Source organism: Alteromonas sp. KS69 (assembly GCF_003989595.1).
In the GTDB taxonomy this organism is placed as follows: domain Bacteria; phylum Pseudomonadota; class Gammaproteobacteria; order Enterobacterales; family Alteromonadaceae; genus Alteromonas; species Alteromonas naphthalenivorans.
This window is the reverse complement of sequence record NZ_PYHU01000002.1, coordinates 1-57,671: the sequence shown is the minus strand read 5'-3', so window position 1 is coordinate 57,671 and position 57,671 is coordinate 1. Positions and strand designations below refer to the sequence as shown.

Here is a 57,671-nt window from a genome sequence, read left to right as displayed (position 1 = left end):
GGCCAAAGCTATTGATATGGGTATGAAACACGCTAAAGGCGTAGTGAATTTCCTCTTTGCTGAGCATCCTGTCTTTACTGGACTCCACACCACCGGCATCGTCCACGGTAAATGCTGCGGCGGGGTTGTTCAGCGTTAAGTCGAGCTTTATCGCATGTCGAAACAGCTGCTTCATGTACATCAAGGTATCGTTGGCGATGGTAGGGCGGTTACTTTCTCGAATGCGTTCCAATACTTCACGTACATGTGTTGGCCGCACGGCTTGGATAGGAAGTTGACCAATCACTGGTGCAATTTCTTTGGTAAAAACACGTTTGGGTATATTCGGGTGCTTTAATCGGCGACTTAAGTCTTTGGCATACCAGTCTTGAAACAGCTGACTGACATTTTGGATCTCTGGGATGGTTTCAATAGCACGGATTGCTAATGGGTCTTCACCTTGCTGAAGTTGTAGCTGCATTTTAGATGATTCAAGTCGAGCCTCTGCTAAGGTCATGCTTGGATATTGACCGAGCGTGGCTTCTCGTCGTCCGTTTAGGCTGGTATACCTTAGCATCCAATACGGCATGCCAGATTTTCTTACGCAAAAATATAGGCCATTCCCATCACTGTATTTTTTGTTTGCTGTTGCGGTGCGAGCATAAGACTGCACCTGAGTTGCGGTTAGTTTTGCCATCGTTTGTTACTCTATATTCCTAAGAAATCGTTAAAATTTGCTCACCATTGCCCACCACTGTTTGTTTATCGATTGGTTCGATAGTTGAGTGATTGAACAATCTGCAAGCAGCACGATAAGTGGAGATGGCATAAGGCGGTGGTGAGATAGATGCAAAAATCTGCTCACCAGATACCTTGACTTTTTGCTTATTGAGTCAAAAAAACAGGTCTTGCCCACCATTTTGCCCACCACTTAAACAGCAACTGGTAACGGACATCTGCAAACCGATTTGGACGGGGAAAATAAAAAAGCCCTGTATTTACAAGAAAATAACAGGGCTTCTAAGACATTCTTGGACAGGTAAAAAAACTATTCGATATTCTGAATTTGCTCACGCATCTGCTCAATCAGCACCTTAAGTTCAACCGCCGATTGGGTGATATCAGTATTAATTGATTTTGAACCAAGCGTGTTCGACTCGCGGTTAAATTCCTGCATCATAAAATCTAAACGGCGGCCAACTGCCCCGCCCTTTTTAAGAATGTTGCGGGTTTCTATTACATGAGCGTTTAATCGGTCTAACTCTTCGGCAACATCCACTTTTTGCGCAAGCATAATCATTTCTTGTTCGAAGCGGCCTGCGTCTAGCTCAATTTTTGCTTCTTCGAAGCGAGCTTGTACTTTTTCGCGCTGCCACACCATAATTTCAGGCATACGGGCGGTGACTTTCTCGGCTTCTATTTCAATGGCGTCTAAGCGCTGAGTAATCATGCCTTTCAACGCTTCGCCTTCGGTGGCACGTGCGCTTATAAAATCGTTAAGTGCTTGGTCGAACGCAGCCATAACATCGCCATGAATGGTATCCATGTCGGCTTCTTCGGCAGCAATCACACCAGGCCAGCGCAATACGTCTAGCGGGTTTACACCGGTAGATTGTCCATGAGCTTGTACCCAGTCGGCGGCTTGAAGTACTTGTTTAGCCAACGCTTCGTTAAGGCTAAGTGTGGTTACAGCAGCATCGTTGGCGGTGAAACGTAACGCGCACTCTACTTTCCCGCGGGCCAGTTTTTTTCTAAAACGTTCGCGAAGTACTGGCTCTAAAGAGCGGAATTGCTCGGGTAAGCGGAAATAAGTTTCTAGAAAACGCTGGTTAACAGAACGTATTTCCCATACGGCGGAGCCCCACTCTTTTTTCGTTTCAACCCGCGCGAATGCGGTCATGCTGTAAATCATAAATAGTCCTTTTATTGCACTTTTTGCAAATGAAAGCCTGCAAAAACAACCCGCTGTCGCGCATTGTGTCATCATTATCATCAGGCAGGTTTTCTTGTATTCACTATAGTAGCCTACATTGATAAGAGTTCGATATGCTAAAAGGGCGAAAGTTCGTTTTTAACAGCTGCTATTAGTGCGTTATACTTACGCCCCAAACTTAGGCTTGTCTGAACACTTACCCATTATTAAGTGCGTTACTTGCCAGAATTATTTCTTTTATAAGCATTCATCTCGTGGAGAACTCTATGCGTCCAAGCGGCAGAACCGCCAATCAAATTCGTCCAGTTACTATTACTCGTCAGTACACATGTCACGCTGAAGGCTCAGTGCTGGTGGAGTTCGGCAACACTAAAGTGTTGTGTAACGCCACGGTTGAAGAAGGCGTGCCTCGTTTCATGAAAGGCCAGGGCAAAGGTTGGATCACGGCGGAATACAGCATGCTTCCTCGTGCTACTCATACTCGTAGTGGTCGTGAAGCTGCTCGTGGTAAACAAGGTGGCCGTACGCTAGAAATTCAACGCCTTATCGCGCGCTCGCTTCGCGCTGCAGTAGATTTGAAACTACTAGGCGAAAACACGATCACGCTTGATTGTGATGTTATTCAAGCTGACGGCGGTACACGTACTGCGTCTATCACGGGTGCCTGTGTGGCTTTAGTTGATGCGTTAACATATATGCGTAGCAAAGGCATTTTGAAAGCCAACCCTCTTAAGCACATGATTGCGGCGTTGTCGGTAGGTATTTATAAAGGTACGCCTATTGCTGACCTTGAGTACACCGAAGATTCAGTAGCCGAAACAGACATGAATATCGTCATGACAGAAACCGGTAAGCTTATTGAAGTACAAGGTACCGCAGAAGGCGAACCGTTTGCGTTTGAAGAGCTTGATGAAATGCTAACTATTGCTAAGCATGGTTTGCGTGAATTGTTCGATATTCAAAAAGCAGCACTGGCGTAAGGAGTTACCATGAAAGCGTTTCAGCGCAGTTTTATTGAATTTGCCATTGAACGTGGTGTACTTAAATTTGGTGAGTTTACCTTAAAGTCTGGCCGTGTAAGCCCGTACTTTTTTAACGCAGGGTTATTTAACTCTGGCGGTGACTTAGCCAAGTTGGGGCGCTTTTATGCCGATGCACTTGTAGATGCTGGAGTGGAATTCGACGTATTGTTCGGCCCTGCCTATAAAGGTATTCCTATTGCCACAACGACAGCGGTAGCCTTAGCCGATAGTCATCATCGTGATGTACCTTATTGCTTTAATCGCAAAGAGGCGAAAACTCACGGTGAAGGGGGCAACTTAGTAGGTAGCCCGCTGGAAGGTCGCATCATGTTAGTGGATGATGTAATTACCGCAGGTACGGCTATTCGTGAGTCTATGACCTTGATAGAGCAGCACAACGCGAGTTTATCCGGTGTGCTTATTGCGCTAGACAGGCAAGAACGCGGTAAGGGTAAATTATCTGCTATTCAAGAAGTCGAGCGCGATTTTGGTACTACAGTAATTGCTATTGTCACGTTAGCTGATGTGGTGACTTACTTAACTGAGCAAGACAACATGACTAATGAAATCAACGCGATAAATACATACCGTGAAACCTATGGTATTTAAGTATGGCGACTGAATTTCAACAAGCCTTTGATGAAGCCACAACGCATTTAGATGCGTTGGGGCTTCGTTGCCCTGAGCCGGTGATGATGGTGCGTTTGCAAATACGTAAGCTGGAAGACGGTCAGACTTTGTCGATAACGGCAGACGATCCTTCAACGGCACGAGATGTGCCTAGCTTTTGTCGATTTATGGAGCATACCCTAGTGGCATCACAAACCGATGTAATGCCGTATCAGTATGTGATCAAAAAAGGGGTGTAGGGCGCTCTTAGCGCTGTTAGTCAACTCAGGTTCGTCGATATCTGGCTTCAAACCCGCAATAAATACCAAACATGATAAACCCGACTCCCATGGCAGCTAACATGTAGAGCCCGAACGCTTGCTGGGTAAGGGTTTGTAGTGCTTGTTGCAGCCCTCCCGCCTCAGAAGGGTCGTTTTTTACCGCAGATATAACAAAGAAACTGCCCACCAGCAAATACACCACACCTCGGGCGAAATAGCCTAGTCTACCAACCACTTTGGTCGTTTTCTGTTTATGACCTGTTAGCTTTGCTTGTTCAAACTTTTTGAGGAAATCTGCTTTGTAAGCGTGTTTAAACTGCATAAAAGCAAATATAAGCACTCCTGCACCAATAGCAGCAACCAAATAGGTTCCCCATTGATACTGTAAAAGTTGATGGCTTACCTGTTCCCCTTTGGAACCACCGCCACTATTTGAACTACTGCCAGAGTTGCTACCAATTAGCACTTTTGCGCCTAAAAACGCGGCGCCGAAATAGAATATTCCTGATACAAACAAAAACACGCGCATAATAATGTCTTTCGCTTTTGTCATATCTAGCGATTCGGTATTTAAAATACTTTGAAGCCATCGCCACAGGGCATAGCTCACTAATCCCGCTATTAAAATACCGAGTAGCACTTGGCCAAATGGCTGTGATTTGAGGGTGGAAAACACGTTTTCTTGTGTCGCTTTTTCACGGTCTGCGGCAGTAATTACCGAGGAAAGAATAAAGACACCAAGTATGGAGTACATGATGGTTTTTGCGCTGTAACCTGCGCTGGCAATGGCTGAAAGCCAGTTTGATGTATCGCGCACGGTGCGCTCCTCGTTCGTATAATTGAATTTCGTCTATTACGATTATCAAGAATCGAACCACTAATAATAAAGGCGTAAATAATAAACCTGCGCAGCGTTTTGGCGCGTCTTACTTGCTATTACCTCTATATGTATCTACCGGATTACCTACTCGTTGTCACCACTGACGGCTTGCAACAGAAGCTGCTGCAATTGTTGTTTACTACGAGAGCAGTCGCAATGAATGTCTGACACATGCAAGTTTTGCCCACTCAACATTTTTTGAAGCACCGATGCTTTTACGTTTAACGATATGAAGTCGTTGTTATCCTGAAATGATTCTACTGTCATGCTAATGTCCCTCGCCTTCATGGGGTATGTTTTACGGTTGATAGGTTGTATCACTAGTGCAACGTTAGCGCCTGCTGATGTTCCGCAGGCATCGCGCCACCGCCCTTTTCAAGCGCTACCTGTATAGCGCAAATAAGCTTACACACTGAGGGCTTACTGGCATGTAAAGGCAATATAGCGATAAGTTGCTGGTGGCACTCTTGTAGAATTTGGTGAGCTTCGTGTTTTTTATTTTCTTTGTGCAGTAACGAGGATAAATACATGGCCATAGTGCCAAAGGCCAATACATCTTCGTGAATAGATTTATCCACCGTATCGGTAACCGGCTGTAAGGCAGTAAGAACAACTTTAGCGGCTTCGAAGGTTTGATAGCCAAGGCGCCTCGCCTCGTTATATTTGCCCGCTTGGTGAGCTTGCTGCGTTTGTACCTGCATCGCGATCCTGTGCTCGCGGGCGTGTGAAGGGTTTAGCTGTAACCACTTTCTGTAGACTGGGCATAACCGTTGTAAATTCATAATTTGCACCTCCTAAAAACTACATTAGTGCAAATGAGAATTATTATCAAATGTAAAATTGAAAAATTTTATCGAAGTAATTTACAAAGCAGATTAGCGCGTTAAGTACACATTTAATAGTGCTGGAAAAACCACTAACCTTTCAACATATTAACCGTAAACCATACGCCTATAACTAACGCAGTGAGCACGGCAATGGCGGCAATTTTATATTTCTTAATAAGCTGCTCGGCCTTGTTCCCCGCGAAATACACTACGGCGGCTAAGCCAAAATAGCGGATGGCCCGCGCGATCACCGTGGCTAACAGAAAAAGGCCGAGAGAGAATTTGGTGGCACCTGCTGCTAACATGGCCACTTGAAAGGGGATGGGGGCAATACCCAATGTCATCACAAACCAAAACCCTTGGTTTTGCATTTGTTGTTTAACACTGTCGAATTGTTGTTGGCTGAAAAACGTATCAATTACCCACTGGCCGAGTAGGTCGAATAAATAATACCCTAGCGCGTAGCCAAATATCGCACCCACTACACAACCTAAGGTTGCCATTAGCGCTATCAGCCAAAGCTTATCACGGCGGGCTTGCATCAAGGGCACCATAATCGCTTCAAGAGGCACCGGCACAATGGTCGACTCTAAAAAAGACGCAAACGTGATGCCGGTAAGCATGTGTTTGGAGTCTACGAGTTGCTTCGTCTTTTTCTTTACCTTTTTACCCAGTGCCATCTTTTATTTTTACTGCCTTGAAGTTAATGCGGCCCTGATACCCAAAGCCTTTCCATTATTGTTTGTAAATTTTGCCGTCTTTCATCACAAAATACACACTTTCTAATAGCGTTATATCTTCTAGCGGATTACCAACTACGGCTACTAAGTCGGCGAATTTTCCAGCCTCTAATGTACCTAAGGTATCACTAACACCCAGCAATGCTGCGCTATTAACGGTAGCGCTTAAAATCGCGTCTGCTTCAGACATACCCGCTTCTACCATTAAAGAGAATTCTTGAGCATTGTCGCCATGTGCAGAAACTCCGCTGTCAGTTCCAAAAGCAATTTTTACGCCTGCTTTATGCGCCTTTTCAAAGGTATTTTGAATAAGCGGGCCAATCGCCGCGGCTTTTGGGCGCACTAGTTCAGGAAAATAACCGTCAATCTTTGCTTTGTCGGCAACAAATTTACCTGCCAAAATCGTTGGCACATAGTAAGTCCCTTTTTGTTTCATTAGGTCGCGCACTTCGTCGTCCATGTAGGTGCCGTGCTCAATGGAGTCAACGCCAGCGACAATAGCGCGTTTCATGCCTTCTTTACCGTGAGCGTGAACCGCTACCGTCATGCCGTAATCTTTTGCGGTCTGTACAATAGCTTCTAGTTCATCGGTCATAAATTGTGGGTTTTGACCGCTTTTCGCTACGCTCAATACGCCGCCAGTGGCAGTGATTTTAATTAAATCTGCACCGTCTTGATAACGTGAACGAACGGCTTCACGGGCTTCTACTTCGCCGTTAACCACGCCTTGTTTAGGGCCAACGTCGGGGCGCAGTAAGTGAGATAATCCGTTGCTTGGGTCGGCATGTCCGCCTGTGGTGGCTATTGATTTTCCTACCGTGAATATACGCGGGCCTGTGGCATAACCTTTACTGATCGCATTTCTAAGAGAGACAGTTTCATGATAGCCGTCACCTAAATTACGTACTGTGGTAAACCCCGCATCTAGCGTAATTTCAGCATAGTTAGCGGCCTTAAGTGCATAGTCGGCTTCATTTAATGAAAAGCGCTCTAAATAGGTTTGAGGGCCTCCATGCTGTGAAGACAAATGAACATGCATATCCATCAAGCCAGGCATGACAGTGGCATGTTTTAAATCGATAACCGTGTCTGATTTTGAGGGTGTTTTATAACCAGACTCTACCGACGCAATTTTGTTGCCCTCGATAACAATGGTTACTTCGCTTTTAAGCTTGTCCGACGTGCCGGTGAAGGCTTTACCTGCATGCACAAGGGTGGCGGAAACGGCAGGCGCTGAAAGGGCAATTGTGCCCAACGTTGCCAGTCCTAAGGAAATAGCTAATGAAGTCAGTGTCTTTTTCATGATGGTTCTTCTTATGATGTGTGAATAGACGAAGAACCAATGTAGAACACCAGCAAAGCTAACGCAAAACTTTGCGCTACGTTATCGGTGTTATTTTACTTGCTGTGCTATTTAAAACTGCTTGCCATCGCCAGCATAAGCTTCTGCCCGGGCTTTTAACTCGTGACTTTTAATCAAAGGCTTACATCGAAGCTTAATGTTAACGCTTGTCACTACTATTTCGTGGGCACGGCGCCAATAATGAAGGGGATAGAATTCGAGGTAACCACAAATTGCGTTTCATCACCTTCTTGCTGCTCGCTAGCCTGCTCAAGCAGTTGGTAATAAACGTTTTGATGCAAACGCGCCCACAAATTGCGTCTAACTAAAACATAGGGGATGGGCGTTGCGTCAGTATCTTGTAAGTCGACGGGGGGCTTGCGTAAGCTGAGTTGTTCTGCCGCGCTCAGTGTAACGATATCGCCAGTTTGTGTGGTGAGCTCTAAGCAATCGTTATCAAAACGCCACTCGGTAACCAAAAAAGGCACGTCTTCTACGGTAATCCCCACCTTCTCAACTGGGGTAACCAAAAAGTAACTGTCTTCTTCTTTTTTAAGCACAGAGGCAAATAGCTTCACTAAGCTTGCTCGACCTATGGGGCTACCTTCGTAAAACCAACGGCCATCTAGCGCGATGGTTAAATTGATATCACCGCAAAAAGGCGGGTTCCACTTTTCCACCGGCGGAAGGGGGCGCGCCTTGTCAGACGTGCCCTTTAATTGCTGTTGAAATCTAGTTAGATCCATTTTCTTCAAGCAACACTTTAATTTCACGCAGCTTCGCTTTAATACGGCGCATATTGTCTGGGCCTGTACGAAGCAACTGCTTCTGCGGTTCGTTTAGATTCTCTAAACGAGGATCGGTGTACTTATAGGTAACTGAATCGGTATACACTTCAACAGGTACCGGCACTTCAGGTGTATCGAGCAACTGATCGATAGCATCTAATACCACTTCGTTGAAGTTTTTATTCGAATCGCCAATTTCTGCGTATTTGTCTTGAATGTCGCCTTTATAAATATCGTACATGCCCAACAAGGCTTCACTTTCAAACGACTCAAGCATGTTTACATAAGGTGTATAGCGCTTATAGCTTGCGGCATCAATCCATTGCTTACCAGCCTGAGAATAAACACGGAATGTTTGTTCAGGAGGCGTAAGCAACTGGTGATTAGGCGCCATTTCATCATTCGCTAAGTTGGTAACAGAGACCACAAATCGTTGTAATAAACCTTCATTCACAATCATGCGGTTTACGCTGTCGTCAGTGGCGGTAGAAATATCCAGCAGTGATGATTTTATGGCTGGGTCGCTCACATCTAACGGCTCAGGATCTGGCTCTACAGGTTCCGGCATTGGAGGGACTTCGTCTGGCTCTTCAAGCTCTAAAGGTGGCGGAGCAGGCTTAGTTTCAAAAACGTCGGGCACTTCTTCAACAGGCGCTTCCGCATCTGGCTGAATAACTTCAGGCTCGGGGGCGACGGGCTCTTCTTCTTTCGAAGGCCAAAACACGAGAGCCAAGATGACTACAATTATTACCCCGATAATAAGAAAATGGGGACCTAACGTACGCTTTTCTGACGATTCGTTCATAATATCTCCGCTGCAATAACTGATCTAATATTAATACTATCAGAGATAACACCCAATATTTGGATATCACGCAAGAGAATTGTTCTCTGATGAAGGTAATTTCCTTATTTAGAACACTTTTTAACGTAATTGGTTCGCAATTCGATCGCAATTTGTAGCAATTTCTTAGCGATAGCAGCAAGTACTAAGAAGTTCTAGAAAGGGGAACTTTGGTGTCATCATTCAATAAATCCCTTAATTTTTCCGTGAAATGTAAAATAACTTGATCATTTGATACATATTATTAACAATTCAGGTGGGTTTAAAATTCGTAGATATTATGACTGTCATTCTTTTTGCTATTCCTTTATTTGTTCTTCTTATCGCCATTGAAATATTTGTCGATAAGCGGAAAAAAACAGGTCACTATCGTGCAAACGATGCGATTACCAGTATAAGCATGGGCGTGTTATCGAGAATCATGGCCCTTGGGCATCAACTTATACCGCTCACTTTCTATGTATTGGTGTTTAATACTTTTGCGTTTATCGAACTGAGTTATTCACCTTGGGTATGGATAGCTGCATTCATATTGTACGACTTCTTTTATTATTGGAATCACCGTATGGGCCATGAAATGAGTATTTTATGGGCTGCCCATGTGGTGCATCATTCCAGTGAAGACTACAACCTAACTACCGCACTTAGACAAACAAGTGGTGCTATTTTCAGCTGGGTTTTCTACCTACCTTTAGCGCTAATAGGTTTTCCTCCAGAAATGATAATTACCGTTGGCGCACTTAACTTGATATATCAATTCTGGGTTCATACTCAGCATATTGATAAACTAGGCTGGATGGAGAAATGGTTTGTTACCCCCTCGAACCATCGTGTACATCACGCCCAAAACCGAGTTTATATCGATAAGAATTATGGTGGTGTGTTCATCATATGGGATCGTTTATTCAATACCTTTATTCCAGAATTAGAAAGCGACAAACCAGTATTCGGCATTCGCGCTGCATTGAAAAGTTTTAACCCTTTTTGGGCGAATGCGCAGCTTTATAGTCAACTAGCCAAAGATAGTTTTTACACTTCACGTTGGCAAGATAAACTTCGAGTGTGGTTTGGTCGCACGGGGTGGCGCCCCAATGACGTGTCCGAACGCTTTCCCTTCGAAAAAGCGCCGCTGTCTTCGTTTAAAAAATTTCACCCTGCGTTGGCTGCCCCCGTGACTCATTACAGCGTGGCGCAGCACGTTATCTTACTAAGTATCACTGTATACTTATTACTTTTTATTCAAACATTAAGTGGTGCTCACCAGTTAATACTGGTGTTAACAATAGTGGCGATGAGTATCCAAAATGGGTTTGTTTTGGCCGGTTCAAAACTGGCGTTGGCGCTAGAAGGGCCTCGATTACTGATATTTCCACTGATGTGGTTAGGAAGTGGGATTGTTTTTCCTGCAGCCATATTTAGTGGCGCGTGTTTGATCAGTATGATCATGCTCGTTAGAGCGGTGCGCTCTAGCGTAACACTCAGTAATATGTCTAATAGCATGTCTTCAGAAGATACCGATACACCAGTATCAGTATCATCGTAATGAACCTGTTTGTCGCCAGCAACGTAAAAAGCAACGTTAAAATTATCAAAAAAATCACCAGTTGATTTACGTGCGCTGAGGGGCGGTTATGCACAAGTTTCTATTTACCCAAATTGAAGGTAAGTCTTTAAACATCGATTATCTTGAAGTTCAGTCATATGAAATGAACGTTTATTTGGTCTACCTAACCGTGGGGAACAAAAGCGGCATGGTGTACGATAAGCAAGACCGACCCATGCGTTTTTTCAGTACAGGCCAAATACGAGAAGTATTTTCTCACTGCACCGTACTGCAAGCCGTTATGAAACACGACTCCCCCTATGACGAAATGATTGGTAACCCGCCCAAAAGCGCAGAACAAATGGCGTTGCCGTTTAGCATGCAGTTACCTTATTAGTCATTCACGGTACTAACGTAATATCAGGGCTCGCAATATCAGAGCTCGCAATATCAGAGCTTTAACCAAGGCTCTGCTGCGGCGCGCATATTAACTTGTGTGCCTAATCGCTTAGCCAACATGTACAGCCCTCCTAACTTGCGATGAATAAACAGGGCATCAACTGGCGGTGTATGCCAGAAATCATGCTGCATGGTCAACGCCACGCCTTTGTCGTGCAGTCTTGGCAACAGGTCGCTATTGCCGAAATCGTAGGGGCCGTCTTCTCTAATTGCTTCGCACGCTTCCATGCCCAATGCCACTACAAGGTCTTGCTGTGCATCACTGTGTTCTTGGTTTATTAAACCAATCTGCAGGGCTGCGTGTTGCATGTCTTGTTTACTGCCGCTGGCAGCACTTTGAAGCAGTGCTTGGTAGCCCAATGCAATATCATCTGGGACTTCTCGCGTTGCCCCGAAGTCTAGTAATACCCATTGCTGAGTATCTTCTTTGTATCGATAGTTCGCTAAATTTGGGTCGCTTTGAAGTAACTTAAAGCCAAATATCTCGTTAAAAAATAATTGGAATAGTGACGTCATTAACTTGTTGCGAATTTCTTGGGGAGCGTTCATTGCAGCATCAAGGGGGCTGGCTTCGATAAAGTCCATTGTCAGCACAGAGTCTGTTGTTAACTCTGGATGAACACTGGGTATAACAAATTGGGAAGCGAATTCAGCATCGTTATGCTGCGTAACCGCATCTTTGTAGCGCGTTAGCATGTTGGCTTCGCGGTGATAGTCAGCTTCTTGATGAAGTTGAACTTTTGCTTCTTCTAACAGCGGACCAATATCTAAAGAACTCGGCACCAAACCTGTGAGTTTAATGAGTGTTGCTACGTTATCTACATCGCTACTGATACTTTTACGTACACCAGGGTATTGTACCTTTGCGGCCAGCATTTTACCGTCCATAGTAATCACTTTATGCACTTGTCCAATAGAGGCCGCCGCAACGGGGGCATAAGAAAAATACAGCAAGTCATCATGCCAACTTTCGCCCCATTGGGTCTTTAGCGTGGTATCTAATTGGGCTTTTGGCATAGGGTCGGCATCTTCTCTAAGCCTGGCTAATATGGTAGCGAGTTCTGGCGGTAAAAAGTCGCCCGTATCCATAGAGATAAGCTGTCCTAGTTTCATGGCTGCACCACGCATGGTGGCGAGTTGATCGGCAATGTTAGTTATGTTTTTTGGCGTCAGTAATAACGCGCTAAGCGCTGGGCGTTCGCCTTTTATCCATTGGCTAGCACCATTAGTAACAACATTACCTGCAATTTTGCCTGCCAAAGCACCTAAGCGCCCTACTCTCCCAATACGAGAAGACGGTACTGCTCGCGCTTTTCGTTCATCGGTATTTTTTGCCATGAAGTAACCTTGGAAGCCTTTAATCTTTTATGAAACGCGGGCAGCCTCATTTTATGAAGTTCAACCTGTGAGGCCCAACCTGTGAGGTCCAACCTACGAGAACCAAATTATATTAGTACTTATACGCTAAAGTGTCGTTGGTCGATTACTTCTTAATTTTTCGTATATTGCTTAGCTAAATAGTGCTGCATTAAGGTGTTCGAAACTATTTGTCGTATTGTCGGTGCTCGCACTATCAGTGTTTAGACTATCTGAGCTAACATTTGTAGTATAAGGCCAACTACGCTGCCTATTGCGAACCCTACCCAGCCATTTTTTGTCATATAGCGAAATAGTGCCGCGCCAAATATGCCACACCATAGCATGGCAGAGTAAACCGCTATCATGCCCTCACCCGTGCCGCTGTTAGGTAAAAACATCATAACAATGAAGGTAAGTGCCATGGCGCCGCTAAGTAGCACCCACATAATATTTTTGTTATTGGAAAACGCATTGGTGGTTGTATTATCGCTCATGGAAAGTCCCCATGGTGTGAGTTAAAAGCATGCCCTTACTTGTCCCTTTTTCGTAAAAATCGATATTCATTTATTGATATAAACCGATTGTTCTATAAACAGGGTATTAGGTTAACTTAGGCGAGATTAACGCAAATGGGAATAAGACTTCAGGGGGATATAAAAAAGCACTGCGAAGTGGCAGTGCTTTTTAATGAGGCTTTTGAAGCGAATAGATATGTGTAATATCACAAGCGGCTTAATGATGGTCGCTAGCAAATTCCACTTCAAGCAAGGTGACGTTGTCGGTGAAGGTCAGGGTTTTTAAAGGCCCATTCCCTTCTACATTTAACGTATTCACTTGCGTTGGCCACAAGTCACGTAAGGCATCGTGACGAATCATCAAACCATCTAACTCTGGCGGTTGAGCGGTTTCTTGGTACACCCAAAAGTGATTACCATCCAACTCAAAACCGACCAAACCTAAGTCTAATGACTTTTCCTCACCGTTTAACAACGCAAAATGGTTGCTCACGTAATCAGCGAAGGCTTGTTGGGTTTTCTCTTCTTCCATAATATCGGCGTGCTTATCGAACAGCACTTTTACAGCATGCTCGGCATCGTGCAGGTTAAAGCGGTGCATGACTTCAATGTTTTGCGTTCTAGGGTTGAACAACACTGTTGTGATAGCGGCTTTAACTTGGTGCGCGTTAGCCCAAGTACTGAATAAACCGGTACATAAAAAAACAGCCACAAGCAGCGCCGTTAGGCTCTGCTTGTGGTTTTTAGCAGATAACTTAAAAGGCATAACCTTAGTTGTCATCTTCGTCTTCGTCATCGTCATCGTCGGTCTTTAGCTCGGTTTTTACATCGTTCATAAGATCGCGATACTCGTAAGTGTTACGAGGCTTAGACTTGTACGCTTCAATACGTGATGGAATAATTTGACGCGGATAGTGGTTGTTTTCAACATCTACGTCTGCGGTTTCCCAATGTGGGTCAACCGTTACGCTCACTAGCTCTTTGCCTTTTTCAGTGACAATCAGCTTGCTTACCGCTTTCGGTGTACGACGCCAAATTTCAGCAGGAATACGCATCTCTTCTGTAGTGCCGTCTTCGAATGCTAGCTCAAGAATAATCGGCATAACCAAGCCGCCCTTGTTGCTAAAGTCGAGCACGTAGTAGTTTTTGTCCTCACGTACCGCACGTTCAAACGCTTTACGTTCCCAAGGCTCAAGTTTCTTCAAGAAACTACGGTACTTGTTGCGCTCTTTGTTAGTTACCGTGTAACGGTCGTTTTCGTCATAGAAATCTTTGATATCTTCGAAACGGTCTACCCAAAGTTCTTTCCCTTCTTCTTTGTTGCGAATATCGGTAAGTGACTTAGGTTTATCAAGTTCGGCTTCACGCTCACGGGCGAAATCAATATCAGGATCTTCAGTGTTCAAACGAAGCTTGTAAACGCTATCTAGGCTGATATCAACGTGATCGGTAGTGTAAAACCAACCGCGCCAGAACCAATCTAAATCAACACCAGAAGCTTCTTCCATAGTACGGAAAAAATCAGAAGGTGTAGGGCGCTTGAACATCCAACGTTGTGCATACTCTTTAAAGGCGAAATCGAACAAATCACGGCCAAGAATAGTTTCACGTAATATGTTTAGAGCAACGGCTGGCTTGGTGTAAGCGTTGGGGCCTAACCTAAGTACTGAATCAGACTGGGTCATAATTGGCACTTGGGTTTCAGACTTCATGTAGCTAACAATATCACGCGGCTCAACGCCCCACGGAATAGTTGGATCCCATTCGCGTCCTGCAACACCGTCTAGAAAACTGTTTAAGCCTTCATCCATCCATGTCCACTGGCGCTCATCAGAGTTAACCGTCATTGGGAAGTAGATGTGACCCACTTCATGAATAACTACGCCAATCAAAAAGCGTTTTTCAGCCAAAGAATAAGTACGAGAGCCATCGTCGCGAAGCTCGGTACGTGGACCGTTGAAGGTAATCATTGGGTATTCCATGCCGCCAACAGGTCCATTTACTGACTGGGCAACAGGGTACGGATAATCAAAGCTAAAGCGGCTATAAACATCCATAGTATGGATGATAGATTCAGTAGAGTACTTTTCCCAAAGCTCGCCACCTTCTTTCGGGTAGAAAGACATCGCCATGACTAATGGCTGAGTGTCGCCACCTTGGTGGTAGCCACGCGCATCCCACATAAATTTACGTGACGAAGCCCATGCGAAATCACGCACGTTGTCGGCTTTAAAACGCCATGTTTTTTGTTTGTTGGTGCCAGCTTTTTCGTTCTCTAGCGCTTCTTCAGCAGTAACCACGAATACAATACGGTCAGCATCTTCCGCTTCTTTCAAACGTTTACGCTGCGTGCTAGTTAGCACGTCGTCTGCGTTTTGCAATTCACCGGTAGAAGAAACGATATGATCGGCTGGAACCGTAATATCAACGTCGTAGTTACCGAATTCTAACGTGAACTCACCACGGCCAATAAACTCTTTGTTTGTCCATGCTTCGTAATCGGTATAAGCCGCTAGACGAGGGAACCATTGGGCGAGTAAGAAAATATCGTTACCGCCTTCACGTTCGTCATCTGGGAAGTGTTCGTAACCCGCACGAGCAGAAACGGCATCTTCTTCAACAATATTGAACGCAAAATCGATATCGAAAGTAACGTTGTTTTTAGGTTGAAGAGGTTGGGCTAAATCTACACGCATTAGCGTACCAACAATAACGTGGTGTAAATCGTTACCTGCGCTGTCTTGCACCCGTGAAATGGTGTAACCCAATTCGTTATCGTCAACAAACTGTTGGCGGCGAAGTGCGGCCATGCTCAGTTGTGCAGGTTTACTGCCACTGGCTGTTTTTGTAGCAGGTCCACGATTGCCAATGCCACCAAAAGTGGTGGTAAGGGCAGACATAGAATCGTCGCGGAATTTATTCTGATCCAATTGGATCCATAAATACTTCAACGTATCTGGTGCATTGTTGTGATAGGTAATGGTTTCACTGGCTTCAATACGGCGCGTATCTTCAATCAGCTTAACGTCAATTTTGTAGTCTACTTGTTGTTGCCAGTATTGATGACCTGGCTCACCCGCTGCATTTCGATATACATTGGGGGTAGGAAGAGATTCGTCTAGCTGACGGAACTTATCTTCAAAATCGCCTTTAGTTTGATTTATTGCTGCGTTGGCGAATGGAAGGTAAATCAGCATAGACAGCACTGGCGCAAGCCAGAAAAGATGTCGTTGGTGCTTATTCATGGAGTTTCCCAGTTATTTTTATAATAAAATAAGCGAACTAGTATATAAGCCCTTTTGCTTTTATCCCAGTTTTTGGGCGTAAACTCACCCTATTTTAACGCAAAAAACTGTAACATAACGTTTGTTTAAAAAGCGAAGTGTCGTATTCTTAACCCCCTGTTTTCTTGCATCATCTTCTTATGAACCGTCTCAATTGGCAGCGTGCCGTAATTAAAGTAGGTAGCGCCCTTATTGCGCCAAATGGCGATGAGTGTAGCGCCCGATTTTTGTTAGCACTGGCGCGCTTTATCACGATAAGCCGTGAATCTGGCAAAGAAATTATTTTGGTTTCCTCGGGCAGCGTGGCAGCAGGGCGAAGCAAAGTGAAGATTCGTCACAATGCGTCTATTGCTGAAAAGCAAGCCATGGCTGCCATTGGTCAAACCCAAATGATGGCAAATTGGCAACGCTTTTTCGATTTTCCTTGTGCGCAGGTTTTACTTACTGCCGACGATCTTCGCGACCGCACTCGCTATGTGAATATCAAAAACACCCTTAGAGAGCTGCTAAACCATAATGCGCTTCCCATTGTTAATGAGAACGATACCGTCGCTGTAAACGAGCTAAAAGTAGGTGATAACGATAACCTTGGTGCCTATACCGCGCTAGTCGCTCAAGCTGATACGCTGATTATTTGCTCAGATATTGATGGCTTGTACACGGCCGACCCTCGTAAAGATCCAGACGCCACGTTAATCAGTGAAGTGCACAATATCGACGAGTCGATTTATAAATTGGCGGGCGGTGCTGGCACCTCAGTAGGTACTGGCGGTATGCGAACGAAAATTGAAGCGGCGGATAAGTGCACCAGTAGCGGCATTCAAACCATTATTGTGAACGGTAGAAAAGGGGCGTCTTTCGATGCCATGCTAAACGGTTCTATTCCTGGCACCTTATTTCACGCCAGTAATTCCCCTAAAAAAGCACGACGTCTGTGGTTAACGCATACGCTTAAAACGTGTGGCCGTATTCATGTCGATGAAGGCGCAAAAGCCGCCCTAGTTGACCGCGGGGCGTCACTGTTACCTTCAGGGATAACGAGCATAGAAGGTAATTTTAACCAAGGGGAAGCGGTAGATATTTGCTTTGAAAAACAAGTTATTGCAAAGGGCTTAGCCCTTTATAACGCCCGAGACTTAATGCTTATAAAAGGGAAAAAGTCGCAGCATATTGCGGATGTGTTAGGTTATGAAACGACCGACGTAGTTGTACATCGCGACGACTTGGTATTGCTTTAGTTTCCACATTTTTAACTTTTGGGATAACGCCACGCATGACAGACATTACACCATCGCTCAACGATTACCCTTATCACCTTGAAATTGCCACTCGCTGGCAAGACAACGACGTTTATGGCCACATTAACAATGTGATGTATTACAGCTTTTTTGATACCGCCGTAAATCGCTTTTTAATTGACGAGGGCGGCCTTAATATTCAAGAAAGCAGCGCGGTGGCTTATGTAGTCAGTAGCCAGTGCCAATATATTACGCCAGCCGCTTATCCAGAAACGATTTATGTTGGGTTAAGGGTGATAAAGTTAGGTAGAAGTTCAGTGACATACGGTTTGTCGGTTTATGCTGGTGAGGCTAAACGCCGTGTGGCGCACGGTCAGTTTGTACATGTATTTGTCGACAGACTCTCTGACAAAGCGGTGCCTATACCTGTTAATATAAAAACTGCCCTTGAGTCTATTTGCGAGTCTATCGGTGAGGCAGACAATCAAGGAAATGCCGGTGACTAATAGCCAAGCGGCCCAAGTAGGTATTAAAAGCACGAAAAACCTTACTCAGAAAAAGCTAACAGGGGTTTTTCTTGATGCTGAAACGTTTAGCGCAGATTTACTGAACTCTGACTCAATAGATACGTCATTACTTAATAACGTAAATGTTGAGCTAACTTGCTACGACAACACCCTTCCGGAAGAGGTCGTTTCCAGAATAGCGAATGCCGATATCGTACTTACCAACAAGGTAGTATTAGATAGCGAGGCGCTACAACACGCCAAGCCGCTAAAGTATGTGGGTGTAATGGCCACAGGTACTAACAATGTAGATACTAATTACTGCCAAACGCACAATATTACCGTGCAGAATGTGGAAGGTTATGGCACCGACAGTGTGGCCCAGCATACTTTAATGTTGCTCCTCAATTTGGCCACTGCGTTTCCTCAGTATCATAACGATGTAAACCAAGGTAAATGGGCAACATCGCCGCACTTTTGCTTAACCGAGCACCCCATTGTGGAGCTTGCTGGAAAGCATGCGGTCATAGTAGGTCATGGAGAGTTGGGAAAGCGAGTTGAAGCGCTATTTATCGCAATGGGTATGAAGGTGAGTATTGCAGCGCGGCCAGGGGGGCTTTCTCCAGAAGAGCTTTATGATAATAAACAAGACACTCGACCTTCACTAGAATCATTATTACCTAGCGCCGATGTGGTTAGCCTGCATTGCCCACTAACAGATGATAATTATCATCTTTTTAACGAAACCCGGTTGTCGTTGATGCAACCTACCAGTTTTCTTATTAATACCGCCAGAGGTGGGCTAATTGATGAAGACGCACTGGTGTCTGCGCTACAATGCGGGAAAATAGGCGGCGCGGCGGTTGATGTTATATCTCAAGAGCCTCCCCCAGCAGATCATCCATTGCTAACCGGTACTATCCCTAATCTTATTGTTACTCCCCATACGGCGTGGATGGCGAATGAGTCCCGTCAGCGGTTGTTTAATATGGCTATAAACCATTTAATTCAGTTTATAGATGCTCAACCATGAGCAATGGTGTGCTGTTTGCCATTTGTACACTCATTTGGGGTTCAACCTGGATTGCCATCACGTATCAAATAGGGCATACCGCTGAGACTTTAGCCGTTGCATGGCGCTATACGTTAGCTGCACTGTGTTTAGGGCTATTTTGTATGGTGCGCGGCTTGCCGTTTAAGTTACCGCTACACATTCACATTAAAATGGCCGGAGTAGGCTTCTTCCTATATTGCCTCAACTATACCCTGCTATATATGGCGCAGGCGCATATTATCAGCGCGTTACTCGCCCTTATGAGTTCCAGCATTATTTACTTTAATGTGGTTCTTCGACGATGGTGGTTAAAGCAGCCTATTAGATTGGAAGTGGTGGTGGGCGCTACGTTTGGGCTTGCGGGTATTATTTGCTTGTTTGTGCCCGAGTTTTCAAAAGTATCGATGGACGCTGCGTTAGCGGCGGGCCTTTCTATTGCATTTGTTTCTTTTTTTAGTGCATCAATTGGTAACGTGATATCAGAGCGGATCCTCACCTCGGGCACACCGGTTATTCAAATGAATTTTTACGCCATGAGCTATGCCATGGTGATGCTCTATGTTACCGCGTGGTTCACAAACGACACCTTGGTCATTCCTACTGCCCCTGAGTTCTATATTTCGTTGCTTTATTTGGCTATTTTCGGTTCGGTGCTGGCGTTTGGCTCTTACATGAAGCTACTAAAGCAAATAGGCGCAGACAAAGCCGCTTATGTGGTACTGGTTTACCCCATTGTGGCGCTTGTTATCTCCACTTTTTTTGAAGGTTATACGTGGAGCTGGCTGTCTGTACTTGGCGTAGTAGTGGTGCTGGTGGGCAACGCCATAGCTATGGGTAAAGTGCCCATTTTTATGCGTCGACCACCCCTAAGTAGCTAAGTATGAAGTAGCTAGCGTTTACTTTAGCGCATTAATTTTTTGATTAAGCTCGTATGCGGGCTCGGTCACTATAGCTTCAAGTGTTTCTACCCGTTCAATCAAGGCCTCAATTTGCTTATCTTTTTTTGCAATAAGCTGTTGTTGCTGTGTCGCTTTGCTAGCAATGAAAGGATTGCTACAGGTGCCGTTCATCCAGTCGTTGAGGCGCCATTGAAACTTGGCATCTAAGTAACTTGCGGCAAGGGCAATAGTGGCAATAAAACCAATAAGTAAAAAAATGCTTAGCGTAGACATAGTGTGCTCCGAGGTAAAGGTGTCGTAACCGATGAAGGTGTTTTCATCACCCTCTTCACCATTACTAGTCTTTGGCTTTCGAAAAAAATTACAGATAGATGTAATTTTTTTCGCTAACCCTAGACTACACAAAATAAGCACGGATGATTTCTGTCATAACATGCATGTTAGAAAAGTACATGAGTGGCTTTTACCCTCATAGTTGGCAATGCAGCGCAGTTAATAATAAGAAACACTGAGGACGAGAGATTGGGGCAAGGATTTGAAGGTGTGTTTGCGCAGTACGGCAGTCTATTAAGCCGTGTCGCAAACAGTTACGAGGCTAACCATGCGCTACAGCAAGAGTTGCTACAAGAAATAGCCATAGCTGTGTGGCAGGGGCTTACTCGTTTCAAAGGCGATAGCAGTGTAAAAACCTATATTCTAAAAATAGCCCATAACCGCGCCGTTACTCACGTGGCCAATCAGGTGAAGCGCATCGACACCGACGAGTACAATGATGACGTTGTTATTGAGCAAGCGTCGCAAATTTCCCCTGAAACCGCCACCAGCCAGCAACAATCGCTATCGCGATTACTCGTTAAAGTACGCGCGCTCGCGGTACAGCCACGTCAAGTACTTACCCTTTCTTTAGAAGGCTTATCTTACGATGAGATTGCAGATATATGCGGCCTCACTAAATCGCATGTAGGGGTTATTTTAAAGCGTGCTAAAGCAAGTGTATTGGAAGGAAACTCTGATGAATGATAACAACAAAAGCGCTGATAATAGCCGTGACAACGAGCTCAGCGCGCTATGGCAAGCCCAACCCGTCTCGAATGTAGATGTGGATGAGGTGAAAAAAACCTTTGAAAGCCAAACAAGAAAGCAGCGACTATATTTTCTAATCGATTGCTTATCGTTAGTACCAGGAGTTTGGATTTTTATACATTACTGGGACGAGCTTCCGGTTACTGCTCGCGTCTTATATTTTGGACTAATGCTTTTCGTTATTCCTTTGCTTGGTTATCAGCTTTGGCTTAGAAGAGTGGCTGCGTTTGGCAGCAATGCGCAAACTAACAATCATCTACAACAATTGAAAAAGCAGTTTAAAAACAATGCACGTATTGCCTTTATTAATAAACATTCTGCCTGGATAGCCGTGCCTATTGTTATTGCGTTTAATACCATCTTCACCTTGGCTAAGGCGGCTGAAGAAAGGGAGTATGGGGTAATGCTGTTGGTAACGGCGGTCACCGTTGGCATAATGGCGGTGTGGTACGTTTGGGCCCATCGCAGGCAAAAGCAATTTGAAAAAAAATTAACGGCATTAAATGATATGAGTGATGGTGACTAGCCTTTCGTGAAAGCCTATTGAATGGATGCCAACCCACAAAGATCATCAATAACGATAGCCATATTCTTATTCAGTTGAAGCGTGGCGCACTCTATTGACGAGTAATATTGGGCCTGCCGACCTCGTCAATATTAGTTATCTAATGTATCGCTATTCGCGGCTTTTGGGGTAGCAACTTCACCGTTACTGGTATCGCTACTTGCATCGTTTGCATCGTCTCCGTCCCCTTCACTATCACCTTCATCATCATCTTTTTCTTCACCTAAGAAGAATTCATAGTATAAATCTAAGGCGAATTCAGACTGATCTTCAATGGTGGTTTGTACTGCTTCTAAAAATAAACGAGGCAACAAGCGGTATCGCAATGCTAAATCGGGTGGGTCTTGCCTGCGACGCAATGTGCTGCTGGAATCATTATTACTCAATCCTACATCCACATTATATTCAGCCGTTAATCTGTCATTAATCTGGCCGGTTACTGACAGTTTGTTCTCGTTAGTACTTAAGCTGAAATCATCAATACCCAAGGCATTGCCTACTTGACCGGTAAGGGTTTTAGTATTTGAAAGCCCAAAACCTACCAGTAATGCAGCGTAGTTAGGATCTTCGCTTTCAGCGTCAGGCCCCGACCCTGTAAGTAGGTACGAGAGTACGTTTTGCTGATCCATGGCGGGTTCAGAGAATAAATTAATGCTGGGAGAATCGGCTGCCCCGTCTATCCTAATACCGGCAATTACATCGTCGTCAGTTTTATCTGGGTCGCGAATGGCTTCAATCAGCAGCATAGGTTGATCGATAGGACCATTAAACTGCACTTCACCCGTTTGAATGACAAGTTGCTGCCCATAGGCGCTATAACGACCGTTAAGTATTTGCAAATCACCAAAGCCGACCAAGGCGGGTTGGTTATTCACTTTTACACCACCGTGTAAGCTCGCGGTTAACCCAAATGCTTCCAACTGCACTTCACCGGTTTTAGCCTTGTCGATATTGACCATCATAGACGCATGTACGATATCAAGGGGCTCTTCCTTTGGGGGTTCGCCGCGAAGATGGACGTCTTTAGACGGTGACACCGCGCTTTTAGGCAGTGACTCAACTTCAATACGCGCCCAAGGTATATTTACACTGCCTGTTACATCAACCTTGTCAGCAGTAGCCGCTACTTTTAAATCTGGCGATACCCGTAAACGCATGTTTGGTTGGCGCACCTCAAATTTGTCACCTTTCAAATTAATGTTCGCGCTTGGTACATCAGACCAATCTAGATCGCCGTTTAGCGCCCCTTTACCACCGCCCAGCAAAAATGTGCCGTCAAAGTTGGCTTGTTGGCCGTTTAACGTAATTGATTGGCTCCAGTTTTCTAATGATACCGGTGTGTCCTGAATATCAATGGCGCCGTTTTCTATTTGTAGTTTTCCGGATAGTTCGGGCGAATCTACAAACCCCGCCAAGGTGATATTTCCATTCATAACACCCGTAAGTGTACGAATGGCAGGAGACAGTGGTTTAAGCGGGGCTACGTCTATATTAACAACCTCAAGATTACCGCTTATAGGTTTGCGGGTTTCAAAGGGAGACGTATTTACATTTAGGGTCGCATTGCCTAAGTCTTCACTGGCAATAAGCGACTGGGACTTAAGTTCTCCTTGCTTAAAAGTACCGGTTGTTTCCACAGAATTAATCGTTATTGCTAATGGTCGCTCTTTTCCTAACTGCCATGTGGCAGGCGATAAAGAGGCCGTAAAAGTGGCATCGATAGGATCGGCTTGAGAATATTGCCCTTGGCTTTTCACCGACAAGGTTGCCGGTGCGGCTGCCGCAACCATATCCGGCGCAAGTTCGTGGGCCCATAACCCTACAGGTAATGCTTTGGCCCATACATTCCATTTCGCTTTATTCTCTTGGTAGTTCAAGCTGGTGATGCAAAGCTCGCCTTCTTCCCTAGAGTGCCAGCAGTGTTCGCCCACGCTTGCGCTAAAGGGGGCGGTGCCAAGATTTAGAGTAAAAGGAGAAGAAAGCGCCCATTGCATGTTTGCCAGCTTCAGTTTGCTTTGCTCTACCTGGCCTGACCAAGTGTTGTCTTGCCATTTTCCTGCAACGCTTAGGGCAACACTATGCTCCGGTAAGATTACATCTAGGTCGGCCTTATGGTTTGTGTATGAGCCGTCAATGACAAGCTTGCCGTTGAATTCGCCTTGTTGGGCTGCCGCATTTGAAAGTGAAGGCGACACCGCAAGATTTGAAAAATTAATTGCGCCTTTGGCAACGGGGTTAGTCCACGGGCCTGTAGCTTTTATATTGCCAGATATCGCCCCAGCTACTTCAGGGTAAAGGTCGGCAATGGTAGCTACATCAAGGCCGATATCAGCATTAACGTAACGTTTATTAAGTAGTTGCCCGACCACATTAATTTTGTTTTCGGCTTGTTCAACGGCTAAAGAGGCAACCAATAAATCGCTTGGACCTGAGTACACAAAAGATCCTGCCACCGAGAAGGGTTTGTTTTGCAAGATGCCTTTAAGATCTAATTTCCGAATACTGACTTGGGGGCCTTTTTCTGTGTACTGCATCACACTGGTAAAACCGCCCTCTAATTGCTCTGGCGCGAACTTGGAAAACTGAACCCCTGAGACATTGGTAAAGGTGGTGTTTCCTTCCCAAGACATAGCCTCATCTAAATACAAGGTGCCGGTATTACTAATGCTGCCTTCTAAAGCTTCAATTTTGGCTTCGTTCACGAAGATATTGTGTTTTTTTAGCACCACATTTAGCGCCACAGGCACCTTGCCTACATCTGGCAAAGTGGCTGCTGCGCTGCCATCTAATAGGTAGTCACCCATGGTGCCATTAAGGGTTAGCGCGCCATCGTGCAAGGTGCCGGATTCCATAGTGGGTAGGGGTTGTTCTTTCCATGTTGCGCTAAATGAAATGGGCAGGTTGTCGCTAAGTACATCGGCTGACAAATTCACTTTTGCATTCATCGCCCCTTCAGTTTTAAGGTCAGCTTCAAGCGCTGCTAACGACCCTGATGCTTGAAAGTCTACTTGCTGTTGGTTGTCGCTTATCATACCGCTACCGTTCAGTGAAACTGACAACGGATAGGCACCATCTAGGGTGATGGCAATGTCGCCATTGAGTGTTCCTTGAGGGTGTTCCACATTCAAATTGGTCAAGGACACACTGGCATTCGCAAATTCAAAATCCTCAAAGGCAAATACCGATAAGGTTTGGGCTGAATCGCCTTGATTTAATGTGCCATTGGTCAATGAAAACTCATCAATACTTATTGGAATAGGCGATGAAATCGTCGGCAGTTCTGGGGCGGTGTACGATAGCGAATAGGACTTTGGCAGTGATTTGTTCGTGGCACTATTGTCAGTGTTACTTTCAGAAGCAGCATCATCCTTGTTCGCGTTAGTCGAAGAGGCTGTAGCTTGAGTGGACGCTTCTGTTTGGTGGAGTGTTACGGCCAAATCTTCAAGTGATAACGACGATATCGCCAGCGTCTCGTTACCTAAGAAATCATCTAAGTTTAACTTCCCTAGTTCAACCGTCTGCCCCGGCATTTTTAGTGTAAAGCGCTCAACTTGGGCTTGGTTTACCTCTACAGGTAAAGGCAGCGTAAAACTTCCAGTTTCTTCGGTTGATTCAGTTTCAGGCGCAGCGCTTAACTGCTCAACAACAATATCGTTGGCGTTAACTTCATTTACGCAGACTCTAGGTTCAAAAATACAGCGCCACGTGACATCAAGGTACGCATAATCCGTTTTTACTCGCCACTGCGCATTTTCCCACTCAACTTTTGTAATAGTGAGATTGTCAGCCAGGCCGCCCTCAATGCTTTCAATACTTAGTCCACTCACTAGGTTATTGGCAACAAGGCGAATGGTAGGCCCACCCAATGGGCTTATTAATAAACCGTAAACAAACACCACGATAAGCACTGGTGTTAGTAGGATAGTTGAAATTGTGCGCTTTCTCATAACTCAGGCCCCAGCAGAAGATGCAGCTGCCATGTCTTTTCATCTGGTGCAAATCCACGAGCTACGTACACGCGAACTGGGCCTATAGGAGACAGCCAGTGAAAGCCGGAACCCACGCTGTAAGTTAATGTGGTATCTAAATCATTGGTTGCCGTACCCGCATCAGTAAAGGCCGCAATACGCCAATTTTGCGCAATGCGGTAAGCATATTCCACACTGGCAGTGGCTAAGTATTTTCCACCAATAGCATCGTTTACTGTTTCACCCGTTTCAGGGTCGATAACGTCTTCAGTAGGAGATATTTCTCGGTAGTCAAAGCCGCGAATGCTTTGGTCACCACCAGCATAAAATCGCAGTGATGTGGGAACTTGCGAAAAGTCATTGGTTTTAATTGCACCAAGTTCGCCTCGAATAGAAAACCGATGTACGTCGGAAAAGGTACGAATGACCATGCCTTCCATTACAGATTTTACGATATTGATGTCAGAGCCAAGATTATCTCGCCCTACTTGAGTCAAAAACTGAAAATAATTGCCGTTGTTAATATTAAGGTCGTTATCTTTGGTGATATAGGTAATAGAGTAGCCCGGTAGTATCAGTGACGTTGTGGTGTCGTCAGTGTCACCTTGATCGTAGGTTTCTCGTAAATAGGTAATAGAGCCATCGTGTTGCCAAGGCGAATGATCTTCTTGAAAATAACGGTGAGCCGCAAGTGATAAAGTTTCACTTTCAATCGAGGTATTGCTGTATTCAATAAATTGATAGCCGGCTTCAAAGCTAACGTAATCTTTAGTGATGTTCTGCATTGGAATGCGATAGTCTGCCGTAACCGATTGCTCAGGTTGAGAGATAAAAATATCGGAGGAAATCGAATGACCGCGATCATTTACCCATGGGCGCTCCCAGCCTAAAGTGACTCGAGGGCCTGTATCGGTAGCAGCACCAATAGAGACATCAAACGCATCTCGGGGGCGATGTGCTAGCGAAACTTCAATAGGGACATTTAGTCCCTCAGCGTCACTTACTACAGGCCGTGCAATAACACGGTTGAAATACCCTGATTGATTTAACGAACGGTTGAAGTCAGACAATTTTGCTGAAGAATAAGGCTCACCTTCTTCAAACGGAGTTAGTCGTTTAATAATCGCTTTTGCTTTGTCTTCCCCAATAAATTTCAATTTACCAAAGTTATAACGAGAGCCACTTTGGGCTATGAGCAGAATATTAGCTTCTTTTTCTTCTCTAACTAAATCTAACCGCGTGGCCTGCCAATAGAAATCAAAGTAACCATGAGATAGGGCATAATTGAACATCGATGACTTAAACGACTCGTAAACGGGCTGATCAAGTACATCTCCTTCTTTAAGTGAAAACGCATTAAAACGGCTTCTAAAGTCGCTATCTTCTCGGCCTACACCAATAATTTCTCGAGTGACCTTTGATACAAGAAGAGGGTCGCTAAGTGAAACGGTTACAACGACCTCATCGTCCTTAGTGACTTCTACCGTTGCATTGCTATTGTAATAGCCAAAGGGCTGCACAGCGGTGGCTACTGTAGCGATAACTTCATCTTGCCAGAATGGGTCATTCAATAGCTCAGTTTCTACATCTAAATTGTTCAAGTGCAGGCGAATATTATCTTTAAGCTTGTCTTGCTTTACCCCATTGATTTTATAGGTAACTGCATGAGCAGAGGCGATAAAAATTACCAATAGGCACAGCGATAAAAATCGAAGAGCGTACCCTTGGTTGCGCCGGGCTTTAATACCCGTTAGCAGCGTTTTTAAAGAAGATATAAAGCACAGTGGCATTGAAAAATGCGATTCCTTGTAGCAAAAAAAAGAGACGGCGCGGTTTCAGCCTTTACGAAAAAGGGGGCGCTAATATGATACGAGATAAGCAACACAGCATCGACAATGCCGATAATACCATACCCCTTTGTATACTGTGTATTGAGTAAAAAAGCACAACTAAAGTACAGGTTAATGTTAAGCACTTTTTAGTGTAGTGTTTTGTCTGAATGTAACCAATTATTACAATTGAACTTTCTTTTTAAATTATAAAATGTTGTATAGTGGTCTTCGAGCTAATCACAGGATGAATAGTTCGATAAGGGTTTATTAATAAGCAAAGGAAAATATATGCGCTGTCGTTTGTTCTCGTGTATTCACTCAGTTACCTCTTTAGTGGTTCTATTTTTATTCAGCTTAGTCAGCGCTTGTGCACTAAGTGACGAAAATACCGCCGAGCCAGCAGAAACTGTTTCACCGCCTCTTCCTTACACCGTATTTAGTGCCCTACCCGCTTACCGAACTCCTGCGCTGTCGCCCAAAGGCGATAAAATTGCGTTTGTGAAAAACGTTAATGAACCTGACGAACTATCGGTGTTAGCAACCTTTGACCTTACTACAGGTAAAATTCACTATCTTCTTCATTCCGATAATGAAAAAGTTAAGATTAATTGGTACCGGTGGGTTAACGATGAGCGAATAGTTGTTAGTGCTCGTTATGAAAGTCGTCGCGGTAACACACGGGTTTATGATACTCGTCTACTCGCTATGAACTTCGATGCGCAAGGCGAAAAACCTAAACACCTTTTAGATTGGCGAAGACTGAAACGAAGAGCGGCAGACCCTAATCGTGTCCCCCAATTTCAAGACAATGTGATTGATTGGCTACCTGATGACCCTGAACACATCTTAATGGCCATCGATGTAGAAGTTTTCGCCCTTCCCTCTGTATTTAAAGTGAATGTCTATACTGGCAGCACTACAAGATTGGAGCGTGGGAAGCGCAGTATCAGAGACTGGGTAGTTGATCGACAGCATAATGTTCGCGTTGGCATCACGCTAGATTATGACAGCGGTGAGCGCCACGTATTACTTAAAGAAGATGATAGTTGGCGTACCCTGTTTAGTTACAATGCCATGAGTGAAAAAGGTGAAATGCCTCTCGGGTTTGGTCTTGATCCCAACATTCTTTATTATCGCGGTTACAAGGGAGACTACAAAGCCTTGTTTACGCTTAACCTTGAGACCAATGAGCATACAGAAATTTTCTCAGATGAAGGTTATGACGTAGATGGTAGTCTAATCTACTCTCCTGTTACCAACGATGCTATTGGTATTCGTCACCTTGGAAGACATTACTGGGATGAGCGCTACGTGGCGCTTCAGAATGGGCTAGATCAGGCGTTAGCCGACTACAGCAATACGTTAGTTAGTTTCAGTCGTGATGAAAACAACTATATTGTTTACTCCGAGTCAGACACTATGCCAGGTGCTTACTTTATTGGTAACCGCGAGAAAGGTTCTCTGGACTATTTGTTTCAGCAATACCCTAAAATTGAAGAGGGCATGTTAACCGAGCATAACCTCATAACTTACACTGCTCGTGATGATATGGAAATTGAAGCCTACTTAACCTTACCTAAAGGTGATGGGCCGTTTCCCACGATTATTCATCCACACGGTGGGCCAGGTGCGCGAGATTTTAGTGGTTTCGATTACTGGACATCGTACTTTACCAATAAGGGCTACGCGGTACTTCGCCCTAACTTTAGAGGTTCTCAGGGTTACGGCTTCGACTTTGCGCAAAGCCAGATGAAAAGCTGGGGATTGTCGATGCAAGATGACATTACCGATGCAGCAAACTGGATGGTTGAGCAAGGCTATGCCACTAAAGACAATATGTGTATTGTTGGCGCGAGCTATGGTGGCTATGCTGCGTTAATGGCAGCGGTGAAAACCCCTGAATTGTTTCAATGTGCAGTCAGCTTTGCCGGTGTGAGTTCGTTAAAGCATATCGTTATACACGCCAGACGGTTTGTAAATTCAGACTTGGTGAAAGACCAAATTGGTGATGACTTTGACGACTTGGAATCGCGGTCTCCTTATTACAATGCAGAAGGGATAAAAACGCCTATTTTATTGGTTCATGGCGAAGAAGATCGCATCGTTAGACCACTGCAAAGCCGTTACATGGCTGACGAACTAGAAGATTTAGATAAAACATTTAAATATGTCGAACTAGAATCGGGCGACCATTACTTGTCTATACAGGGTAATCGTCATCGCTTCTTTGCTGAAATGGATGCATTCTTAGATAAGTATTTGAAAAAAGAATAAACCTTTTTTCACACTGTACGCTTAAAAAAGCCAGAGCCGCCAAGTTCCACGACCAAATAGCGTGAAACTGGCGGCTTTTTGTTCATCTTTACGTTACACTTCTGCCCATTCAGCGTGCAATTATGATGCACTAACGTGGCAATCATCACCCTGAGCAACACAACTTATACCCCCTTCTTCGTTAAATAGAGAAATTATGTCCCATTCAAGCGAGACCGCGCCTAATGCTGGCCAGCCTCAAGGAAAGCCCCCTTTAGGGTTAATTGAATTTGTAGCACTGATGGCTACCATGACATCGCTGGTGGCGTTAAGCATTGACGCTATGCTGCCTGCACTACTGCAAATAGGTGAGACGCTAAACGTAGACGAGCCGCACCATACCCATCTTATTGTGACTGTTTTCTTTATGGGAATGGCCTTTGGGCAGATGTTCTTCGGTCCATTTGCAGATAGTCGTGGTAGAAGGCTTACCATTTTGATCGGGCTGTTTATTTTTGCGATTGGCACTTTTGTGTGTATGTCGGCCACTAATTTAGAGACCATGCTGGTGGGTCGTGTGATACAAGCCTTTGGTGTCTCAGGACCGCGTATTGCCGCTATGGCGATTATTCGCGATTTGTACGTGGGTGATGCAATGGCACGGGTGATGTCATTTATTATGATGGTGTTCATCCTTGTGCCTATGATAGCGCCTATGGTGGGCCAAGCAGTAATGGCTTTTTTTGGGTGGTTTCATATATTCACCCTATTTTTGATAGTGGCAACCTTAGCGGGTACATGGTTTTTCAGTCGTCAAGGCGAGACTTTGCCGCGGCATAAACGCAGGCCGTTTTCGTTTAAGCAGTTTTACTTGTCATCAAAATTTATCCTTACTCATGCAACGGTAATGGGTTACACCTTCGCAATGGCGGGTATTTTTGGTTCGTTTCTGGCGTATTTGAGTGCCTCACAAACCATTTTTCAGGTGTATTACGGTGTGGGCGATATGTTTCCTTATATATTCGCAGTGCTGGCATTTTCGATTGGTTTAGCATCTTATTTCAACGGCACCATGGTAATGAAATTCGGCATGCGACGCTTGTGTCGCTTTGCCCTTAAAGGGGTTAACGGGTTTGCTGTTGTCTATCTTGGGTTATTACTCGCTTATGACGGGTTACCGCCACTTGTGCTTACCGTTGTTACCATGTTCGTTGGTTTCTTTTTTGTGGGTATTTTATTCGGTAACTTAAACGCACTTGCTATGCAGCCATTAGGGGATATGGCAGGGCTTGGTGCTGCTATAATCGGTTCTCTCTCAAGCCTGTTTTCTGTGCCCATTGCGCTGTTCGTAGATAGCTTTTTAGACGGTAATCTATACCCCATAGGCATTGGCTTTTTTGTCTTCTTCGTATTGGCTTATTTTGCGGTGAGATATGCAGAGCGGGTTCGCGAATGCGGGGAATAGGTAAAAACAAGCAGGCATAAAAAAGCCCGACCAAATTGGTCGGGCAAGAGGGCTTATATAAAGCACCTAACGACAGAAACTGTCCTAACCGATGATGGCTTTCATGTCAGTCATGTAGCCACGCAGGGTCTTACCTACTTGCTCAACACCGTGAGTGCGAATAGCTTCGTTAATATCAACAAGGCGCTTGTTTTCAACCTGATTAGAGGTTTCTGACAATCCCTTACCAATAACTGAAGTATCGATAGTAGGCATAAATTTCTCACGCAAAATTGGAATTGCTGCATTCGCAAACAAGTAGTTTCCATATTCTGCTGTGTCTGAAATTACCACGTTCATTTCATACAAACGCTTACGCGCGATGGTATTAGAGATAAGTGGTGTTTCATGTAGTGATTCGTAGTACGCAGACTCAGGTAAGATACCCGCTTCAACCATTACGTCGAAGGCTACTTCTACACCGCACTTGATCATGGCAACTAAAAGGATGCCGTGGTCAAAGAATTCTTGCTCGCTGATTTCACCTTCGTAGACAGGTGCGTTTTCAAAACCAGTTTCACCGGTTTCTTCGCGCCATCTAAGTAGGTTAGCATCGCCGTTTGCCCAATCTTCCATCATAGTGCGAGAGAACTCACCGCTAATGATGTCGTCTTGATGCTTTTCAAATAGTGGGCGAAGCAAGTCAGTAAGTTGCTCTGACAAATCGTACGCTTTCACTTTTGCTGGGTTTGATAGGCGGTCCATCATGTTGGTTACGCCACCAATTTTAAGTGCTTCAGTGACAGCTTCTAGGCCGAACTGAATAAGTGCACCAGCATACGCTGCGTCAATACCGTCAGCGGTCATTTTCTCAAAGGCAAGTACCGCAGCAACTTGTTGCATACCACATAGAATGGTTTGCTCACCCATAAGGTCAGATTTAACTTCAGCTACGAACGAAGACTCAAGTACACCTGCACGATCGCCACCTGTTGCACTTGCTAATGCTTTAGCAGTATCCCAACCCTTGTTTTCAGGGTCGTTCTCAGGGTGAACGGCAATCAGAGTTGGTACACCGAAACCGCGCTTATATTCTTCACGTACTTCTGTACCTGGGCACTTAGGTGCACACATAACCACCGTAATATCGCTACGGATTTGTTGGCCTTCTTCAACAATGTTGAAGCCGTGTGAGTATCCAAGTGTTGCGCCTTTTTGCATTAACGGCATTACCGCTTCTACAACGCTTGCATGCTGCTTATCAGGCGTTAGGTTGTACACCAAGTCAGCACTAGGAATTAGTTCCTGATAAGTGCCAACAGTGAAACCATTGCTAGTAGCACGTTTGTAAGAGTCACGCTGCTCTTCAATGGCTGCTTGACGCAGCGCATAAGAAACATCTAACCCAGAGTCACGCATGTTCAAGCCTTGGTTAAGACCTTGAGCACCGCAGCCTACAATGACAATCTTCTTGCCTTTTAAGAACTGACAACCGTCAGCGAATTCTTCGCGTGCCATGAAGCGGCAGCGGCCAAGCTGATCTAGCTGCTGGCGTAGCGATAGGGTATTGAAATAATTAGCCATAAAAATTCCGAACAACATTCATTTTCGTCATTATCAACAACCAACCGTGGCGTTGACGACCTCGTCTATGACGACTTGCTACGCAGATTAAGGGATTTCTTTTGTTTTGGAAAATGATATATTTGCAAGATAATATTGCAATAAGTGAAACACTATGGATTTTCGTAGCCTTCAATTGTTTACGCATCTTGCCACCAGCCTACATTTTGGCGATACCGCGCAAGCCATGTATGTGTCGCCTTCTACGCTAAGCCGCGTTATACAAAGGCTAGAGGATGAATTGGGTTGTACCTTGTTTAAACGCGACAACCGTAAAGTGGCGCTTACTCATAGTGGTCATAAACTGCTTTCATTCTCTACCCAGTCTTTAAAAGACTGGCAACAATTGAAGGTAGACTTGCGAGAAGACAGTAATTCGTTGCAAGGTGAGATAAGCTTGTTTTGTTCTGTAACGGCCAGTCAAAGTCATTTGCCTGCTATATTGCGTCAGTTTAGGGCACAGCATCCTGGTGTGGATATTCGCTTAATTACCGGCGACCCTGCACTAGCGATAGATAAGGTAAAGCAGAAAGAATGTGACTTATCGATAGCTATTTATACGCCTGACTTGCCTACAGACTTACATTTTTCCCCTTTAGACAATGTGCCTTTGGTGCTGATTGCGCCGCGAGATTGGCGGTTAACCCAGTTGACGCAGGTAGATTGGACTAAGCATCAGGTGATCATGCCAGAGCATGGGCCTACCAGGCGCATTGCTTACCACTGGTTTGCAGAGCATGGTATTAGGCCAAATGTGTATGCTTCGGTAGGGGGTAATGAAGCCATTGTCAGCATGGTGGCGTTAGAATGCGGTGTGGGTTTTGTACCTAAAGTGGTGCTTGATCATTCCAGTATGGCTAGCTTGGTAACCCAAATTCCAGTAGATGATATCGAGCCCTATGGACTAGGGCTATGTTGCTTGCAAGATAAGCAAAACGAACCACTTATCAACGCGTTTTTACAATTGGAAATGGCTCCCTTATCTAATTAATGATGAGTTGTTTAGACATTTAAGCTGGATTAAAAGCTAAAAGCATTAAGCTTTCATGCTACTTGCTGTTGAGTATCACCTAATGGGCTACTGACTACTTAGCTGCTTAATTAAGGTATCCAATGCGCGGTAACCTAGCGCTTCGGCTAAATGGGCGCGAGTAACCGTAGGCTGTTCTGACAAATCTGCCAGTGTCCTCGCTACCTTAAGGGTACGGTGGAATACCCGCATCGACAAATTTAATTGCTTAGCAGCTGCTTGTAAAAAGCGTAAATCGCTATCGGTTAGCTGGCATAAATCAGCAAGCTCCCCCGCGGCAAGCTGTGCATTGGGCTTCCCTTGCCTATGAAGTTGCACTTCTCTTGCCCGTAATACGTTATCCCTGGCTTCTAACATGGAATCAGATTCAGAATTTACCGGTGGCGATAAATCGTAACTGGCAAGCCTGGGTACCTCTACTTGTATGTCTATTCTGTCTAATAAGGGGCCCGACAAGCGATTTAAATAACTTAGCTGCTGTTGTGGAGTTAAGCGGTTGTCGTCAATATCGCCAGTAGGACTAGGGTTCATGGCCGCTATTAATTGAAAATTGGCAGGATAGGTAGCGCTCGCCATCGCCCGCGATATATGCACATCACCGGTTTCTAATGGCTCTCTAAGTACATCTAATGCGCGGCGGCCAAATTCGGGTAATTCATCTAAAAATAATACCCCGTTATGGGCTAACGATATTTCGCCAGGTACAGGCTGCGACCCGCCGCCGGTAAGCGCTACAGCAGAGCTAGTATGATGTGGGCTGCGCATGTGGCGCTTTAAAAACCGCTCTACATTTAAATTTTCCCCTTTTACCGAATGAATGGAGGCTACTTCCAGAGCTTCCTGTTCAGTCATGGGGGGTAATAGGGCAAGTAACCTACTGGCTAGTAAACTTTTACCCGTGCCTTGAGGGCCTACCATCAACAGGTTATGGCTACCCGCTGCGGCAATGGTTAATGCACGCTTGGCTTGTGTTTGGCCAATAATATCATCCCAACCCATACTACTAGTAGAGGAAGAACACGAGCTAAAGGGCTGACCTTTATTGAGTTTTTTATTATTCGCTAGGTGTTCGTAAACCGATAAAAGATCAAACGCTGGGTAACGAGTGGCGTAGGATACTAACGAGGCTTCTACATCGTTAACCCCCGGAAAAACAAGGGGGGTGTCATCGTCGGCTGCTGCAATTAAAACAGGAACTAGGCCACTTACTGGCTTAATTTCACCGTTTAACCCGAGTTCGCCCACAAAGGCGATGTTGAGTACGCTAGTGTCAGGGAGATACCCTGATGCCACCAAAATACCTACTGCAATGGGTAAGTCGAAACGCCCACCATACTTAGGAATATCAGCGGGGGCTAAATTTACGGTTATACGTTTAGCGGGAAAATCGAAACCGCTGTTTATGAGCGCACTGCGCACCCGCTCTCGGGCTTCTTTTACACTGGTTTCTGCCATACCTACCAACTGGAACGCTGGTAAACCATTGGCCAAGTGAATTTCTACTGATACCTCGGGGGCTGCCACGCCCTGCCCCGCAAAGGTTTTAACTACTGCCATGCTCATACTTTGTCGCTCTTGAAGGAAGTCCCCTAAGAGGCGTACTTTAAGTGAGCATGATAAAAGCTGAAACTGTACTTAGGGCAAGAAGAAGGACTAATTTTCGTTATAGAAGACCGGCATTTCCCAGTGCCAGCGCAAAGCGCCTAGCCGCATTAATACTGTGGTTGCAAGGGCAACTGCACCGCACCACTGGGCCTCAAAGCCCAGATACATGGCGAGACCGTAGGCCATTCCCCCCACAATACAGGTCGTTGCGTAGAGTTCCCCGCCTAAGACTAATGGTACTTCTCGACATATAACATCACGTAACAAACCACCAAATACCCCTGTAATGGTGCCCATGGCAATCGCCACTGCAATGCCAGTATCGTTAGCTAATGCTTTTTCTATGCCTACCACGTTAAATAACGCTAACCCAAACGCATCAGCAATAAGCAAATAATGATAAGGAAAGCGTGGGCTTAATCGTAACCAAATAATAGGGATGAAGGCAGCAATCAGTGTGGTGTACAGGTAATCGTTATCGGCAATCCAAAATACGGGAACGTCCAGCATCATGTCGCGCAGTGTTCCACCTCCTATAGCAGTGGCACTTGCCAATACAATAACGCCAAACCCGTCCATCCTTTTTTGGTACGCCATCAGGGTGCCAGAAATAGCACACACCGCTACCCCTGCTAAATTTAACCAGTGAAACCAGTCTACCATTGTATTGCGATACCCTTTTTTATCTGACGAAAACAGCGTTTGAACCGCAAAATACTTGATTTCGGCAACGGTTTCATGCTATTTCTTTGCGCATATTAATCGTGTAACGGCCAATTCACGTTTAATTGGGGTGAAAAGCCATAGCCCTATCGTACAACCATTCATTTTAGCATTCATCCAAGGAACTGGGTGTTGCTCGTCAATTAAATCTTAAAATTCAATGGCATAAGCTCATTGTATTTATTAGATGTCCTTTGTTTTCACGACAAACGACAGTGTTTCAATGTCAGTGATAAAGCACAGATGCGTAAATTTATGTGTCCGCGCGTCGCGTATTGCATCCAGCGTATTGGGCGCTCGCGCACTGTCATGTATCATTCGTCTCGGTATTAATATTTCCGCAAAACGCGGTTCGGGCTTTACGCTCAATTTTTGAAGGATTACTCATGGCTAAGCAACCTGCCGAACATATTTGGTTTAATGGCGAATTGAAACATTGGAAAGACGCTACTGTTCACGTAATGACGCATGCTATTCATTATGGTTCGTCTGTATTTGAAGGTGTGCGCGCATATAACACGCCGGATCAAGGCACTTGTGTTTTTCGTTTAAACGATCACAACCGTCGCTTGTTCGATTCAGCGAAAATCTATCGTATGACCATTCCATACACGCTAGATCAAATTAACCAAGCTACCCTTGATATCATTCGTGAGAACAAATTGAAATCAGCGTACATTCGCCCAATCGCGTTCTACGGTGATATTGGTATGGGACTTCAAGTGCCGTTTGGTACAGAAGCTGAAGTTGCCATTGCTGCATTTGAGTGGGGCGCTTACTTAGGTGAAGAAGCCCTTAAAAATGGTGTAGATGCGGGGATTTCTTCTTGGAACCGCTTAGCAGCTAATACCATGCCGACTGGTGCAAAAGCCGGTGGTAACTACTTATCTTCACAGCTGATTTCGATGGAAGCCCGTCGTCATGGCTACGGAGAAGGTATTGCCCTTGATACAAACGGCTTCATCAGTGAAGGTGCGGGCGAAAATATTTTCGTTATTCGCGACGGCATTGTGGTTACCACACCAAAAACTGCCGCTATTCTTCCAGGCATTACTCGTGATACGTGTATCACGCTACTTAGAGACAAAGGCTACGAAGTTCGCGAAGAAAATATTCCTCGTGAAGCTATGTATCTAGCTGATGAAGTCTTCATGTGTGGTACAGCGGCAGAAGTGACGCCAGTACGCAGTGTAGATGGAATTGAAGTAGGTGCGGGCGGCCGTGGCCCAATCACCAAAGAAGTGCAAGATATGTTCTTCGGTCTTTTCAACGGTACTACTGAAGACAAATGGAACTGGTTAACACCGGTTTACAAGTAATTAATTTAGCTATTTATTAAACGGGAAGGATTTTATGCCCAAGTTACGATCTGCAACGACTACGCAAGGTAGAAATATGGCCGGCGCACGCGCTCTATGGCGTGCAACGGGAATGAAGGATTCTGATTTCGGTAAACCTATTATTGCTATTGCTAACTCTTTCACGCAGTTTGTGCCGGGGCATGTGCATCTAAAAGACATGGGTCAATTAGTGGCACGAAGCGTTGAAGCCGCCGGTGGTGTAGCAAAAGAATTTAATACTATCGCGGTAGATGATGGTATTGCTATGGGCCACAGTGGCATGCTTTACAGCTTACCTTCCCGTGAAATTATTGCTGATGCAGTAGAGTACATGGTGAACGCGCACTGCGCCGACGCCATTGTATGTATTTCAAACTGCGACAAAATTACGCCAGGAATGTTAATGGCGTCATTGCGCTTAAACGTACCTGTTGTGTTTGTATCAGGCGGTCCGATGGAAGCGGGTAAAACCAAGCTTTCTGATCAAATCATCAAACTCGACTTAGTGGATGCCATGGTAGCCGCTGCCGACGATAAAGTGAGTGACTCTGATACCGACGAAATCGAACGTTCTGCATGTCCTACCTGTGGCTCATGCTCAGGTATGTTTACTGCAAATTCAATGAACTGCTTAACGGAAGCACTCGGTTTATCGCTTCCGGGTAACGGTTCAATGCTAGCCACCCACGCTGACCGTGAAGGTTTGTTTAAAAAAGCAGGTTCGCAAATCGTAGAGCTGTGTAAACGTTACTATGGCGACGATGACGAAAGCGTCTTGCCACGTAATATTGCTAACTTCAATGCCTTTGAAAACGCCATGAGCTTAGACATTGCCATGGGTGGTTCAACTAACACCATTTTGCATTTGTTAGCAGCAGCAATGGAAGGTGAAATACCTTTCACTATGAACGACATCGATAGACTGTCACGTAAGGTTCCCCACCTTTGTAAAGTGGCACCGTCTACCCCGAAATACCATATGGAAGACGTACACCGTGCAGGTGGCGTATTAGGTATTTTAAATGAATTAAACAAAGGTGGCTTACTGCATGGTGATGCAAACCATGTATTAGGTAAGTCACTTACAGAAGTCATTGCAGACTGGGATATCACCAACCCAGACAATACCGACGCGATTAAATTTTTCCGTGCAGGCCCTGCCGGCATTCGTACTACCCAAGCATTCAGCCAAAGCTGTCGTTGGGATGAAGCAGATAGCGACCGTGAAAACGGTTGTATTCGCTCAGTTGAAAATGCCTTTAGCCAAGAAGGTGGCCTAGCCGTGTTATACGGTAATGTGGCCGAAGATGGCTGTATTGTTAAAACCGCTGGTGTTGATGACTCTATCTTGAAGTTCACTGGTACTGCACGCATTTACGAAAGCCAAGATGATGCCGTTGCCGGTATTCTGGCTGACGATGTGATAGCGGGCGATGTGGTCTTTATTCGTTACGAAGGCCCACGTGGCGGACCGGGTATGCAAGAAATGCTTTACCCCACTTCATACTTGAAGTCGAAAGGCTTAGGTAAATCGTGTGCGTTAGTTACCGATGGTCGTTTCTCGGGCGGTACTAGTGGTCTATCGATTGGTCACTGCTCGCCAGAAGCTGCCAGTGGCGGTGGTATTGGTTTAGTTGAGCACGGCGACAAGATTGAAATTGATATTCCAAATCGCAGTATCAACATCGCTATTAGCGATGAAGAACTCGCAGAGCGCCGCGCGACAATGAAAGCCAGCGATAAGCCTTGGCGTCCGAAAGATCGCGTTCGCGAAGTATCAACATCATTGAAAACCTTTGCTGCATTGGCCACCAGTGCGGATAAAGGCGCAGTACGTGATGTATCGAAACTGGAAAATCTATGACCGTTAGCGATCACGACTATTTAAAGAAAATTCTATTAGCCCCTGTTTACGACGTAGCCGTAAGCAGTGAGCTTTCTTACATGTCGTTGTTGTCTGCCGAATTAGGCAATGAAATATTCTTAAAACGTGAAGATCAGCAGCCGGTAAAGTCATTTAAGTTACGTGGCGCTTACAACCGTATAAGTTCGTTAAGCGAAGCACAGCTTAGTGCCGGTGTTATCGGTGCTTCAGCGGGTAATCACGCACAAGGTTTGGCGTACAGCGCTAGGCGCAAGGGCATTCAGGCCACCATTGTGATGCCTGAAACTACCCCAGACATCAAAGTTGATGCAGTACGTCGTTTTGGCGGCGACCATGTAAATGTTGTCCTTCATGGCACTAGTTTCGATCAAGCCAGTGGTCACGCGAAAGCGCTTTGTGCAGAACATGGTTACACCTTTGTACCGCCTTTCGATGACCCTGATGTTATTGCGGGTCAAGGAACCGTCGCACGGGAATTGCTAGAGCAAAATCCTAACCTTGATATTTTGTTTGTTGCGGTAGGCGGTGGCGGTTTAGCGGCCGGTATTGCGGTTTACTTAAAGCAATTAAAGCCAGAGATTAAAATTGTTGCCGTTGAATCAGAAGAGTCTGCCTGTTTTGCCTTGGCGCAAAAAGAAGGTGCACCTGCTGCACTTGATAACGTAGGCATTTTTGCCGATGGCGTTGCCGTTAAGGTCATGGGGCAAGAAACCTTTAGGCTGTGTAATCGCCTAGTTGATGAAACCATGACGGTAACCAACGATGAAATATGCGGTGCCATTAAAGATATTTTTGATGACACTCGTGTTATTGCTGAGCCTGCAGGAGCCTTGTCTGTGGCGGCCATTCGAAAGTATGCCAAGCAGCACGACCTTACCGGCAAGAAGCTAGGCGGCATTTTATGCGGCGCGAATATTAACTTTCATACTTTGCGTTATGTGTCTGAACGCTGTGAACTGGGCGAGCAAAAAGAAGCCGTATTCGCAGTGAAAATTCCTGAGCGCAAAGGGGCATTTAAGCAGTTCTGTGAATGTGTTGGCGCAAAGGCGATTACTGAATTTAACTATCGTTATGCTAATGACGACGAAGCCCATATTTTTGTAGGGGTTAAATTAAAAGGCGGCCAGCAAGAATTCTTAAGCCTGCAAAGCGACTTAGAAGATAAAGGCTATCAGTGCTTTAATTTAACCAATAACGAATTAGCCAAACTGCACGTTCGTCACATGGTAGGGGGAAGACCACCGGCCATTCTAAACGAGCAAGTATTCAGTTTTGAATTCCCAGAGCGCCCTGGCGCATTGCTAACCTTCTTAAATACCTTGGGTGAATCTTGGAACATTACCTTGTTTCATTACCGCAACCACGGTGCGGCAGAAGGTTTAGTGTTGGTTGGGTTTGATATTGCCCCTGAAAGCCGAGAGGCTTTCAATGAGCATGTTATTGAACTTGGCTACAAAGTAGATGAAGTCACAGAAGATCCTGCCTATAAGTTCTTCTTGTCACAACCATCTAAGTAAAGAGCAAACCGTTTTCGCTTTACCTCGCTTCAAGTTAAGCATGGCTTACCTTGGGGCGAGGTAAAGCGTATTCCAAATCAATAAAAAAGCCGAAACGATGTAACGTTTCGGCTTTTTTTTGTCATCGATAGCAGTCTCTTCAGTGTGCAGCCGATTATCGATTAGCTAGCTGCATTCCAATCGACGAAGTAAACTAGTTATGCAATACCACATTCTCAAGATGCTGGGTCATTTCAGGCCATACTAGTGCCATCACGTCTTCGCGAAGCGCTTCACACTCTTCAGAGTATTTCAGGCTTCCATTTTCAGTAGAATCTAACCAATGGTTATCTTTTAACGCACTAATAAAGCTAGACAGTACGTTCTTATCGTAAAACTCTGGGGAGCTTAACCCATAAAGGGTAGATAAACGTTCTGCCACTTGGCGACTAGTGCGTTCGAGTGCCCCGCGACTAATCACTTTTTCTTTATCCAAAATAGTCAGTACTACCGCGTAACGCTGCAAGGTTTCTTGCATGCAGCGGCTCAATAGCCAGGCTGAATGAAATTGCTTTTGCTGAGCATCAGGTGGAAGTAAATCACCTTCTTTGACTCGCAGAAGACCTTGGTCGACTAATGCATCAATAAGCGCATCGGTATGAGTAAGGGCTTCGTCTTGAGACAAGTGTAAAAATAACTCGCGTTGAAGTAGTGGGTATAACGCAGCAATTAACTGAAATACTGTCGCTTTACTTGTGCCTTTATGAGCAAATACACAGGCCATAATTAAGCCCGGCAATGCAAATAAGTGCAAAATATTGTTGCGATAGTAGGTGAGATAAACCGCTGACTTAGGTTTGGGGCTAATTAACCGACCATAGTCGTCTTCTTCAACCTCAAACTTGCCAAGCTTCAAGGTATCGTCAAACAATTCCTTCGCACTAGCATCAGGTATGGTGGCATCGGCACTGAAAGGCACATTCTTGAACAAACTAATAAAGTCGCCCATCGCTTGTTTAAGCTCAGACTCACTCATGGTTTGTGTTTTCGATGACAGTAAACACAGTGACGTTAGCGCCATACCATTAACCGCTGCTGCGCGATTAATTCTGGTCATCACATTGTTAGCCAGCTCGTTTACCGCTGGCGTTAACCATGCCGGCTTTTTCTCTGGCTCAGCATCACGGCAGTCACGCCAATTTGGCACATGGGTTTCCAAAAATTGATTCAGCTGAATAGGCTCACCAAAGTTTACATAACCATGACCGTAGTTTCTAAGCTTGCGAATAGCCGAGAACACTTGCCAGTTCGATTCTTTTTGCTTCTTAGTACCCTTAAGCTCATTCAGATAGCTTTTCACTTCCATCACGTTTTCGTAGCCAATATAGACAGGTACCAAGCTAACAGGCCTATTCACACCCTTCAACATGGCCTGAATGGTCATGGCTAGCATGCCTGTTTTGGGCGGAATAAGACGACCAGTGCGGCTGCGGCCACCTTCAGGGTAATACTTAACTGAATAGCCTTTATTGAAAAGTAACTCTAAATATTCGCGGAACACGGCGGTATATAGCTTATTACCAGCAAAGCTTCGGCGTAAGAAAAAGGCACCACCACGGCGGAAAATCTTACCCACCGGCCAGAAGTTTAGGTTAATACCGGCGGCAATGTGAGGGGTTACCATACCTTCATGATAAATCACGTAGGTCAGCAAAAGGTAATCCATATGGCTGCGGTGACAAGGCACGTAAACAATCTCATGGCCGTTTGCGGCAAGCTCTCGAATACGTTCGGAGTGGCCAACACTTATACCATTGTAAATTTTGTTCCAAATACGAGTAAGCAGTCGATCGCCAAAACGTATAAGTCCTTCGCGGTAATCTGCGGCTATTTCGGTAACGTATGATTGCGCTCTGTCTTTAGATGCGTCATGGGTAATTTTTTTACTGCGAGATTCTTCAGCCATAGCACGGCGCACGGCATCAGAACCTAGTACGCTGTTGTTCAGCTCTTGGCGCTCTAACAAGGTAGGGCCGGTCATACTTTGGCGTTTACGCTGAAAGTGAGTACTCGCTACACGCACTAACTTGTGTGCAATGCTTTTATCACTGCCATGTTGATTTGACATGGCGCGAGCCGATACCGCTTTTGAGTAATTAATAAAATTATCGCGGCCCAAGAACATCACGATAAAGAGTTTTCTTAGCCAACTTGGCGCTGCATTGTCGGCAATAAGATCGGCTAACCCTGGCGTTCCTCGGCCAGGCGCTCGGCCCCAGGTTACAAATACCGGAACCACTTGAAGATCTAATTGATGATGATCTCTGTGCAAATGAAACAAGTCAGTAAATACATCTTCAATACCCGTATCGTCTGCTTGTGAACGAAATATCGGCTGGGTTTTACGCAAAAACAATGTAGAAGGGTATTCTCTGCCCGCCAACGTAAGCGTATCAGTCGGGCTCGGTAGGCCTAGTGCTTCTGTTGACATTCTAAGCGCTAATTGATCGGTTACCGAGTTTGCTGGAAGCAAGTAAACGATGGGCTTCGACTTATCAATGCCAAGCTCAGTTTCTACGTTTACGGGAATGCTGTGGGCTTTAACCAGCAACTTAACAGGATAATGAAATAGCGACAAAAGGGCTTTTCGCATCCACGACATGAATTCTGTAATCCTATGAAATTAAAACGGGAGAAGTGTACCACATCTCATGCAAAGTCTTGCAGAGGGCGTGGGGCTGTTTGAAAGCATCATTAGTATAAATCGTCGCCATAGCATATTGATTGAGCGTCTTTTTACTCACCCATCAGTTGGTGACAGTACCTTTATAATACATTGCCACGTCGCAGCGTTCATAAGCACAACCAAATTTTTGCATGATTTCTTCACAATGAACAAAGCCATTTTTTTCGTAAAGATGAATGGCGGCTTCGCACTTCTTATTGGTTAAAAGAAATAGTGTATTAAAAGCAATGGCAGGGGCGTGATTCAACACATGCTGTAACAAGCCTTCCCCTACTTTTAATCCTCTGGCTTCACTGACCACTCCCATCTTAGTAAGTTCGAATACTCCTTCTCCTTTTTTCATTAATGCGCATGTACCTACAATGCCAAAGTCGGGATGTTCAGCAAACCAAATGTATCCACCTTCATCGATAATGTTGCGCTGCGGGTAACCAATAACAGCCTCATCAATACTCTCTAAATGGAACATTTTGGTTATCCACTCTCTATTTATGCGGTCGAAATGGGGGGCCAACTCGGGGGTATAGTCGAGGTAATGCAACATGATGGTATTAATACTCTGATTAAGCATAGCTAGAAGAAGGTTTACTTTATGCCTTAATAGCAAACTTGTCATCTTGACGTAAATTCCATTGAAGGTACTGAGCCCATTCGAAAGGTCGGTTTCAATAAACTGTCTCGTTAAGCTGACGGAGGCATTTATAACAAAAGTTTAATTTTTATTAATACACCTTTTAATTACCAATAAATCTGACTAGAATCCGTTCTAAATAAGAATATCTATCATTTTCAATACTGTTTGGATTATCACTCGAGGAGACTTGCTTGAAACTTGGTAAAGCAACTATTTCTACTGCTGTTCTATTAGCACTTTATGGCACATCTGTTTTGGCTCAAGAAAATATAACTGAGTCAGAAGAAAGTGTTGAGCGTATTACTGTACGCGGCGCATTCTTTGGTCAACAAGTCGCCACAGCGGTTAAAACCCCTACACTATTAGTTAACGTGCCGCAGTCAGTATCTGTTGTAAGCGCAGAACAAATTTCAGAACAAGCATTGTTTAGCATTGCTGATGTTATGCAATACACCCCAGGTGTGAGCATTGGCTTGGGTGAAGATCATCGCGATCAGGTGACTATTCGTGGTCAGAACACCACTGCGGATTTCTTTGTTGATGGTCTTCGTGACGACGTTCAGTACTTTCGCCCGCTATATAATTTAGAGCGCGTTGAAATATTGCGTGGCGCGAACGCGCTTTTATTTGGCCGTGGTGGTGGCGGTGGCGTGGTTAACCGTGTGACTAAAGTAGCCAGTAGTGCAGAAGATTTCACCACATTGTCAGCAGGTATTGATACCTTTGGTGCGGGTTCTATTAGTGTAGATACCAATAAAGCCATAGATGCGAACAATGCTTTTCGTTTTAATGGTGTGTTTGACAGTATTGATAATCATCGTGATTTTAAAGATGGTGAACGTTACGCCATTAACCCCACCTATACATGGATGGCTAACGACGACACCACGGTGGTTGCATCTTACGAATACGTGAACGATGACCGTTTAGTCGATAGAGGTATCCCTTCATTAGATGGTGCTCCGCTAGAAGGCTATGACGACACCTACTTTGGTGATCCAGATTTCAACAATACTACCCTTGAAGCACATATTGCCCGTGTTCGAGTTGATCATGCACTATCGCAGAATTGGAACTTGAACGGTACCGTTCAGTTTGCTGACTATGACAAAGCTTATCAAAACTTGTACCCCGTTAATTTTGACGCTGATGCAGGTACGGTTACGTTAGACGGTTATCGCGATACCACAACTCGTGAGAATGCGTTGGTTCAATTAAACCTTATCGGGCAGTTTGCAACAGGTGATATCAACCATACCTTACTAACAGGAATGGAGTACGGCAGCCAAGATACAGAAAATGCTCGTCGTGATGCATTTTTTGCAGACAGCCAAGACGACCAAGTATCCTTTGTGTTTAGCGACCCATTGGTTATTCCTTCAATGACGCTGACAGACCCAGTAAGAGACCGTGCGTCAGACGTCACCTTTACCTCAGCTTTCGTGCAAGATGAAATTAAGCTTAACGAGAATTGGATTGTGGTTGCCGGTCTTCGCTACGATAATTTTGATATCGATGTGGTAGACAGTATTGAAGTAGCTAACGGTGCCGACGATGGCAACAGTGGTTTTCTTTCAAGCTCTGATTCACAAGTGTCTCCTCGTGCAGGCCTAATTTACAAGCCAGCAGAATCAGTTTCGATTTACGCCAGTTACAGCAAATCGTTTTTACCTCGTTCAGGTGATCAATTCCTTTCCCTGTCGCTTACAAGCCAAGCGCTGGAAGCTGAAGAATTTGAAAACAAAGAAATTGGCGTAAAGTGGAATTTCTCTGACTCACTTAGCGTAACCGCGGCGGCATTTGAAGTTGAACGTGAAAATGGCACAGCGCAGGATCCTAACAATCCAGAAGCGTCTATTTTAACCGGCACCGAAACCAAAGGTTTTGAAGTGCAGGTGGTGGGCAAGCTTTCAGAGCGTTGGGTAATAAATGCTGGGTATAGCAACCTTGATGGCGAAGAAATGGGCCGCATTGTAGATGGCGCACTGGCAAATCGCGACTTAGCACAGCTACCAGAACACATGCTGACGTTATGGAACCAGTATGAAGTTAACGATAAGTGGCGTGTTGCATTAGGCGTGATTTATCAATCTGAGCAGTATGCCTCTTTAAATAATACCGTTGAACTACCTGACTTTGTTCGCGTAGACGCTGCAGTGTATTACGATTACAGCGAAGACGTGAAACTTCAGCTAAACGTGGAAAACCTATTCGACGAAGACTATTTCCCGTCAGCACACAACGATAACAACATTGCCACCGGCGAGCCGCTTAATGCGCGTGTGAGTTTGCAATATAAGTTTTAATACGAACAATTAAAGTCAATACTCAAAGCGGCCAAATGGCCGCTTTTTACATTAAATTTACCCCATTTCGAAGTTTTTAAGCATATTTTTATTGTTCAAATAATATCACTAGGGTATTTTTACCCCCGAAAAATAAAAATCAAGGACGATAAAAAGTGAATAAACTTGTCTGTATTTCTGTGCTTGCTTCAAGCTTACTAGCAATTACTGCCTGCGGTGGTGGAGGTGGTTCAGATTCCAACCCTTCAGTTGCGCCAACTCCGCTGCCAGCACCTATTACTTCCATAGAAAAAATTCAAGATGCATCTAACTACACTTCTAGTGAGTTGCAAAGTGCTGCGGTTTCTATCGCTAACGAAGACTATGCCGGTAGTAACGTAAGCCCAGAAATGACTCCTTCCATAGCCGAAGAAGCTTATTCCCTATTATTTGGCGAATCTCAGTTGGTCATTCCCAGTATAGGGGAAGAAGACTTTTCTGATGCAATAGATGCTAACGGAAATGTAGATGCTACCTACCAGTGTGGTGAAAGAGGAACGGTAAGGTATCTTGGTAAGATAGAGAGCAATGAAACAGCTAAGCTTTCGCTGACATACTCAAATTGCCAATATTATTATGACGATGTGACCCTAAATGGTCGTGCAGCGCTTGATATATTGTCATTAAGTGAAGATAACTTCCATTTCGTAACGTATTTTGGCGATCTCCAGTGGGCGTATGATGACGTTATTACGACGTTATCTGGTTACGCATCTTATAAAAATACTGGAACCGATTATGAAACTGGCTATAGCGATACTTTTGAAAACTACATTACCGCGAGAATAGGCGACAAAAGCTACAAAATCGATACAACGTCGAATGAGACCTATAGCTACTACTCGAATGCTGTTTCAATGGAAGGTGATATTTATATTGGTGATGTGGGAAAAGTTAGCATTTTACTAGATGTTAATGGCGAATATCCTCCTTATCTGTATGAGACTACATTTTTTATGGAGGGCGCGAATAAAGCCGCATTTATTTTCGAACAGGGACCAGTCAAATTTGTGGTTGATACTGATGGCGATGAAGTCTTCGATATGGGTGTTTATTACAATGACGTTTACGAGTTACTGTATGGAAACAACGACAAAACACTATTACCGATAGATGAACTCTCGCTACCCCCATATGTTGGCACGCCGTATTTGCTAGACCCTTGGTGGGACGAGGTGTACACAACCTCAACTATTATGGTCGAACCTACCGAATATTATGATCCAGATAATACTAACGAAGAACTGACTATTAGCTACCGATGGTATTTGAATGAGGTGCTTTTAGACGATTATACAGAAGCCACCTTACCTCCCAATGTGGCCGTTTTTGGCGATAAGTTACAAGTATCAGCCGTGGTGTCAGACGGTGTTAACGTTGTGGAGTCATGGCCACTAGAGATTGAACTTCAAGACAGTCCTGCAGAGGTTGTTATCGACAATCTGCCCGACGAAATCCAAGCCGGCGATTACGTAGAATTTAGTGTGCTAATTAACGATCCAGATACTGGAGAGTCTTCAACTGGAGCGGGTTTAATAGCTGGACCTGATGGAGTAACGTTATCTGATAATGGTGTAATTAGCTGGCAAGTCCCTAATGAACAACTATTTCCAGTGCAGTATTTTACATTTACTTTTTCTGATAACAGTTCAGATCCACAAACCTATATTGAGCGTGATGTTGCCGTTTTATCAGACAGAGATATCACTCTTGCTCGCTCTGGATTGCTAGTACCTAGTCAAAATAATGCTATGCATGTAGCAGATATAACCGGGGACGGTAACAACGAGTTAGTGTCTACAGACTCTAATTCCAATGTATTCACACTTTCATTGATTAATGGGCGCTACCAGCAAACGTGGTTATATCCATATATGCTCCCAACCGACGGATTACTTCGTCAGGTATTGATTAGCGATGTGAATAGCGATGATAAAGACGATATTCTCGTTGTGACAGAATATGGCGTATCGGTAATTACCGACACAAATAAAATGGCTGAAAGTCTGATCGAAAGTGATTTGGAAATTAAGAGCGCTATCCTTACAGATATCGATGGCGATGGTATCGAAGAGCTTATTTATCTCGTTGCTGCTGAAAATTATAGCGATGATACCACGGCCAATGTTATTGCCTTAGATTCACCAGAAACTACGCTATTTAGTTTTAATGTTGGTAATGCAAAAGAAATCGCTGTCGCCAATGTTGATGATGATTCAGCACTGGAGCTTGTCGCTAATAGTGGTTTCGTTTATGACTTAGCAACTGGTGAAAACCAGTGGGTCAAAAGTAATGGTTTCGGCGATGCGCATATTGCGGTTCCTGACTTTGACGGGGATGGTGTGAGTGAAATCGTGGGTGCTGATTATTGGGGCTATATTGAGGTGTACTCAGCGATTACCAAAGTGCAGCTGGATAATTTTGATAACTTCAACACATGCGATATCAATGATGCAGTTTTGTCTGGACAATCTGTCCTCCTTGTCGGCGATTGCCAATGGGGAGACGTTACTGCCTACACAATGATCGATGGTAATTTGAGTGAGCTATGGCGAGTGAGTTCACAAGACCATGGTGTAACATCAATTACAGTGGGTGATATAGATAATGATGGTTCAACAGAGGTGTTGTGGGGAACCGGTGTTTCGACTACTGGCGCTGATGAACTTATCACCGCAGAACTGAATGGCAGCACAATTACTATCAAAGAAAATACAGCAGAAGTACAGTTAGATAGCTTTTCGTCAGCTGGTTGGGCAAATGTCATCGACAATGATGAGCGTGCAATATTCTTTATTTCTTCAACTGAAAGTGGCTATGGCTCGTCACGTTATATCATGTTGGATAAAGAGGGAAATATAGAACTAAGTGATACTGTTTCAGAGAACTGGGGCGCAGGCACTAACTCTATAGCAACCGACTTTAACAATGATGGTGCAGGTGATTTGTTTACATCGACAACCAATTATTACGATGGAAGCTTCGCCGCTATCCAGCTACATAATGGTGAGGTTCACTGGCAGTATGAATCAAGTAGTAATAGCAATATTGGCATAATTGAAGCCTTAGACATGAATTTCGATGGCTTCACTGACGCATTAGTAATGATTGGGACTGAACTGAATATTTTTGATATTCAAAACCAATTGATTATTGCTAACTATAATATCGGTCATGTCACGCACCTCGCTCCCTTTATTTCAAACGGAAGTGCATTTGTAGCGTTGACAACTAACGAGTCTGGCATGGAAGTATTAAAGATAACCGATGCAGGACTATCACAAGCCGCGTCGGTGGACGGTATATGCGATCAGCTAATTACTATTAATGCAGACTCAGATGAGCAGCCGGAATTAGCGTGTACGAATCATGATGATGAGCTGATTGTTTATGACTTTTCTGGTGAGGCGCTTACCGAGAGCTTGCGTGCGAGCATACCTGCAGATATAACGAATATTCAAGCTGACGTAACTACTGAACAAAACCAGAATCTTATTGGCGTTAGCCATAATACAGCCGATTTCTCACTTAACATTTATAGCCATCTTGTTAGCTTTGGAACCGATGGCTTTGTAAGGTGGCGCGGTCCTGCGTTTGCAAGTCGGCAAGGTCAAGATTACGGAAATTTGAAAGTGCGCAAAGCTGATTTAGGGAACCTTGAAATACAAACGTCTACCTATTCTAGCGCTATATGGGTGCATTAGTAGATGTTTGCAGAGAGCTCTACTAAGGTAGGGCTCTTTTTTTATGGCAAGTGTTCTGTGGGTTCCAGTTCAAAACTAAATTAGAAGTAACCAATTTATTGGGCTTTGAAGAACGATTCCAGAAAGATCTTAGGTGAATTCTAGCTTAAAGCTAAACTGACCTCAACAAGTCCAGCGCGACATTAAATTGAACGCCAGACAGCAGTATTCCACCGCCTGTAAGAAGGTAAGTTCGAATGGGGGCAATAATTTAAACATATACAAAATCAACGCAGGTTTCAATAGATATTCAGGGTTCAGTCTTGCACTCTTGGAGAGATAAATTGACCAAGATACTAGGCTGCTCTATGCCGTTGTCTGTGTTTGACCTTGAGAGAGTTCAAGGGCAACTGTGTACGTAAAGCGGTCTTTGGGTGGTAAAGCAATGCGGATTCGCTTCCGACAAATTTGGGGTATGCAAAGCTGGTAAAAAAGGCAGAATTAGCTAAGTGAAATGCGGGATTATGGTTGGCTTAATAACTTGATATTACTTCTTTTATCCGTATAAATAATATGTAGACACTATCAAGGAAATACATCCAATGCGAAAGTCATGGCTAGAAATGCAAACAGATGAAGAAGTATGGAATAAAGCGCATCAGTTTGCTACAGAAAGTCGCAATGCCATTCATAATGGTATTGGAGAGTTCTGGGCTGACACCATTAAAAAGCATCATGATGATCCAGACAAGCGCCTTACAATAGCTCTAGATAACCTACCCTTGCCGGGCGCTTTTCGCGAGGCAAAGATTGCTCTTAGAGCTACGATACGTAGTAAAAGGAAGTCAAAGCAAGACTACGCCCACGAACTAGAACTAATTTATCGGTTAGCCGTCATTGAATCATTTAGTATCCCTTACAGTAAACGTTTAAAAATGCCCGGTTATAATGTCATTGAGCATACACCGGGCGGGAAATTAAACTCTCTCCCGTTTAACTACCAGAACACTGGATATAACAAACTAGATCTCACAAAAACTGACATCAAGTGGATTGTAGAGCAATGGGGTGAACCCAACCGACACTCAACACTTCACAAGGATTATCATGACCTTTGGGTGGAGCAGGAAGATAAATTCTCTTCTAACTTTGATCGAAAGCTAAAAGAGCTTTCAGGGTTGGCAGGGTTTGCCAAATAGCCTTTTAAAAAGAGTACATCTTCTTACAAGCATTGCCTCTAATGGATAAAGAGTATGGCAAAAAAACGTGATCAGCACATCGTGCCGAGGTGCTACCTAAAACACTTCGTAGACAGCTCTTCCGCTGTAAAAAACAAAAAATATGAAGCTGGTGTATACGTAAACACTTCTGCTCTTGACAGAGCTTGGAAAATGAAAGGGCTAAGCAACAATATATTTACTAAAACTAGATTTTATAACTTAAAATCTGATGATCCTGATAAGCCACTAGTCGAAGAACATCTTGCCAAAATAGAAAGCTTTTACAGTAAAGGGATTACAAAACTACTTAATGGAGAGTTTTCAAATGAGATTCTTTCGATATTCTCACTTTTTGTAGTTACTCAATTTTTAAGAACCGAGAAAGTCCTTAAAGCCCACCAAAAATCATGGGACAGAGTGGCATTGTATGCAGACATGTTTGAAGGAGGGAATAGGAACAGAAATATTTATGATGAAATATCAAAACAGCAGATTTTGTATTTAGCTAAGACTGAGGCACTAAACCCAATTCATAGAAAATCTGGGATAATTATTAACTGCACTCAAATCCCCTTTCTTACCTCTGACAAGCCCGTAATAAAGGAGTTTTTTAATCAAGAAGATATATCGAGAATTTTTCACCCATTACAGCAAAAAAAATATATAGATGATCATTTTGAATCACTGTTCTACTTTATGCCCTTAACTCCGTGGCTAGCATATGTATCTCATAGTAGTTTCGAAGGTGAAACGAAAGGATTCGAATGTTCACACGAAAGCGTAATTTCGCAGTTAAATGACATGATGCTATTAAATGCCAGTGAACATATATACTCCTTTATGGATAATCCCATCACTAGCCTACCAGCCAAAATTAAACAGGAAGGTAATCTTAATTTTCTTGCCAAGATTTTTACCGGTTCGAGAAGGCTAATTTTATCGGTGAAAAGTTATCATCGCGATAACTCACTACTTACGTTGACTAGCGAAGATGTATGTGTAAGCGATGAACTTTTTGAAAAGCAGAAAGTGCATTCCGTTGAAGTGTTTGACATAAAATTTAGCAATATCATTGGGGTTGTCTGTAGCAAAGACTGTATTGTCAAAGCCATAGATAAATTAAGTGGAAAGATTGTTTTTGAAACTAGACATGGCTTATAGCTGGATGTCCGCTGTTTGTCTGAAGCCGCAAGTCAGATGATGTCTAATCCGACAAATGAAAGCGTCAGATCAAATGTAAGCCACCATAAATCGAAACTAACTCTGCAAACTACAACTCATAAAGACTTTTTACGTTACTGTAATAATGGATATTTACACTATTGCGGCAATATACTCCTGTAATAATGCAAATAAGCACTATTAGATTTCAGGTTTGGTCTGGAATTACGCATCAAAACACTGCGGCCACTAACTTATGAAAAGCTAGAAGAATTCAAACGAAAATCTGTCTAGTAAAGTCTGGTCGATTCAGGTTGCTTGTTGAGAGACTTTGATAATGACGGTGTAGAAGACCATGAAGACCATGAAGACCATGAAGACCATTAAAGGGGAAGTGGACATGGCATGTGATTAATAGAAATACACTTAAATTGCTAAACGCGGCAGCCGCTCCTTTCAATGCGCCATGTTAAAAAAGATGTTCAAATCGCGCGACCTGACTTATCCTTGTTCTAGAGTTATAATCATGCACAATGGAAAACTCTCATGGCACCAAAGAGAAGCTCAGGAAAATCCTTAGAATCTACCTCGGACAAAGTCTCGCATGTGACCTCAGAGACAACCTTATATTCAGAGACCGTTTCAGACAAGGCTACTAAGACAACCATTAATAAAGAAACCTTGGACGTTATTGCATTAGAAGCACAACTACTTGAACAAGAGCATCGTTTCATTTCATGCATCATGAACTTTGTAAATCGAAGTCGGTGGGGAAAAGACGATCCGCGAAGACGCGCCACCATCATTTCCCTTTTGTGGCGATTGTTCCCTTTTACTAGTGCCTCTAGTGTGGGCATCGGCTTGGTTGGCATCATAACGCTGGTGTTGGCATATGAAGCCAATATCAAACTCGAAAATCAAAACGCTCTAATCATAATCCAAAATGAACTTTCAGAAGCGCAACGGCGCTCATCACTTAATATCGAATTAAGTGCCATTATGAACACCATCGAGACCCAGCTTGCCGACAAAGAAAGAGAAAACGTCGACAAGCCTGATGATTTTAAGAGAGGTCATAAACCTGCCGTATATGCAATTAACGATATTACAGAATCCCGCATCATCGCTATCTCACAATCATTAAAACCTTACCGAGCGTTAACCAATTACGGAGAAAGAAACTATGCTTCCAGCGTCTCCGAACTGCTATCGTTGTCTCGTTTCGATAGTGATAATTTCTTCACTGACAGTGTCGATATCAACAGTTTTTTGGAAGATGAGTATCTTAGCCCAGAGAGAGGTCAACTCCTCGTCGCGATATCAAAGTCCCGTATTATTTTTGAAGGCGTGGGAGGCATTGGTCAACTTAGCATGTTTGATAGCGCCGACCTGCGCCGTGCTAACTTGCGTCGCGCAGATATTAGACAAGCCCAGATGGACCAAAGCAATCTCAACGAAGCACAACTTGATTATGCTATTTTTGATAGCGCGCAACTGCAAAGTGCTCAGTTCATTGAAGCACGAGGCACGCATACGCGATTTCGAAATGCACGTATCCCAAGGGCGGACTTCTCTCGTGCCATTTTCTTTTCGGCGAACTTCTCAGAGACTTATTCTCTTGATACTACCTTCACCAAGACGCAACTGATACAAGCCAACTTTGCTGGGGCTATGCTAAAAGGCGTGAGCTTTGAAGGCGCAAACTTAGATGGCGCTTCCTTTGCCAATGTTATCGCCCCGTTCGATATTAGAAACATCAAGGGCGCACTGATTACCAATTTACAAGACGCTCCAGAAGGTTTTGTCGAATGGGCCATAACGCAGGGCGCAACGCTCGATCGCGACGCCTATATTGATCAACTCAAAGCTGAAGACCCAGAATATTTTTTCCTCGTGAGTCAGCACACAGGGTCTGGCTCTACATAGACATAGCAAAGTCAAGCGAAGGCCGTAGCTATCCTCAGTCTTTGGCCTACTACAATTTTATAGGCGAACATTATTATCGGTAATCGCTATTGACGATGGCTCACCAACATAGTGTGGTCACACCTTTTTCAATGACAAAGGTAATATTCCGAATTATTGATTTTAAAGTACGAAGGAGCCAGCCTGTTTGAATACGGCGATTTATTTAGCTGAATTTGAGTTTCGTTTTGCACGCTTCAAATGGCAACAATGCACGATAAGTAGATCTTGGCTTTTAAAAAACGTAACTGACGGGGTTACGTACGTTTCAGCCAAACAGCGTCAGGCACTCCTTGAGACAAGGAGCAGACGGTCAACGCCTCACTAAGAAGCAAATAATTGTTTGTTAAAATAAGCGACGAAGGAGCAAAACCAACTGTTATTTGTCCTTTCAAGTGACTTGTTGTACACCTAATTGCTGTAAAGGCCGTTTAATTCATTGTTAAACCAACCATAAGAAACAAATCTAGTTATCAACTCTTGATACTCTTTTAAATAAAAAGCTTTGTAAGGAGATGGTATGTCGCTTACTTCGTTTGATACTGATTCATATTTTTCCAGAACTTCAAATAGCGTATATAAGTCAGCTTCTAAATATTTAACTATTTTATATGTTTTAGACTCTTTATCACGCATCTCGTCGATCAAGTTATATAAATCATCATTATCCATAGGGCTATCACTGCCAATTAATGCAGCATGTATGGACATGGCGTTATCGAGTAAGTTTGAATTGTAGTTATTATTGATTCTGTCCGTAAGTTTTGTAACCAAGCGGATTAGATCGTCTCTTTGTTGTTGGCCAGAGATATAGTTAACTTGCTTTTCATGAGCAGAAGCAGAACGTTTTAACTCTTCTTTTGTAGCTTCTAGCTCGCGGCTTTGAAGAATGATTGTTAGAAGTAAGGCAATTAAAGCCAAAAAGCTCAAAATCGGATTGAGAGTCCCTCCTACAAAATCACCGAAGGCTCCCCACACATCGTTTTTATTACTTAGCCCGCCAGAAAAATTAGTGAAATATAACAAAAAAACTATAGCGATAGCCATTGAAGCAGCAGTCAATATCCAAGAAAGCCACTTTATAAGTTTACTCGAATCAAAGGCTTTTAATTTGTCTTCTAGATTTGGCTGACTCACGGATCCATCCTTAGGTGTATAACAATTCAATAGTGCACAAATCGCGCGTTTTTCTCCCGAGCGTGTGCTTGTCTTTATCCATAGTGCCATCGTTCCGAGTTTACTGAAAGTCAAAGAATACAAAGCTTGCGTATAACTGGGGCTAATTATGTTTAGGACAAAAACGCGCGATTGGGTCGTTTTCCTGAATATAGGGGGAAGGTCGCTACAACTGTATACCAAGACTGGCACCTAACTCAAAACTATGAAAATACTTTGGTCAGCAATGGCAGATATTCGTGCATTGACTTTATCAAGTAATCAAAGCGCCAACTTCCGCTTTACGTACTTCGCCGCCTGACAGGCATCAATAGACAAGGAGCTGACGTTCAGATTATTGACTAGCTACTTCTGTCTTGAGTTCAACAGATAATTCAATTAAACAACTAGTTTTAACCACCATAATAATTTTATGTAATAGACTTATCGTCATTTATAGCTTCTTCCATTTTTACTAATTCTTTCACCATAAGTTCGTATTCTGGTGAGTCATAATTGTTTTTTATCTGCTTTAGCACAATTTTAGCTTCTTCTAAATGAACCTTTGAATTAGTGAGATCAAAACGACATAAATCCCAATAAATAATATACAAACCATATAAACTTTCTAGACTTTTTCCAAACTCGTTATAATACGTTTTGCGCTGTTGCAAACTCAATTTCAGCTCAGTAACAGCGAGTCTATTTTCGCCAATTTTGGCTAAAGTCAACCCAGTTCGATATGTAGATAGTGAGACATCTTTGATTCGATCTTTACTTAATCCAAATAGTTCAATCGCTTTTTCTTGTATGGATCGAGCTTCGTGATAGTAAGTTAGCGCTTCTTTTTCATTGTTTAATGTATCGTAAAATTTTGCTAAGCTGACGCAACAATCAGAAGCAGTGCGCATAATATCACTATCGGGATTTAAATCTGAAATACGCGATTTTGCTAGCTTCAGACATTGTTTTAAACCTTTTAAGGCATCCTCCGTTTTTCCTAGGCTAAAAAACACTTTAGATAGGGCCAGTCCAGCATCTATATTTCCATCGATTGCCGCCCGACCTAAAGTCGGATGATCTAACATGTTTCTATTAATTTTCAGACTTTCAGTAAGATAAGGCAGAGCTTCAATATACTTATCTTTCTTAATTAATGCCTCCCCTATCCTTAAAGAGGATATTCCAGTTTCAATGACGCTTTCAAAATGTTCACCAAATCTTTCTGAAATTTGCTCACCAATGGCCATGCTTTTTTGAATTAACGATCTTTCCTTCTCTTCTTTATCAATGTCACGATAAGATTCACCGAGCCTATTTGCTATGGCCTGAAATAAAGTCAATTCGTCCAATGTAGGTTTTTCTATTTGATTTAAATAACTGTAAAGCGCATCAAGGAATAGCATCCCGCGTTCCGGTTCATTTAGTTCAAATGCACATCTGTATAGGGAGTATTGTTGTCTAATCGGAATGCTTTCTACAGGTAGTAATTGACTATAAACCTCTTTACCTTCAGAACTATTAAACCAAGGCCTAGCTTTTTCATAGTAGCCTTCTTCAGTCCGCGCGATTATCAGTTTTGCGATTGGTAATAAATGGAGCTTATTCTTTTCAATATTGTTGTCTTGCCCTAAACTACATAACGTAAGATAGATATTTTCTTTCTGAGAGAATGTAAGAGGTTGATCTTTATTTTTCTTTAACCATTCTAGGCCTGCCTCATAAAATCGTCCTTTTAATAACTCCCAGCTCTCGCTATCACGAACAGCCAAAAATGTATTGGCTGCTCGGTCAGGGTGAGATCGTGAATATT

General features: G+C 44.0%; 45 protein-coding genes (1 of these 45 running past the window's edge). 22 read left to right on the top strand and 23 right to left on the bottom strand.

The genetic code is table 11. The features are described 5' to 3' along the window. Both C7Y69_RS01010 and C7Y69_RS01005 read right to left on the bottom strand, forming a co-directional pair. Positions 1-676, bottom strand: partial view of a tyrosine-type recombinase/integrase gene (locus C7Y69_RS01010; protein WP_126871522.1) — the 5' portion only. The gene continues 581 nt to the left of window position 1, outside the view; only the first 676 of its 1,257 coding nucleotides appear in the window; the start codon lies at positions 674-676; the stop codon falls past the left edge of the window. Positions 677-1,027: 351 nt separating this feature from the next. Further along, positions 1,028-1,891, bottom strand: coding sequence for a YicC/YloC family endoribonuclease (locus C7Y69_RS01005; protein ID WP_013786777.1), 864 nt, complete (start codon positions 1,889-1,891; stop codon positions 1,028-1,030). Between the two features lie 287 nt (positions 1,892-2,178). Here C7Y69_RS01005 and rph point away from each other — a divergent pair, with 287 nt between their 5' ends. The 3 genes from rph to tusA are packed head-to-tail and all read left to right on the top strand — an operon-like array spanning position 2,179 to position 3,803. After that, entirely contained in the window at positions 2,179-2,892 is a 714-nt protein-coding gene (gene rph, locus C7Y69_RS01000) for a ribonuclease PH (RefSeq protein WP_013786776.1), read from the top strand. Between the two features lie 9 nt (positions 2,893-2,901). After that, positions 2,902-3,543: an orotate phosphoribosyltransferase gene (gene pyrE, locus C7Y69_RS00995; RefSeq protein ID WP_126871521.1), complete on the top strand. Its 642-nt coding sequence runs from the start codon at positions 2,902-2,904 to the stop codon at positions 3,541-3,543. Positions 3,544-3,545: 2 nt separating this feature from the next. After that, positions 3,546-3,803: a sulfurtransferase TusA gene (tusA, locus tag C7Y69_RS00990; protein ID WP_013786774.1), complete on the top strand. Its 258-nt coding sequence runs from the start codon at positions 3,546-3,548 to the stop codon at positions 3,801-3,803. 25 nt (positions 3,804-3,828) lie between these two features. Here the strand turns inward: tusA and C7Y69_RS00985 are convergent, their stop codons facing one another. The 7 genes from C7Y69_RS00985 to C7Y69_RS00955 form a co-directional block, all read right to left on the bottom strand. Further along, complete coding sequence (locus C7Y69_RS00985; RefSeq protein ID WP_126871520.1) at positions 3,829-4,641, bottom strand: DUF1206 domain-containing protein; 813 nt, start codon at positions 4,639-4,641, stop codon at positions 3,829-3,831. Positions 4,642-4,788: 147 nt separating this feature from the next. Beyond that, positions 4,789-4,971 carry a hypothetical protein gene (locus C7Y69_RS00980; protein WP_126871519.1) on the bottom strand — a complete coding sequence of 61 codons (183 nt, stop codon included), beginning with the start codon at positions 4,969-4,971 and terminating at the stop codon, positions 4,789-4,791. A gap of 53 nt (positions 4,972-5,024) precedes the next feature. Beyond that, positions 5,025-5,486 carry a hypothetical protein gene (locus tag C7Y69_RS00975; RefSeq protein WP_126871518.1) on the bottom strand — a complete coding sequence of 154 codons (462 nt, stop codon included), beginning with the start codon at positions 5,484-5,486 and terminating at the stop codon, positions 5,025-5,027. A gap of 134 nt (positions 5,487-5,620) precedes the next feature. Next, positions 5,621-6,211: a YqaA family protein gene (locus tag C7Y69_RS00970; RefSeq protein WP_013786770.1), complete on the bottom strand. Its 591-nt coding sequence runs from the start codon at positions 6,209-6,211 to the stop codon at positions 5,621-5,623. Between the two features lie 55 nt (positions 6,212-6,266). Beyond that, positions 6,267-7,574, bottom strand: coding sequence for a metal-dependent hydrolase family protein (locus C7Y69_RS00965; RefSeq protein WP_126871517.1), 1,308 nt, complete (start codon positions 7,572-7,574; stop codon positions 6,267-6,269). A gap of 215 nt (positions 7,575-7,789) precedes the next feature. Then, positions 7,790-8,359, bottom strand: coding sequence for a DUF1285 domain-containing protein (locus tag C7Y69_RS00960; RefSeq protein WP_013786767.1), 570 nt, complete (start codon positions 8,357-8,359; stop codon positions 7,790-7,792). After that, positions 8,346-9,206 carry a DUF3014 domain-containing protein gene (locus tag C7Y69_RS00955; protein WP_126871516.1) on the bottom strand — a complete coding sequence of 287 codons (861 nt, stop codon included), beginning with the start codon at positions 9,204-9,206 and terminating at the stop codon, positions 8,346-8,348. The genes C7Y69_RS00960 and C7Y69_RS00955 overlap by 14 nt, the downstream gene beginning before the upstream one ends. Positions 9,207-9,525: 319 nt before the next feature. Between C7Y69_RS00955 and C7Y69_RS00950 the strand changes: the two genes are divergently transcribed. Both C7Y69_RS00950 and C7Y69_RS00945 read left to right on the top strand, forming a co-directional pair. Continuing rightward, positions 9,526-10,788, top strand: coding sequence for a sterol desaturase family protein (locus C7Y69_RS00950; protein ID WP_126871515.1), 1,263 nt, complete (start codon positions 9,526-9,528; stop codon positions 10,786-10,788). 88 nt (positions 10,789-10,876) lie between these two features. Next, positions 10,877-11,185 (top strand): DUF6482 family protein, encoded by a 309-nt coding sequence (locus C7Y69_RS00945; protein ID WP_126871514.1) that lies wholly within the window; start codon positions 10,877-10,879, stop codon positions 11,183-11,185. A gap of 53 nt (positions 11,186-11,238) precedes the next feature. On the opposite strand, the gene C7Y69_RS00940 is transcribed toward C7Y69_RS00945, so the two are convergent. The 4 genes from C7Y69_RS00940 to C7Y69_RS00925 form a co-directional block, all read right to left on the bottom strand. Continuing rightward, the gene (locus C7Y69_RS00940; RefSeq protein WP_126871513.1) at positions 11,239-12,585 is read right to left on the bottom strand and encodes an ABC1 kinase family protein; all 1,347 of its coding nucleotides are present in this window, start codon (positions 12,583-12,585) and stop codon (positions 11,239-11,241) included. Between the two features lie 242 nt (positions 12,586-12,827). Next, positions 12,828-13,100 carry a hypothetical protein gene (locus C7Y69_RS00935; protein ID WP_126871512.1) on the bottom strand — a complete coding sequence of 91 codons (273 nt, stop codon included), beginning with the start codon at positions 13,098-13,100 and terminating at the stop codon, positions 12,828-12,830. Positions 13,101-13,338: 238 nt separating this feature from the next. Next, a complete protein-coding gene (locus C7Y69_RS00930) occupies positions 13,339-13,887 on the bottom strand; it encodes a DUF6702 family protein (RefSeq protein WP_041453219.1) in 549 nt (182 codons plus the stop codon). A 4-nt stretch (positions 13,888-13,891) separates the two neighbouring features. Next, a complete protein-coding gene (locus C7Y69_RS00925; protein WP_126871564.1) occupies positions 13,892-16,318 on the bottom strand; it encodes a M1 family metallopeptidase in 2,427 nt (808 codons plus the stop codon). Between the two features lie 227 nt (positions 16,319-16,545). Between C7Y69_RS00925 and proB the strand changes: the two genes are divergently transcribed. Genes proB through C7Y69_RS00905 form a run of 4 tightly spaced genes read left to right on the top strand, consistent with a single transcriptional unit; the run spans position 16,546 to position 20,081 of the window. After that, on the top strand, positions 16,546-17,643 hold the full coding sequence (gene proB / locus C7Y69_RS00920) for a glutamate 5-kinase (protein ID WP_126871511.1): 1,098 nt from the start codon (positions 16,546-16,548) through the stop codon (positions 17,641-17,643). Between the two features lie 35 nt (positions 17,644-17,678). After that, the gene (locus C7Y69_RS00915; RefSeq protein ID WP_126871510.1) at positions 17,679-18,149 is read left to right on the top strand and encodes an acyl-CoA thioesterase; all 471 of its coding nucleotides are present in this window, start codon (positions 17,679-17,681) and stop codon (positions 18,147-18,149) included. Continuing rightward, positions 18,142-19,182: a D-2-hydroxyacid dehydrogenase gene (locus C7Y69_RS00910; protein WP_126871509.1), complete on the top strand. Its 1,041-nt coding sequence runs from the start codon at positions 18,142-18,144 to the stop codon at positions 19,180-19,182. Before C7Y69_RS00915 ends, C7Y69_RS00910 begins: the two co-directional genes overlap by 8 nt. Next, on the top strand, positions 19,179-20,081 hold the full coding sequence (locus C7Y69_RS00905) for a DMT family transporter (protein ID WP_013786756.1): 903 nt from the start codon (positions 19,179-19,181) through the stop codon (positions 20,079-20,081). Before C7Y69_RS00910 ends, C7Y69_RS00905 begins: the two co-directional genes overlap by 4 nt. 18 nt (positions 20,082-20,099) lie before the next feature. On the opposite strand, the gene C7Y69_RS00900 is transcribed toward C7Y69_RS00905, so the two are convergent. Beyond that, complete coding sequence (locus tag C7Y69_RS00900; RefSeq protein WP_041453216.1) at positions 20,100-20,375, bottom strand: hypothetical protein; 276 nt, start codon at positions 20,373-20,375, stop codon at positions 20,100-20,102. Positions 20,376-20,624: 249 nt separating this feature from the next. Here C7Y69_RS00900 and C7Y69_RS00895 point away from each other — a divergent pair, with 249 nt between their 5' ends. Beyond that, the gene (locus C7Y69_RS00895) at positions 20,625-21,122 is read left to right on the top strand and encodes an RNA polymerase sigma factor (protein WP_126871563.1); all 498 of its coding nucleotides are present in this window, start codon (positions 20,625-20,627) and stop codon (positions 21,120-21,122) included. Beyond that, a complete protein-coding gene (locus C7Y69_RS00890; protein ID WP_126871508.1) occupies positions 21,115-21,711 on the top strand; it encodes a hypothetical protein in 597 nt (198 codons plus the stop codon). The genes C7Y69_RS00895 and C7Y69_RS00890 overlap by 8 nt, the downstream gene beginning before the upstream one ends. A 131-nt stretch (positions 21,712-21,842) precedes the next feature. Here the strand turns inward: C7Y69_RS00890 and C7Y69_RS00885 are convergent, their stop codons facing one another. Further along, a complete protein-coding gene (locus tag C7Y69_RS00885; RefSeq protein WP_126871507.1) occupies positions 21,843-25,697 on the bottom strand; it encodes a translocation/assembly module TamB domain-containing protein in 3,855 nt (1,284 codons plus the stop codon). Continuing rightward, positions 25,694-27,508 carry an autotransporter assembly complex protein TamA gene (locus tag C7Y69_RS00880; RefSeq protein WP_126871506.1) on the bottom strand — a complete coding sequence of 605 codons (1,815 nt, stop codon included), beginning with the start codon at positions 27,506-27,508 and terminating at the stop codon, positions 25,694-25,696. Before C7Y69_RS00880 ends, C7Y69_RS00885 begins: the two co-directional genes overlap by 4 nt. A gap of 330 nt (positions 27,509-27,838) precedes the next feature. On the opposite strand from C7Y69_RS00880, the gene C7Y69_RS00875 reads away from it, so the two are divergent. Together C7Y69_RS00875 and C7Y69_RS00870 are read left to right on the top strand one after the other, a co-directional pair. Then, positions 27,839-29,824, top strand: a complete 1,986-nt coding sequence (locus tag C7Y69_RS00875) for an alpha/beta hydrolase family protein (protein WP_013786750.1) — start codon at positions 27,839-27,841, stop codon at positions 29,822-29,824. 196 nt (positions 29,825-30,020) lie between these two features. Continuing rightward, positions 30,021-31,268 carry a multidrug effflux MFS transporter gene (locus C7Y69_RS00870; protein WP_126871505.1) on the top strand — a complete coding sequence of 416 codons (1,248 nt, stop codon included), beginning with the start codon at positions 30,021-30,023 and terminating at the stop codon, positions 31,266-31,268. Positions 31,269-31,352: 84 nt separating this feature from the next. Here the strand turns inward: C7Y69_RS00870 and ilvC are convergent, their stop codons facing one another. Next, a complete protein-coding gene (gene ilvC / locus C7Y69_RS00865; RefSeq protein WP_013786748.1) occupies positions 31,353-32,831 on the bottom strand; it encodes a ketol-acid reductoisomerase in 1,479 nt (492 codons plus the stop codon). A gap of 154 nt (positions 32,832-32,985) precedes the next feature. On the opposite strand from ilvC, the gene ilvY reads away from it, so the two are divergent. Beyond that, on the top strand, positions 32,986-33,861 hold the full coding sequence (gene ilvY, locus C7Y69_RS00860) for an HTH-type transcriptional activator IlvY (RefSeq protein WP_126871504.1): 876 nt from the start codon (positions 32,986-32,988) through the stop codon (positions 33,859-33,861). An 87-nt stretch (positions 33,862-33,948) separates the two neighbouring features. On the opposite strand, the gene C7Y69_RS00855 is transcribed toward ilvY, so the two are convergent. After that, positions 33,949-35,463 (bottom strand): YifB family Mg chelatase-like AAA ATPase, encoded by a 1,515-nt coding sequence (locus C7Y69_RS00855; protein WP_126871503.1) that lies wholly within the window; start codon positions 35,461-35,463, stop codon positions 33,949-33,951. A 90-nt stretch (positions 35,464-35,553) separates the two neighbouring features. After that, positions 35,554-36,168, bottom strand: a complete 615-nt coding sequence (locus C7Y69_RS00850; protein WP_013786745.1) for a trimeric intracellular cation channel family protein — start codon at positions 36,166-36,168, stop codon at positions 35,554-35,556. A gap of 446 nt (positions 36,169-36,614) precedes the next feature. Here C7Y69_RS00850 and C7Y69_RS00845 point away from each other — a divergent pair, with 446 nt between their 5' ends. The 3 genes from C7Y69_RS00845 to ilvA are packed head-to-tail and all read left to right on the top strand — an operon-like array spanning position 36,615 to position 40,970. Next, positions 36,615-37,547: a branched-chain amino acid transaminase gene (locus C7Y69_RS00845; RefSeq protein WP_126871502.1), complete on the top strand. Its 933-nt coding sequence runs from the start codon at positions 36,615-36,617 to the stop codon at positions 37,545-37,547. 34 nt (positions 37,548-37,581) lie between these two features. Further along, positions 37,582-39,432 (top strand): dihydroxy-acid dehydratase, encoded by a 1,851-nt coding sequence (ilvD, locus tag C7Y69_RS00840; RefSeq protein ID WP_126871501.1) that lies wholly within the window; start codon positions 37,582-37,584, stop codon positions 39,430-39,432. After that, positions 39,429-40,970 carry a threonine ammonia-lyase, biosynthetic gene (ilvA, locus tag C7Y69_RS00835; RefSeq protein ID WP_126871500.1) on the top strand — a complete coding sequence of 514 codons (1,542 nt, stop codon included), beginning with the start codon at positions 39,429-39,431 and terminating at the stop codon, positions 40,968-40,970. Before ilvD ends, ilvA begins: the two co-directional genes overlap by 4 nt. Before the next feature lie 193 nt (positions 40,971-41,163). On the opposite strand, the gene plsB is transcribed toward ilvA, so the two are convergent. Together plsB and C7Y69_RS00825 are read right to left on the bottom strand one after the other, a co-directional pair. Beyond that, a complete protein-coding gene (gene plsB / locus C7Y69_RS00830; protein ID WP_013786741.1) occupies positions 41,164-43,611 on the bottom strand; it encodes a glycerol-3-phosphate 1-O-acyltransferase PlsB in 2,448 nt (815 codons plus the stop codon). Positions 43,612-43,756: 145 nt separating this feature from the next. Then, positions 43,757-44,311 carry a GNAT family N-acetyltransferase gene (locus tag C7Y69_RS00825; protein WP_260563394.1) on the bottom strand — a complete coding sequence of 185 codons (555 nt, stop codon included), beginning with the start codon at positions 44,309-44,311 and terminating at the stop codon, positions 43,757-43,759. A 209-nt stretch (positions 44,312-44,520) separates the two neighbouring features. On the opposite strand from C7Y69_RS00825, the gene C7Y69_RS00820 reads away from it, so the two are divergent. From C7Y69_RS00820 to C7Y69_RS00800, 5 genes are all read left to right on the top strand, one after another. Next, entirely contained in the window at positions 44,521-46,635 is a 2,115-nt protein-coding gene (locus tag C7Y69_RS00820; protein ID WP_126871499.1) for a TonB-dependent receptor, read from the top strand. Positions 46,636-46,790: 155 nt separating this feature from the next. Beyond that, positions 46,791-50,378 carry an FG-GAP repeat domain-containing protein gene (locus C7Y69_RS00815; RefSeq protein ID WP_126871498.1) on the top strand — a complete coding sequence of 1,196 codons (3,588 nt, stop codon included), beginning with the start codon at positions 46,791-46,793 and terminating at the stop codon, positions 50,376-50,378. A gap of 581 nt (positions 50,379-50,959) precedes the next feature. After that, positions 50,960-51,556 (top strand): hypothetical protein, encoded by a 597-nt coding sequence (locus C7Y69_RS00810; protein ID WP_126871497.1) that lies wholly within the window; start codon positions 50,960-50,962, stop codon positions 51,554-51,556. 54 nt (positions 51,557-51,610) lie between these two features. Then, on the top strand, positions 51,611-52,738 hold the full coding sequence (locus tag C7Y69_RS00805) for a DUF4238 domain-containing protein (protein ID WP_126871496.1): 1,128 nt from the start codon (positions 51,611-51,613) through the stop codon (positions 52,736-52,738). A gap of 546 nt (positions 52,739-53,284) precedes the next feature. Then, the gene (locus C7Y69_RS00800) at positions 53,285-54,664 is read left to right on the top strand and encodes a pentapeptide repeat-containing protein (protein ID WP_126871495.1); all 1,380 of its coding nucleotides are present in this window, start codon (positions 53,285-53,287) and stop codon (positions 54,662-54,664) included. 450 nt (positions 54,665-55,114) lie between these two features. Here C7Y69_RS00800 and C7Y69_RS00795 read toward each other — a convergent pair whose 3' ends face one another. Continuing rightward, positions 55,115-55,840, bottom strand: coding sequence for a hypothetical protein (locus tag C7Y69_RS00795; RefSeq protein WP_126871494.1), 726 nt, complete (start codon positions 55,838-55,840; stop codon positions 55,115-55,117). A 449-nt stretch (positions 55,841-56,289) separates the two neighbouring features. Beyond that, positions 56,290-57,671, bottom strand: a 1,382-nt coding sequence (locus C7Y69_RS00790; RefSeq protein ID WP_221885318.1) for a tetratricopeptide repeat protein, incomplete at its 5' end; no start/stop codon positions are given.

Coding starts and splice junctions, on each gene's coding strand:
- C7Y69_RS00930 (WP_041453219.1), bottom strand. CDS start 13,887: ATGCCTTTTAAGTTATCTGCTAAAAACCACAAGCAGAGCCTAACGGCG.
- C7Y69_RS00935 (WP_126871512.1), bottom strand. CDS start 13,100: ATGAGCGATAATACAACCACCAATGCGTTTTCCAATAACAAAAATATT.
- C7Y69_RS00970 (WP_013786770.1), bottom strand. CDS start 6,211: ATGGCACTGGGTAAAAAGGTAAAGAAAAAGACGAAGCAACTCGTAGAC.
- C7Y69_RS00805 (WP_126871496.1), top strand. CDS start 51,611: ATGGCAAAAAAACGTGATCAGCACATCGTGCCGAGGTGCTACCTAAAA.
- C7Y69_RS00845 (WP_126871502.1), top strand. CDS start 36,615: ATGGCTAAGCAACCTGCCGAACATATTTGGTTTAATGGCGAATTGAAA.
- C7Y69_RS00905 (WP_013786756.1), top strand. CDS start 19,179: ATGAGCAATGGTGTGCTGTTTGCCATTTGTACACTCATTTGGGGTTCA.
- ilvA (WP_126871500.1), top strand. CDS start 39,429: ATGACCGTTAGCGATCACGACTATTTAAAGAAAATTCTATTAGCCCCT.
- C7Y69_RS00850 (WP_013786745.1), bottom strand. CDS start 36,168: ATGGTAGACTGGTTTCACTGGTTAAATTTAGCAGGGGTAGCGGTGTGT.
- C7Y69_RS00980 (WP_126871519.1), bottom strand. CDS start 4,971: ATGACAGTAGAATCATTTCAGGATAACAACGACTTCATATCGTTAAAC.
- C7Y69_RS00870 (WP_126871505.1), top strand. CDS start 30,021: ATGTCCCATTCAAGCGAGACCGCGCCTAATGCTGGCCAGCCTCAAGGA.
- C7Y69_RS00955 (WP_126871516.1), bottom strand. CDS start 9,206: ATGAACGAATCGTCAGAAAAGCGTACGTTAGGTCCCCATTTTCTTATT.
- pyrE (WP_126871521.1), top strand. CDS start 2,902: ATGAAAGCGTTTCAGCGCAGTTTTATTGAATTTGCCATTGAACGTGGT.
- ilvD (WP_126871501.1), top strand. CDS start 37,582: ATGCCCAAGTTACGATCTGCAACGACTACGCAAGGTAGAAATATGGCC.
- C7Y69_RS00965 (WP_126871517.1), bottom strand. CDS start 7,574: ATGAAAAAGACACTGACTTCATTAGCTATTTCCTTAGGACTGGCAACG.
- C7Y69_RS00960 (WP_013786767.1), bottom strand. CDS start 8,359: ATGGATCTAACTAGATTTCAACAGCAATTAAAGGGCACGTCTGACAAG.
- tusA (WP_013786774.1), top strand. CDS start 3,546: ATGGCGACTGAATTTCAACAAGCCTTTGATGAAGCCACAACGCATTTA.
- proB (WP_126871511.1), top strand. CDS start 16,546: ATGAACCGTCTCAATTGGCAGCGTGCCGTAATTAAAGTAGGTAGCGCC.
- C7Y69_RS00875 (WP_013786750.1), top strand. CDS start 27,839: ATGCGCTGTCGTTTGTTCTCGTGTATTCACTCAGTTACCTCTTTAGTG.
- C7Y69_RS00825 (WP_260563394.1), bottom strand. CDS start 44,311: ATGACAAGTTTGCTATTAAGGCATAAAGTAAACCTTCTTCTAGCTATG.
- C7Y69_RS00975 (WP_126871518.1), bottom strand. CDS start 5,486: ATGAATTTACAACGGTTATGCCCAGTCTACAGAAAGTGGTTACAGCTA.
- C7Y69_RS01005 (WP_013786777.1), bottom strand. CDS start 1,891: ATGATTTACAGCATGACCGCATTCGCGCGGGTTGAAACGAAAAAAGAG.
- C7Y69_RS00950 (WP_126871515.1), top strand. CDS start 9,526: ATGACTGTCATTCTTTTTGCTATTCCTTTATTTGTTCTTCTTATCGCC.
- C7Y69_RS00880 (WP_126871506.1), bottom strand. CDS start 27,508: ATGCCACTGTGCTTTATATCTTCTTTAAAAACGCTGCTAACGGGTATT.
- C7Y69_RS00890 (WP_126871508.1), top strand. CDS start 21,115: ATGAATGATAACAACAAAAGCGCTGATAATAGCCGTGACAACGAGCTC.
- C7Y69_RS00800 (WP_126871495.1), top strand. CDS start 53,285: ATGGCACCAAAGAGAAGCTCAGGAAAATCCTTAGAATCTACCTCGGAC.
- plsB (WP_013786741.1), bottom strand. CDS start 43,611: ATGTCGTGGATGCGAAAAGCCCTTTTGTCGCTATTTCATTATCCTGTT.
- ilvC (WP_013786748.1), bottom strand. CDS start 32,831: ATGGCTAATTATTTCAATACCCTATCGCTACGCCAGCAGCTAGATCAG.
- C7Y69_RS00925 (WP_126871564.1), bottom strand. CDS start 16,318: ATGCTGATTTACCTTCCATTCGCCAACGCAGCAATAAATCAAACTAAA.
- C7Y69_RS00900 (WP_041453216.1), bottom strand. CDS start 20,375: ATGTCTACGCTAAGCATTTTTTTACTTATTGGTTTTATTGCCACTATT.
- rph (WP_013786776.1), top strand. CDS start 2,179: ATGCGTCCAAGCGGCAGAACCGCCAATCAAATTCGTCCAGTTACTATT.
- ilvY (WP_126871504.1), top strand. CDS start 32,986: ATGGATTTTCGTAGCCTTCAATTGTTTACGCATCTTGCCACCAGCCTA.
- C7Y69_RS00810 (WP_126871497.1), top strand. CDS start 50,960: ATGCGAAAGTCATGGCTAGAAATGCAAACAGATGAAGAAGTATGGAAT.
- C7Y69_RS00915 (WP_126871510.1), top strand. CDS start 17,679: ATGACAGACATTACACCATCGCTCAACGATTACCCTTATCACCTTGAA.
- C7Y69_RS00885 (WP_126871507.1), bottom strand. CDS start 25,697: ATGAGAAAGCGCACAATTTCAACTATCCTACTAACACCAGTGCTTATC.
- C7Y69_RS00855 (WP_126871503.1), bottom strand. CDS start 35,463: ATGAGCATGGCAGTAGTTAAAACCTTTGCGGGGCAGGGCGTGGCAGCC.
- C7Y69_RS00940 (WP_126871513.1), bottom strand. CDS start 12,585: ATGGCAAAAAATACCGATGAACGAAAAGCGCGAGCAGTACCGTCTTCT.
- C7Y69_RS00945 (WP_126871514.1), top strand. CDS start 10,877: ATGCACAAGTTTCTATTTACCCAAATTGAAGGTAAGTCTTTAAACATC.